This window comes from Richelia sinica FACHB-800 (assembly GCF_014698825.1).
Classification (GTDB): domain Bacteria; phylum Cyanobacteriota; class Cyanobacteriia; order Cyanobacteriales; family Nostocaceae; genus FACHB-800.
Map to the genome: position 1 here is coordinate 1 of NZ_JACJTT010000046.1, position 42,808 is coordinate 42,808.

The following is a 42,808-nucleotide window of genomic DNA, read 5'->3' on the forward strand; positions in this document are numbered from 1 at the left end:
ACTAGCATCTCTAGGAGACAGAGTTTGGGAAGACAGCAACGCCAATGGTATTCAAGATAATGGTGAATTAGGACTAGCAGGTGTCACAGTTAAATTACTAGATGGCAGTGGCAATCCCGTTATCGTCGGTGGCACCCCCGTCACAACCACCACAGATGCCAACGGCAACTACCTCTTCAGTGGCTTAACCCCCGGACAATACCAAGTGGAATTTGTTGCCCCCAGTGGATATGTCCTCACCACCGCAGATGCAGGTGATGATACATTGGATTCCGATGCCAACACCACAACAGGCACAACCCAAGTCGTCACCCTGACTAGTGGAGAATTCAACGGCACATTAGATGCAGGTTTAGTACAACTAGCCAGCTTAGGTAACTTTGTCTTTGAAGACAAAAACGCCAATGGGATTCAGGATGTTGGAGAAACAGGAATAGCAGACGCTAGTGTCAACCTATTGGATGCAAATGGTAATTTCATTACCAGCACTACTACTGATGCTGATGGACTATACTCTTTCACCAATCTGCAACCAGGAGACTACAAAGTCCAGTTTGTGCAACCTACAGGCTTTAACGGCGTAAGTCCAGTCAATGTTGGTACGAATGATGCTCTTGATAGTGATGGACTAGTCTCAGATGTAGTTACCTTGTCTCCAGGTGAGAATGACACTACAGTTGATTCTGGTTTCTACAAAACAGCTTCTTTGGGAGACAGAGTTTGGGAAGACAGCAACGCCAATGGCATTCAAGATAATGGTGAGGTGGGAGTAAGTGGTGTAACTGTTACTCTGACTGGTGGAGGAGCGGATGGCATCATTAACGGTGTTGGCGATACTACTGTAACTACCACCACCAATGCTAGTGGTAACTATAACTTCACCAACCTCACTCCTGGTGAACAATATCAAGTCACTTTTGCTAAACCAGCTGGTTATGACTTTACTCAAAAAGATGTCAACGGTAATAGTCAAGATACGGTAGACTCCGATGCTGATGTGACCACCGGTAAATCCCAAATAGTCACTCTTTCCAGTGGGGAAAATAATCCCACTATAGATGCTGGAATTTATAAAGTGGCAAGCGACCTATCAATTACCAAAACCGATGGTTTGACAGCGGTAGTACCAGGACAGCAGGTCACATACACAATTGTTGCTCAAAATAATGGTTTGGTAACTGCTACCAATGCTTTGGTCAGCGATATCATGCCTAGCAACTTAACCAATGTGACTTGGACAAGTGTAGCTAGTGGTGGGGCAACAGGTAATGACCTCAGTGGTACAGGCAATATCAACGATTACGTGACTCTGACAGCAGGAAGTAGCATCACTTATACGGTGACTGGTACAGTAGCTCCAATGACAACTACCCTGGGTAGTGCAGGAGTCTTCAGCTTAGGTGGTAGCAGTGCGCTTGATGGACCCGATGGTAATATTCGGACATTTACTGCCACTAATGGTGTTCAGGTTAAGGCAAGTGCCTTTAGCCAACTCAATGGAACTACTTGGTCTACTTCTTATCTTGGCAGCTATGGCGGTGGATTAGGTGTTACCAATTCCAATGAAGGCGATGGCAGCGGTAATATGCACGTTGTGGACAACTCCGGCAGTAATGATTACATACTGTTTGAGTTCTCTGAATCCATCGTTGTTAATAAAGCATCTTTGGGCTACGTCGTCGGTGATAGTGATATATCTGTATGGATTGGAACTGCTAACAATCCTTTCACTAATCATCTCAATCTCAATAGCACTGTATTGAGCAGTTTAGGGTTTACTGAGTTTAATAATGGTAGTAGTAGCACTCGCACGGCTGATATCAATAGTGGTAATGTCGCAGGTAATGTGCTGGTGATTGCGGCAAAAATTGGTGAAAGCGATGATAATTTTAAGATCAACACCCTAGAAATTAATAAACTCACCACTACTTCATCGGGAACTCTCACTAACACAGCAACCATCACTGCTCCCACTGGGTTCACTGATACCAACCTTAGTAACAACAGTGCGACAGACACAGACACAATCGGAGTTCCTACAGTCAAAATAGGCGATCGCGTTTGGTACGACACCAATGGCAATGGTGTTCAAGACACAGGTGAATTAGGTGTATCTGGAGTGACCGTCAAACTCCTCAACCAAGCAGGAAGTACAATCAGTACAGCCACAACTGATAGCAATGGTTTGTACCAATTCACAGCCAACGCCAACAGCACTTACAGCGTCGAATTCGTTCAACCAACTGGCTTTAACGGTTTCACCACAGCCAACATCGGCAATGATGCAGCAGACAGCGATGTGGTAGATGCAGCCGCAGGCAGAACCGCGACATTCACAGTCGGCACAACCGATAACTTAACCATTGACGCAGGACTGATCAAGAATAATGTTGACCTGTTAATTACCAAAACTAATGGTTTGACAACAGTTAACCCCGGACAACAAATCACCTACACTATCGTAGCTGCTAACAATGGTCCGATGACCGCTACCAATGCTCTGGTCAGCGATATCATGCCTAGCAACTTAACCAATGTGACTTGGACAAGTGTGGCTAGTGGTGGGGCAACAGGTAATGACCTCAATGGTACAGGCAATATTAACGATACCGTCACGCTGACAGCAGGAAGTAGCATCACTTATACGGTGACTGGTACAGTCGCTCCCCTGACAACTACCCTGGGTAGTACCGCCACATTTAATCTGAATGGCAACAATAATACTGTCAACTATGGTAATACCAATACCTTCAGCAACAATGGCATTACCATGACAGCCACCGCCTTTAGTCGGGTTGATGGTACAAATGGAGCTTGGGCAACTGCCTCTCTGAATAGATACAATGGCGGAGCAGGTGTAATTGACAGAAGTGAAGGTAATGGAGATAACAACAGACATACTGTTGATAACGTGGGTGGACGGGATAACTACATTCTGTTCCAATTCTCTGAATCTGTTGTCCTCGATAAAGCCTACTTGGGATATGTCGTCTGTGACAGCGACCTGTCTTTGTGGATTGGTAACTTTAGCAGTCCTCTCACCACCTTAAATGACTCGATTCTCAATAGCTTTGGCTTTACGGAAGTCAATAATACGACTTCTACAAGTGCTCGTGAGGCAAATGTCAATGCGGGGAACTACGCTGGCAATACCATCGTGATTGCTGCTTCTACAGCCGATACTACTCCTGATGATTATTTCAAGATTCAGAATCTGATTGTCAATAAGGTTGTTCAGAGTTCATCTTCCTTAACTAACACAGCAACCATCACTGCTCCCACTGGGTTCACTGATACCAACCTTAGTAACAACAGTGCCACCGATACTGATATCGTGAGTTATGCTCCCGGTGTTCGTACCCCTGGTTTCTGGCGGAATACAGAGTGGCAGAAGTTCTGGGATGGTGTCCAAGGTAACGAACCATCACAAAAAACACAGTCTAATTTCGCTGACAGTGATCTTCTATTCGCACCTTATACCAACTCTAACCAGCCAGGAAAAGTTCTTGATCCAGTGAGCGGACAGTATGACATAGGATTACTCATCGGTGACTACAACCGCAATGGCAGGACTGATGGAGATGAGAACACTATCTTCTATACTCTCAATCAAGCCCGCCAGTTAGTCGATTCCTCCCAACATCCCAACACAGACAAGCGGTACGATCTTGGTCGCTCTCTAGTTGCTAGTTGGTTGAATTATCTTGCAGGTAACCCCATTGACACCGCCAACACATCTGATAAAGATGCTCGGTACTACATCAGCGAAGGCATCAATTGGCTGCAAGCCATTACTCCAGATGAAAATGGTGATAATAAGGGTGATGGTGCAATCCGCCAAATGACTGGTAGCACTGTCAATAGCCCAACAGTTGATACTTATTGGAATCAAGGTATTTCCAATGCCTCCGCTTTACCAAGTCCCTACAACACTAATACCAATGTTCTCTATTCCATAGATTCTGGTAGTGTCATTAATACCGCCTTGGATAATTACAACAATGGTCTTGGCCTTGCAGATAACGTTTACTATGGTGGAAACCCATAACTGTGACAAAATACCAAGTGTAGCGATCGCACTTCTTATTTGAAACATCACCATCCCCTGTACAACTAGAAATTGTACAGGGGATTCTCATATTGTTCATCTTGGTTGATTGCAGGTGACTGTGCTAACAGCCTTTGGGTGTCTCAGTTTTAGTTGTAGTTAATATCCCCCTGCCTTGTCTACAAATATATATAGACAAAGAGTGGGATATCTGCGGTTAGCATTCGTGAAGCATTTTTATAGATTTTTACCACCATTGAATTGAACCGATATCATCAAATCAGACTGTACTATTTTTGATGTTCATACTAAATTTTGTAAATTTTTACTCGTTTACAGATGCCAATTAATTACGATTCGGTGCATATTTCTAGACATTTGCAATCACAAGCTAAATACAAGCTAAATAAATGCTGTTTTTAGAATTGTGGCAAGGAATAATAGAATGGGTAACTGGCTAAGGTGTTGCAGTGGTTGGCATAGTTATTGTTTCTCACAGCAAAAATTTAGCTTTGGGTGTGCAGGAACTAGCTGTACAGATGGTGCAAGGACAGGTGTCTTTGGCCGTAGCAGCTGGGATTGAAGATGCTGCAAATCCACTGGGTACAGATGTGATGCAGGTTTATGAAGCGATCGCCTCTGTATTATCTGATGATGGGGTTCTCGTTTTAATGGATCTGGGTAGTGCAGTCATTAGCACGGAAATGGCTCTAGAATTCCTTTCTCCAGAGCAAAGGGCGAAAGTTCATTTATGTGCTGCTCCTTTGGTGGAAGGTACCTTAGCGGCGGCTGTGGCGGCATCTACGGGCAAGAATATTCACCAAGTCATGGCAGAAGCCCAAGGCGCATTAGGGGCAAAAGCTTCGTTTTTAGGTGCTATGAATTGTCCTCTATCAGTCCATACTCCCCATTCCCACCATCATGAAAGAAAAACCCATGTCGAAGTTCCCACCAGAGAAATTCGCCTCACAGTCAATAACCGATTAGGTTTACACGCCAGACCAGCCGCACAATTTGTCGCTACTGCATCCCGATTTCAAGCCCAAATCTTTGTCCAGAATCTTACCAGAGGTAGTGAAATTGTCCGGGGAGATAGTATTAATCAAGTAGCCACCTTGGGAGTACGTCAAGGCCATGAATTACTGATCAGTGCTATTGGTGGAGATGGGGAAGCAGCCTTAGCAGCATTGCAAGCATTGTTTATTAATAACTTTGGGGAAGATGATAGCACTGTAGAACCACTACCAGTGATAGAAGAAATTTTGCCCCCTACCCAAGGGGAACTGGCGGGAATTGCTGCATCTCCTGGGGTCGCGATCGCACCTGTGGTACATTATGAATCCTCTACACCAGTGACAATTACGGAATATAATATAGAAAATGTCGAAGTAGAGCTACAAAGATTACATACAGCTATTCACACTGCTAAACAAGAAATTCAAACTTTACTTTCCCATACCTCTATTCAAATTGGTGATGCTGAAGCAGCGATTTTTGATGCCCATCTTCTATTTTTAGAAGACCCCGTATTATTGGAAGCCGTAGAACAGAGAATTTTTGACCATCATCTCAATGCGGAGGCGGCATGGCAAATTGTTGTTGATGAAGTTGCCAAATCTTACCGCCAATTAGAGGATAGTTATCTGCAAGAAAGAGTAGATGATGTGGTAGATGTGGGACGTAGAGTGTTGCGGATTTTACTAGGCGACCTGCCCCAAGATTTAGACCTAACCGAACCTTCCATTGTTGTGGCCGCAGATTTAACACCCTCAGATACGGCGAAACTAGACCCAAGCAAGGTTTTGGGTATTTGTATGACTTCAGGTAGTGCCACATCCCATAGTGCGATTATTGCTAGAACCTTAGGAATTCCTGCGGTATTAGGTGTAGATGCTCAAGTCCTCGCCTTAGAAGATGGGACAATGATGGCGTTGGATGGGGAAATGGGCAAAGCTTGGGTTGCACCGGAAGCGGAAACCTTAGGACGATTGGAAGCCAAACGGCAAGCATGGCAAACTGCCCAAGCGGAAGCAAAAGCCAGAGCGCACCAACCTGCAATTACCCAAGATGGTCATCAGATCCGAGTTTTAGCTAATATTGGCAGTTTGGCAGATGCTCAATTGGCAATGGTTAATGGTGCCGAGGGAGTGGGACTGCTCAGAACAGAGTTTTTATATCTTGACCGGGCAAACGCACCCAGCGAAGAAGAACAACTAGCAGTTTATCAAGCGATCGCTCAAGTTTTACACCAGCGGCCTTTAATCATTCGCACCTTAGATGTGGGTGGAGATAAACCTCTCTCTTATATCAACACAGGTATTGCTGAAACCAATCCATTTTTGGGGGTGCGAGGTATTCGTATGTGTTTAGAAAATCCGCAGTTATTTAAAACCCAACTGCGGGCAATTTTACGGGCCAGTGTCAACAGCAATATTAAAGTCATGTGGCCGATGATTACCAATTTAACAGAAGCCAGAGCCGCACGGGAAATCTTCACACAGGCACAAACAGAACTCAGGCAAGGGGGAATTGCTTTTGATGAGCGGATGGAAGTAGGGACAATGATTGAAACACCCGCAGCAGTGGCCATTGCTGACCAATTAGCCAAAGAAGTGGATTTTTTCAGCATCGGTACAAATGACTTAAGCCAATATGTGATGGTGGGCGATCGCACTAATCCCAAAGTAGCTACCTTAGCTGACGCAATGCATCCTGCTGTTTTAAGGATGATTCAGCAAACAGTACAAGCTGCCCACGCTGCCAAGATTTGGGTAGGATTATGTGGGGAAGTTGCCGCCGAAACCTTAATTGCTCCGATTTTATTAGGATTAGGCGTAGATGAGTTAAGTGTCAATCCCCAAGCGATCGCACCTCTGAAACAAGCTATCAGTCAATTAACCATAGATGAAGCCCAAGCCTTAGCTAAAGTAGCTTTAAAACAAGATTCTGCCCTGAGTGTCAGGGAATTGGTATATCCCATCGGTTAATCTTCACTCTGGGAAGAAGTAGAGTTGTGAGGGAGCGATCGCACTCCTGTGATTTAACTAAACTAAAATCATCATCAAGAAAAGATATATTAGTTAATTTTTGCACATAAAAATAGAAATATTTTCAGAAATAACACTTAATTTTTGCCATTGAGATTAAATTTTTGCAAAAAAATACACCAAGTATTTTGCAGTCATAAATAATGAGTTCTTGAATATATAGCACAGGGCATGGTTAAAAGCGATTTGACATGTCCGCTTTAGCATGGATTATTTCCACACCACCTTGTCTATAGCTATATCTTGAACGTATTAGTTGTGCAACATGAAAAAACTACACAAGATACTTTTTTACTTACTTCTCTTCACCCTGGCATTTTTAGGACAGTTTGCTGTTTCTTTTCCCAACATTGCCTCTACACCAACAACCCCTAAAACAACTTTAAAAGTTGCTCTTTTTCCCTATATTCCCGATTCAGCACAGGATAAATATCAAGCATTATTAACGAGAATTGAAAGCGAGTTTGAAGCTAAAAATAGCAACGTTGATTTAGTGTTAAAACCTCTCGACCCTGAAGAAGAAGGATTTTATGACCTAGACACATTAAAACAGTGGTTATCTAATTCTACTAACGAAAATGGCTATCATCTAGTGGAAATAGATACTTTATTATTAGGGGATTTAGTTAAAGCCAATGTAGCTAAAGCCTGGAATAAACCTGAAAACATCAAAGATTGGTATCCTGCGGGATTAAATGCTGTTACTATCAATGGCAATATCTATGGCATACCACATTTATTATGTGGTCACTTTATTTTTTCTCGTAATGATAAAGTGGTCAAAACTAAATCTTTAGAGAAAATTTTGACTTTTTTAAAATCAATTACTCCAGATACACCAAATCTAGCAGGTGATTTAACCGGAAGTTGGAATTTACCAGCTTTGTATTTAGATGCTTGGGCTGATACCTATGGAACCAAACAAATTAACTCTGCTTTATCACCTAAGCTAGATCCATTAGTAATGAAATATTTCAAAGAATTTTCTCAAAATTGTCAAGTAGGAGATGCTAACCCTTGCTTGGATAAATATGGTGATACAGATGCTGGTGCTGAAGCCTTCATTAATAATCAAGTTGATGCTTTCTTTGGTTATTCAGAAAGACTCAACTATATTTTTAAAAATGGCATCAATCCAGAAGTTAAATTAGCTTCTTTACCATTGAGTGAAGGTAGTAATCCTTTGCTATTTGTTGATGCTTTGGTTTTACGTCAAGACTGTGATTATACCTGTCAGAATGCCGCTAATAAGTTTGCAGCTTATTTAGATGACCCAAAAACTCAAGAATGGATTTTAAGTAGTAAAGATGCTGGTGAGAAAGGTATACCGCGTTATTTAATTCCCGCAACTTACAGTGCTTTTAAAACTAATACCTTGAGTAAAGATACTTATTATCAGACCTTAGAAGCTGTGGTCAAAAATGCTGTAAATTATCCAAGTTCTGGCTTTCCAGAAATTCGCAAAAAATTAAAGGAGTTAATTCTTCAGGAGTTAAAATTATAACTAGAAATTAAACATATGCGATCGCTTGATTTTATTTCGATGGGTCTGGGTCAAGATAAAGAGCGATCGCTAAAACCCCATGTTCCTAGTTATTCACCAGCCGCTTGTAAAATTTTTGTGTACAATTGATTACTCACTCGGAAGTCAGCTTGGTCAATTAGTTGATCCATCAAAGTTTTCACAGAAGGAATCAAATTTTTTCGCTTTGCTTGCAACAGGACTCCTAATAACCCGGTTATTTGCAAACCATAACTAGTTGCGACTATCCTACCTCGACGTTCATCCATCAATAGTAAATCAGCTTTCAGTTCCAGAGCTAAAACAATCGCTTCTGCTTCACCCAAATCAATATTTTCTTCGGTTTCTTGAATAAAAATTACTCTTTGAGAATCTACAACAGCCTGCTTTTTAATCCAAGGTAAAGTTTGTACTTCTACAGCACCAGGAACAATTTTATTTACCTTTACCATTTCATTATAAACGGCTGTGGGGATAACAATCCCACTATACAGTTTTTGCAGTAAATCTAGCTGATTAATTGCCGCTAAATTAGTAATTGGTGATGTATCACTGACAATAATCACAATAACCCCATTGATTCTAGGGTTTTCACATCTGATTCAAAATCCTCTACATCATAATTAATACAAAGTCCCCGTAGAGCAAGTTGATGTTGAAATTCAATTACTGTTAGTCCAGTCCAAGCACGAGCTTTACCGCTACTAATTTTTCCTTGCTGATAAAGCATGATAGCGATTTCTAATTTTAATTCCTCTTCCGTCATTTTGCTGGCTCGGAGAATATCATCAGGAATTGAGACACTCATAATCAAGTTTGCAGGTGTAGTTTATATAATTTTAGGTTAATTCATGGGGTATTCGAGAGGCGATCGCTATTCAATGAATTAAATGTTAAGCATTTGTGTATAAGCAGTGTTATTTGAGTATAATTTATACAACAATAAAGATAAGAAGAAATGAACCACGAAGAAGCGTTCGCGCAGCATCCCGTAGGGATAGGTCACGAAGGAAGAGGAAAGAAGAGAAGAAGAAAGAAGGATGAGGAGGTTTGGTGATGAGGTGGAGAAGTTGGCTTATGCTGTGATTGGTGCGGCTATTGAGGTACATCATAGATACCAATAAAGACTAGTCTGCAAAAGTCCTAAGTATGGTTTTAATTTCTGAGTCAATTTCGCTCTCTTCCATGAGTGATGCTAATCTTGCTGAGTCCCTCTCTTTATTAAACCTTACTCCGAATAGTTTGCACAAATTGTCTAATAAGATATCACCAGGTACTAAATCCCGCTTTTTCGTCACCCATTTGCTTTCGACGAGTTGAGTCTGAGCTTCAATAACTGATTCTATTTCTTTCTCTAATTGTGTCAATTTCTCCTTTTGGTTATTATACTCCTCTTTCAGCTTATTGGCTAAGGAAGCCACAGAATCAGGATTTAGAATGGCATCGCGGTTGAGTAAAATTGGACGGCAAGTAATTTTTGCAACTCTACGTTCTATTGCACAATTTTTTAGTTCATCAGCACATTTGTCGATAGCTTGAGCTATTTCATCTTCATTAATAGCTTTATTTTCTTTTCTCCCTGTAAGCTGATGTTTAAGATCAATAAATTTAGCAATTGCTTTTGGAGATAAGAGATAATTCTCAAGCTCACGTTTATTCAAAACTATTAGTTTTGCTTTATTTCCAAGCTGCATGGTCAAATGCTTGATTTCAGACTCCTCACGCTCATCACGGTCTAGCATGAAAAAAACTGATACACGTCGTTTACTAAGGAAATTAATTGTTGCTTCTGTTGCAAAATGAGCTAAATTCCTGACACCCCCCATAGGTACAAATCCTACACTCGCTTGAGCAAGATTGATACCACAGATAAAAGCCCATTCACGGATTACATCTTCATCAGTTGGCCCTTCAACAAAAACGAGCCTATCAAACATAAAAAGAGAACTTAGTCTAATGCCAAGCTCACGGGGAACACTTTGCTCTGCTTCCTCCACATTAATGAGCTGAATAGTTGTTGAATTATCACGAGATGCAAGATAAACGTTTCGCATTTCTGCTGTATCTAAAAAGTTGGTGGAGTGAGTTGTAATGAAGATTTGGCAGTCTTTCCCGATAGTCTTTAAGTATCTCATCATGCTTGTTTCAAGAGCAGGATGCAAATGTATCTCAGGCTCTTCAACAAGAAGTATATTAGGGCGATTTAGCTCATAATCTAAGATTAATCTTAATGCTTCACGGATTCCAGCACCGTTTACTTGAACAAGAAACTGATCCACATCAAGTTCTGCTTCTGGATCTTCTACCGAACTAGTTTTCTTTGCTCGAAACGCATCAATATCAACTCCTAAAAGAGCTGACACTGTATTCTGAATTGCACGGAGTTTTTCTGGACCTCCTCGCGTAATCTTAAGGTCAAGCAATTGTGAAGCTTCACGTTTTCCTATTGGCTCTCTTCTTTCAGTAAGATATAAAACATTCATCTCACCAATTTTTTTCATTAAATTAAGCACATAAATCGGAACAGAGGTTTCTTGTCCCGAAAAGCTATTAATCCTGTGCCGGATTGGCTCTGTACGTAGATTAAATGCTTCCTGTTGCATACTTTCTATTAAGGAAGAAGCCGCATCTGGAAAGTCACCCTTTGACTCTAAAGACTGGATGAGAGATTCGAGCCTATTCAATAAGTTACCTGTTGGTCTTGTAATACGTGCTCGGCTGCTCACTCCAAATAAAAATCTTTCTAAAAAAGCAGATGGATTAGCTTTCAGGCGGTTCCAATCGTCTTCATCTAATCGCTTGAACCTCTCAGAAGCAACAATATTAATTTGTTCTATTTCATTTTCTAATTCCTGTGAGCGTTTTGCTTTATCGCTAAGTTCTTTAGCTGCTTCAGGACCGATTTCAAGAATAGTATGCACCACGCTCTCTTCTGAGAGAATTGAATAATTCGGTTTGCATAATGCCATTTTTTTAACATATCCAAGTTGCTCCGGGAAACTTGTAAATTCTAAATTTACAGCCAGTCTTAGTTCTGAATTAATTCCGTTTACGGAATTTTTGACCTGTGGCAATTCCGAAACAATATCTTGAATTAAATTATCTCTTTCTGCCAGTGAAAGTTGAAAGAAAATAGTGATTTCTATCTGTTTACCCACCAAATTATTATAGTGGTCTATGGAATTTCCAATAGGTGGCTTAAGGATAATAGGTTCGCCTTTCCTTAAGGATTGAAAAAAGGCATTGATAGCCAAAAGAATATTAGACTTACCTGCATTGTTTTTTCCAACAATCACATTAAATTCACCACAATTCTCAACAGTTACTTCTTGAATACTTCTAAAATTTTGAATATTTAATGCTTCTAACTTCATATCTGTAGAGTATTTTATAAAGCCTATTGGGGAATGGAAAAAGACCGGATGATGCAATGCAACAAAACACAGCGAATTATAACATATTTGCTCAGAGTTTACTCGCCATCCTTGATGTAACACTGCCATATGCAAGTGCATATGTTGCTTAAAAAACCTAGTTTACACCTATACCCAATCAAAAGTCCTACTAACCGCCTTCTTCCACAACTTATAACAACCTTCCCTCTCCACCTCATCCATCTTCGCTTCCCAAGTCTGGTCTAAAAGCCAATTATCAGACAACTCCTCCAAACTACTCCAGAAACCAGTCGCTAACCCAGCCGCATAAGCTGCCCCTAAAGCTGTAGTTTCTGCTACCTGGGGGCGAATCACAGGCACACCTAACACATCACTTTGAAATTGCATCAGCAGGTTGTTGTACACCATCCCACCATCTACTTTCAAAGCCGTTAAATTTATCTGTGCGTCTTCTTTCATGGCATCTAAAACTTCACGAGTCTGCCATGCTGTGGCTTCTAACACCGCACGGGCAATGTGTCCTTTATTGGTGTAGCGTGTCATCCCCACAATTACACCTCTGGCATCGTTGCGCCAATAGGGTGCAAATAAACCAGAGAAGGCAGGGACAAAATAAACACCACCGTTATCTGTAACTGTGCTGGCTAAGGCTTCTACCTCTGCACTGGTGGAAATTAACCCCAAGTTGTCACGCAACCATTGAACTAAAGCACCAGCAATGGCAATGCTACCTTCCAAAGCATAAACTGCTGGAGCATCCCCCAATTTGTAAGCTACTGTTGTTAATAAACCATGTTGGGAAATCACTTTTTGCTGACCTGTATTCAGCAGCATAAAGCAACCTGTACCGTAGGTGTTTTTGGCTTCACTTACCTGAAAGCAAGTTTGTCCAATTAATGCGGCTTGTTGGTCACCTAAGTCTGCGGCAATGGGAACTCCGGCTAAAATGCCTGTAGCTTGGCCATAGATGGCTGAGGAAGGGCGAATTTCTGGCAGCATTTGGCGGGGAATGCCCATAATTTCTAATATTTCCGGTTCCCAGTCCAGAGTGTTTAAGTTCATCAACAAGGTACGACTGGCGTTGGTAACATCGGTAATGTGTAAACCGCCTTGTGTACCCCCGGTTAAATGCCAAATCAAAAAGGTGTCAATGGTGCCAAAAATAGCATCTCCATTTGCGGCTGCGGCTTTCAATTCTGGGATGTTTTCCAGCAACCATTTAATTTTGGGGGCGCTGAAGTAGGTAGCTAGTGGTAAGCCTGTGGTGGCGCGAAAACGGTCTAGACCACCATCTGCGGCTAGTTGGTTGCAAATTTGGTCTGTTCTGGTATCTTGCCAAACAATGGCGTTGTAGTAAGGTTCACCTGTGTTTTTGTCCCAGACTACAATTGTTTCTCGTTGATTGGTAATGCCAACGGCTGTTATCTCACCAACGGTAATTTTACTTTGCTCTAGGGCATCTTTAATTACTGTTTGCGTACATGACCAAATCTCTTTGGGGTCGTGTTCTACCCAACCCGGTTGAGGATAAATCTGTTGATGTTCTGTTTGGGCATAGCCAGCGATTTTTCCCTGGTGGTCAAAGATAATAAAACGGGTGCTGGTTGTTCCTTGGTCAATTGCGGCTACATATTTAGTCATATGTGTCTGTTACTTGGTGATGCACTGGTGAATCATTTCTTGGTTTGTGGTTCATCTCTGTGCATGAGTGGACGTAACCCGTTAAGTCCAGCGGCAATGGCGGAACCGTTATGAACTACAGTAGCAGCTAGGGGGTGCATTCCTACGGTTGCGGCTAGTCCTAATGCTGCGAGGTTGGGAACTACGGCTAAACTGATATTTTGTTTAATGACGGCTTTGGTTTCACGAGCGATCGCCATTGCGTCTACAAAAGAAGTTAAGTTATTATTCATTAACACTACATCTGCCGTTTCTCTAGCTATTTCTGAACCGTCTCCAAAGGATATGGAGGCATCAGCATAGGCTAAGGCAGCAGAATCATTTAAACCATCTCCTGTATACCCTACGGTTTTACCTGCGGCTTTTAATTGTTGGATAATTGCTGCTTTGCTTTCGGGAAATGCTTCTGCATGGACATGATGCAAGGGTATTCCCAATTCCTGTGCTACCATTACGGCTTTGTCTCGACTATCCCCGGTTAACAGATGAATTTCCATACCATAATCTGTTTGTAATTGTTGGAGGATAGGGGCGCTTTCAGGACGTAGAGGGTCAGTGTAAGATATGACTCCCGCAAATTCTCCATTTACTGCTACATATAATAGGGAGTCATGGGCAGAAATGCGACAGTTCAATCTGCGTGGACATTTTCCTGGATGACAACGGTGTTCTGCATATAGACAGGTGAGGGAAATATCATATCTAGATAATAAGCGATCGCTCCCCACTAATACCTGTTGTCCTTCAATTTCGGCTACCACACCTAAACCGATTTCATAACTCCATTGTCCACGGGGTAAAATTTCTATACCCTGTTCCTGTGCATAACGCATCACTGCTTCCGCTACTGGGTGGGTGAGTCTTTGTTCTGCGGCTGTGGCTAATTCTAACAATCTCTGGGCAGATATGCGGCTAGCTACCGGTTCTACTTCCACAACTTGAATATTACCTTGGGTCAAGGTGCCAGTTTTATCAAACACCAAGGTATCAACTTGTGCCAATTTTTCCAAAGCGCGACCACTACGAATTAGTACACCATGTCTGGTAGCATGGGTCAAGGCGGCTAAAAAGGTTGTGGGCAGGGAAACACGAATGCCTGTGACAAAATCCAGGGTGAGGATAGATGCGGCCCTGGCTGGACTACGGGTAGCTGCTAATACTAAACCTGCGAAGATTAAAGAAGGAATTACCGCTTTATCGGCAATGGCCGCTGCATAATTTCCCATCCGGGTATCATGCACTGGTGCTTGTTGCACTAACTCGATACTAGCTCCAGCACGGGTAGCATTACCTACTTTCTCTGTTTTAATATAAATCTCCCCTTCCCTGACCAAGGTGGAAGCGTACACAGTATGACCCATTTCTCGTAACACAGGCAGTGATTCACCTGTAAGTTTTTGTTGGTCGATTAAGGCTTTACCTTGTAACACTTGACCATCTACGGGAATCTGCTCACCGGGGTAGACAATAACAGTATCATTTATTTGCACATCTGTGGCGGGTATTTGCTGTGTTTGTCCATCTGGTTGCAGTACCCAAGCATAACGGCCGAGGGAGTCGAGTAAGTCAGCGGCATTTTGTTGAGATACTCTTGCTGTGCGATCGCGAATCATATCACCAATTTCATGGAGAGTCATCACCAAAGCCGGAGTTAGTAGGTTTCCTTGGGCAGCGGTGAGGGAAATTGCCATAAAATCTAGGCAATCGATATTTAATTTGCGATTCACGGTGAGACTGTGATAAGCGCGTTTCGCTACAGGCCAAGCTGCTAAGGCAACCACAGATGCAATGATACTGGTAGGAATGGGAATTGTTAAACCCAGTAAGGCTAAAAATGCTGCTAAAGCTGGCAATTTTACACCTGATTCCTCTTCCTCTGTCATAGAGGGAGTGGGGAGGGTGTTTTGTATGATTGTTGCCAGTTGCAGGGATAGTTCCACATCCTGAAAAAAAGATTGACAGTCATTCCCAGCTAATTGATAATTAATAGCGATAGATGCTGCGTGACGATTAATGCGAACTCCTATAACTCGATTATCTGCTTGCAAAAGAGTCTCTAGGTGTAAAGCGTAAGCCTCATCGGATGCTAATAATGGCACACGAAACCTGACTCGACCGGGAATAGAATGGACGATTCGATAAGTAATAGCAGTATTGATGTGATTTACATCAGATTTAATGGGTTTATTTCTTGTTGTTTGCACTGCTAATACCATATTTCCCTCACTTTTTACCCAAGAGGATTGCAATATTTATAGAGTTGCATATTCTCTCTTACCGAGAGGCATAAAAATTAATTTATCTATGAATTTAAAGCTGATTTAACAAGATTATTAATGCTCTTTGTTTTGTATTGTGGAGATATTAAAGCTTAAATATCATCAGCAGTTGCAAATGTGATTTGCACCTTGCCTAAAAGTTAAATTATTGTGGATTTCCTCTCTTATCACCTTATACCAAATCGAAAAGTGGTGGCAACAGATGATACCCCACCCACGCTACCGCGCACCCTCCCCGCAACCGGTGAGGGTTGGGGAGGGGTTTGCTGAATGTGTTGATTGCTTTTGGTGATTTGGCATTAGTTATGCAACTTAAAGGTACATTAGCTGATGAAATAGATTTAGCATGATTCTCTCACATACTTACAATTTAGATAGCATGACTAAAGTATTGTCAATTGACTATCTCATCTAAAATTTAGACTTCCATGAGATTATTTTTATACCATACAACTTTTTCGGCATTTGGGCAAAAACTTTGACTATAAATTTATGCACTTTTAGGTGTTTTTTTGTAAAAAATTACCTAAAACCATTGCAAAACCAAATATTTATTTACATATATTATGTTTTTGTGATAAAAATAGAAACTTATTGAAAGATATTCTCAACTGTAATGAAAACTGCTACTATTAAGGCTAGATAAAATTTTAGGTGAATCTCACCATGTTAAATCATTATCTGACTGCATTAAAACCCCAGCAAACAGCAACCATTGCTAACTTGCATCCTGAAACAGGCTTAAATCACCGACTGCAAGCTTTGGGTTTTCGAGTTGGTCAAAATGTAGTGATGTTGCGTAAAGCTTGGTTTGCTGGGCCAGTTCATGTTCGTGTAGGGATGACAGAAGTGATACTACGTCGTCAGGAAGCTAGCAAAATCGAAGTTGTCAATATTACTAACTTAGTTAGTGTGGATGCAGCGCGGAAACCCAAAATAACTACACTCATTAACTCTTAATTTTGCATCTAGGAAGATTGCAAAAATCAATAGGGCATATTGCAGGTTAATTAAGTACAGATATGAGTTATACAACTCTTGCGTACTTTTAGGGAAACTGGGGACAGGTGACAGGTGACAGGTGACAGTGCTAGAAGCCTTTTTGTGTCTAAGTTTTAGTTGTAGTTAATGTCCGAACTGTCTTGTTTACGTCCATAAATTAAATTATTAATAGAGACCTAAATTTAATCTGTTGCTGCTAACTGCGAGTATAAAATTGCAGGTGTAAAATTTACAATCTTGCTGCTTTTATTCTGGATATATCTTCTTGATAAGCACACCATTAATCTTCCTGCCAATATGCAACATTATTAACTATTTATTGCCATTTTTTTCTCCACTATGCCACCTTAGAGGCAACAAAAAATATTGATATCAACCATCTAAACCATTGTGGCATAAACATTTTACTTTGCATAAAGGTGAACCTACCATGAAAAACATAGCCGTTTTAGGAATGCCAAATACAGGCAAATCAACATTTTTTAATCGCCTCACAGGTGCAACTGCAAGTATTGGTAATTGGCCAGGTATTACTGTTGATTTAATGATGGCACAAGTGAAATTTGGTGGTGAAACAGTAGAAGTAATTGACTTACCAGGTATCTATGATTTGCGTGGCTTTTCCGACGATGAAAAAGTGGTCAGAGACTTTTTAGAACATACACCGCTGAATTTACTTTTACTAATTCTCAATACCACTCAAATCGACCGTCAAATTAGTTTAGCTTTGCAAGTTAAACATTTGGGTTTACCTGCTGTACTGTTGTTGAATATGAGTGATGAAGCACCTGAATTTGGTGTGGAAGTAGAACCAGAAAAAATGTCAGCCCATTTGGGAATGCCAGTCATGCCCATTAGCGCTAAATATGGTAGCGGTTATGGGGAAGCTTATCAGGCAATTGAAGATAGTATCCAGCATCAAAATCTTCCTGTTGTGGTGGGTGACATTACCGAACATTTAGTTGCTGACCATCAAATTGCTACAGAAATGGGTCATCTTTTACAAGATGCAGTCCATACTCCCTCCCATATTCACGAAAATTTAACTACTCGCTTTGACCGCATCTTACTTCATCCTGTGTGGGGACTACCTATATTTTTCACAGCGATGTATCTCATGTTCCAATTTATCTATGCAGTGGGTACACCATTGCAAGAATGGATGGGAGGAATTTTTGATTGGTTACAAACTAGCGTTTTAGTTCCTGCTTTGGCAAATGCACCAGAGTTATTACGCGGTTTTTTAATCGATGGGTTATATACAGGAGTCAGCACAGTAGCAGCGTTTATTCCTGTCATTGTCTTATTTTTCTTGATGATGGCTATTATCGAGGATAGCGGCTACTTATCTCGTTCCGCATTTTTGATGGACGCTTTGATGGCCAAACTGGGTTTAGATGGACGTTCCTTTGTTATGTCCCTGATGGGGTTTGGATGTAACGTCCCAGCGATTATGGGAACTAGGGTGATGCGATCGCCTGCCCTACGTATGTTATCAATGTTGGTAATTCCCTTTTCCCTGTGTTCTGCTAGGCTGAACGTCTTTTTATTCATCACTACAGCTTTATTTTCCCCTCGTCATGCACCGTTAGTGTTATTTAGCTTATATCTTCTCAGTTTCGTCGCGACTATCGTTACAGCCTTATTATTCAAACATCATTATCCTAACCAAGAACCCTTTGTTTTAGAACTACCTCCCTATCGCTTCCCCACCGGCAAACAAATGGTGATTCGTGCTTGGTGTGAAGTGAAAAATTTTGTTAAATGGTCTCATAGATTTATTATCTTTGGTGTCGTGGCTATTTGGGCATTAAATAATTTACCTCCTGGTGTTCCTGCGGCTAGTTCCCAAACATTATCAGGCATAATTGGACAGTTTACCCAACCGTTTTTAGCACCTTTAGGAATCAACCCTCAATTAGCAGTAGCATTAATTTTTGGGTTTATCGCTAAAGAGATTGTTTTAGGAGGACTAGCTGTCATCTACGGTCAAAATGATGATGGACAACTGGCAGGAGTGATTGCCAATCAAATAGACTGGGTACAGGCATATAGTTTTATGTTATTTACCCTTTTGTATGTTCCTTGCTTATCCGCTATAGCTGTGCTGAAAACTGAATCTAAAAGTGTTAAATTTACTATTCTGGCTGTTGCTTGGTCTATCGCTTTAGCTTGGATCAGCAGTTTTATTTTCTATCAAGGTGCAAGAGCTTTGGGATTGTGAAATAGCAAGTTTTAGAAGTTCAAAAGAAATCATCTAACTCAATATTAATTGATTCTAGATCCTAGACGATATTAAGTAATACTAAGAAATGCCAAGAAATGGTAGCAAACCTTACGGATTATAAAATAATTCTCAAGAAAGAGGCTTATTGAGAAAGTAATCAGTTATATTAAAGCTACCGTGAATCTCTGACTTGGTGCAGCTATTAAATAATGACCCAAACCATCAGTAGTAACCATAGGTTAAGTCCGCAGTTGGATGAACATCCAGACTTAATATCTATTGAACATTCCAGCAAGGAAATATCACAGCATGAACATAGTCATCAAGTAGTTGATGAAATCAAATTACAAGTTATTCATGCCACTGCTGGACGTGTTCGCATCCGTACTCATGATGGTAGTTGGAATTCACAAATTGAGCATCTATCCCAAGACTTAAAGCAGCAAAATTGGGTAGAGCGAATTTCTACTGATGCTGGTCGGGGTAGTTTGATTTTCACTTTTGATGAAAGTCAGATTTCCTTACAGCAAGTTTTGAGATTATTGACGGAATTTGATGTTAAATATCCTGCTTCTGCTGATCAAATAGATGTTGCTGAATTGAAATCCCCTGGTTTCTGGCAAAAACAATCAACAGCTGTAATTCCCTTAATTGTTGGGTTAGTGGTGACGCGAGGATTGAGAGTTAGGGGTTGGCCGGCATTTTTAGTTTATATGTTAGCCGCAGATGCAACTCAATGGCTGATGGATTCTCTAGAACCGGGGTTGTTACCTGCGGTGATCACAAAAACTGCTCAGAAATTGACTAAAAAAGCAATACAAATACCAGGATTAACTCAAGTGGAGAAACAATCTAGTGCGGAAATAAAAGCACCAGGAATCGTTTATCAAGTAGTGCATCAAATTCCGGGCAGAATTCGATTTTATGTGAATAAGATTGCCCAAGATTCAGTCTACTGTCAAAGATTGGAAAAATTACTCAAAGATGACCAACAAGTGAGTAGTTTTCGGGTGAATAGTCAGGCAAGCTCGGTGGTCATCACGTATCATCCTCTAGAGATAAGTATATCCCATTGGGAAAAGTTACTAGAATTAGCTGTACCCACAGAAATAACACCACAAGATACTTTTATTTCCATTCCTGAAACCCAGGCATTAACCAATTTGTCTGAGGAAATAACTATAGATATAGATTTATCAACATTGTGGGAAGACTTGAAGCCCTCAATGATGTCTTATTCCTTAGAAATGCTCGCAAACTTTCCTTTATAAATCATTCCACAGTTAATAGCACTGGAGGAAAAGGAATGGCACAGACGACAGTTTCATTACCATCAATTCCAGAGACAGATTCTTCAGATAATCAGGGGGAAGAAAATGGTAGGGTGATCAAACTTCCCTTATCTGTTAGTAACAAAGATTCTAACTCTCCCATAGCTGCTATTAGTTATAGCTTTATCCATACAGTACCCGGAAGATTGCGGTTGCGTGTGCCAAATTTACGGCATGATAGATTGTACTGTCAAAAACTACAAACTTTACTCCAAGCAGAACCTTTAATTACCAGTTTTCGGATTAATTCTTCAGCAGCATCTTTAGTAATTAACTATGAAACTAACGCTGTGTCAGAACACAGGATGCGCTGCAACTTAAATAATTTACTCTTTGTTGCTAGTCAAAAGACGACGGAACCAACGAAAGAAATTCATCAGGAAGAGGAAAAAACTAATGCTAGTTTATCTTTATCAGCAGTAGCGACTGGTTTAGCTGTGTTAGGAGGTAGTTTTGGTTTACCAATTCCCTCCATTTTGATAGTGGGAAGCATTGGAGTTGCCAGTTTACCAGTTTTGCAACGAGCGATGACAGGAATCGTCACCCAACGCAAACTGACTATTGATATTTTAGATTTTTTAGCGATCGCTATTACCACTGCCCAAGGACATTTTCTCACACCTGCCCTGATGTTGAGTTTAATCGAAATTGGTGAACATATCCGCGATCGCACTGCCCGTTCTTCCCAACTCCAAACATTAGACCTCCTCAGTTCCTTAGGACAATTTGTCTGGATAGAAAAAAACGGTGAAAAGGTCGAAATCTCCATTCAAGAAGTGCAAAAAGGCGATACCGTCATTGTTTATCCTGGAGAACTTGTTCCCGTAGATGGCACAATCATTAAAGGCAAAGCCTTACTCGACGAACAAAAACTCACAGGTGAGTCTATACCCATCTTCAAAACCAAGGGACAACCAGTATTTGCTTCTACCTTGGTACAGGAAGGCAGAATTTATATCACTGTAGAAAAAACAGGTAATAATACCCGTGCGGGACAAAGCATCACATTAATGCAAGAAGCACCAGTCCACGACACCCGCATGGAAAACTATGCGACGAAAGTCGCTGAAAAAGCAGTTTTGCCAACTTTATTACTAGGAGGGACAGTATTTGCTCTGAGTGGCAATGCTGCGAGAGCCGCTAGTATCTTAACTTTAGATTTAGCCACTGGAATTAGAGTATCTATTCCTACCGCTGTATTAGCAGCACTTACTTATGCAGCTAAACATGGCGTTTTGATTCGCAGTGGTAGAGCCTTAGAAAAACTAGCCCAAGTTGATACCATTGTCTTTGATAAAACCGGCACTCTCACCAAAGGGGAAGTGGAAGTGATAGGAGTAGAAAGCTTCCATCCAGAAGTTTCCCAATGGCGAGTTTTAGTTTTAGCCGCGGCCGCAGAACAAAGATTAACTCATCCTGTCGCTGAAGCCATTATCCGCTACGCCGAAAATCAAGGAGTAGAAGTTCCTGACCGCAATAAATGGAACTATCAACTGGGTTTAGGTGTAGAAGCCACCATTGAAGGCGAAATAGTCTATGTGGGTAGTGAAAGATTTCTACGTCAGGAAGGCGTAGATATGTCATCCTTACCAACTGCCAACGAACAGGCAGAATCAAACATCTATGTAGCCAGCAACGGTCAATTACAAGGTAAAATAGAATATAGAGATGTCCTGCGAACAGAAAGCCAAGCAATAATTCATCAGTTGCTGAACGTCGCAAGCATAGACGTGCATATGCTCACCGGCGACCACCAACGCACAGCTAACGCCGTAGCCGCTGAACTGGGAATTTCTCCATCACATACCCACGCCGAAGCCTTTCCCGCTCACAAAGCAGCAATTGTCCAGCAACTACATGACCAAGGGCAAACAGTAGCCTTTGTGGGTGATGGCATCAATGATTCACCTGCTTTAGCTTACGCTGATGTCTCCGTCTCCTTTGCCAACGGTTCCGACATCGCCCGTGAAACAGCAGATGTAGTGTTAATGCAGAATGACTTGTATGGTTTGTTAACAGCAATAGAAATTGCTCACCAAGCCAAAAAATTGATTCAGCAAAATACAACTATTGTGGCTATTCCCAATTTAGCAGCATTAGCGATCGCTGTAGTATTTGGACTTAACCCCCTAGCCGCAACCATAGTGAACAACGGTTCCACCATAGTTGCCGGAGTCAACGGTTTACGTCCTATTCTCACAGCTTCTACCCCCACCACTCTACCATCAGCCAGACGTAAAACCCTCACGGGTAGATTACGCTAAAGAGCTTATACAGATTTTTAAACCAGGAGGTTCATAAACATATGGCTAAAATTACAGACTTAATGGAAAACGCTGGTACACCTGGAGTCATCGTCGGTATTGGTGCAGTTTTATTAGCACCAGTCATCCTTCCCGTGGTTGCAGGTGTCGGTAAACCCCTAGCCAAATCGCTGATTAAAGGCGGACTCGTCGCCTACGAAAAAAGCAAAGGTGCTGTTGCCGAACTAGGCGAAACCTGGGAAGACATCGTAGCAGAAGCCAAAGCTGAATTAGCAGAAAACAATCGACATACACCAATGTTTGAAGCTTCTGGGACGACTAATAACAATGTCACAGTAGATAGGTGAGAGAAATTCAGAAGTTCAGAAGTATGCCTACGGCACGCTGCGCGAACAGAAGTCAGTAGGGGCGGGTTTATAGATATCATCAACTATGAACGAGAATTTTGGTAAACCCGCCCGTACAGGAGTATGCCTACGCCACGCTACGCGAACAGAAGTCAGTAGGGGCGGGTTTACAGATATCATCAACTATGAACGAGAATTTTGGTAAACCCGCCCGTACAGAAGTATGCCTACGCCACCCTGCGCGAACAGAAGTTCATAGGAGCAATTATTCTGGAACTCCTGTATTCTGGAACTCCTTTATTCTGCAACTCCTGCAACTTCTGAACTCCTGTAACTTCTGTCTTCTTCTTGCTTCTTCTTTCTTTCCAACCACAATTATGGTGATCATTCCTCATCAACCGCAAATTACTCAGCCAGGAAACCCCTATACACCCATAGCTACAAAAGTTGTCAGCCAAACTCCCGGCAGACTAAGGTTGAGAATTAGCCGTGACCATCGTCAACCAGAGAAAATGCAGCACATTGCCAATTTTCTCCAGGCCCAACCGCATATTACTGAGGTGCGGACTAATTTTCATCACGGTAGCATTCTCATCCACCACTATGATACCTCTGGGAGTTTAGCTGATGTCCTGGCTACTTTACAGGATATAGGCATTATTTTTGCAGATATCACCCAAGGAACTACTGAAGCCGCTACAGGTGTCACCAGTGCGGTGCTGGACTTAAACCAAAGAGTGGAACTAGCCACCAATGGTGTGATTGATTTGCGCTTTCTGTTTCCTTTAGGACTAAGCGTCTTAGCTGTGAGACAGTTGATGCTCAAAGGTCTGCAATTAGAGGTAATTCCTTGGTATGTTTTAGCCTGGTATGCCTTTGATAGTTTCCTCAAGCTGAATCATGTTAACCAATATCAATTGGCATCATCAGCACAAACGCGGAATTTTGGTGCTACAACCAGATATCCTGAGTTTTAGCACCTTTGCAGACAGATATGAACAATGAAAAAGCTGATCAATAAGCCAGAGGACTTTGTACGGGAAAGTCTCGCCGGAATGGCCGTAGCTCATAGGGATTTAATCAAGGTAAACTATGAGCCGACTTTTGTCTATCGAGCCGATGCACCTTTACAAGGTAAGGTAGCAATTATTTCTGGTGGTGGCAGCGGTCATGAGCCAATGCACAGTGGCTTTGTTGGTCAGGGAATGCTGGATGCTGCTTGTCCTGGGGAAGTTTTCACCTCACCTACCCCAGACCAAATGTTAGCAGCGGCCCAGCAAGTAGATGGCGGTGCAGGTATTCTTTACATCATCAAAAATTACAGTGGTGATTTGATGAACTTTGAGATGGCAGTGGAGTTAGCTCACCTCGAAGGTATTCGCGCTGTGAATATTTTAGTTGATGATGATGTGGCTGTAAAAGACAGTCTTTATACCCAAGGCAGAAGGGGTGTAGGAACAACTGTATTAGCAGAGAAAATTTGTGGTGCAGCAGCAGACCAAGGTTATGATTTACACCAATTAGCCGATTTATGTAGAAGGGTGAATCAAAATGGGCGTAGTATGGGAATGGCCCTGAGTTCTTGTACAGTTCCTGCCAAAGGTACGCCTACTTTTGCCTTAGCTAACGATGAAATCGAATTGGGAATTGGCATTCACGGTGAACCAGGAAGAAACAGAATTTCTTTAAAATCAGGTGATGAAATTACTGAGCTTTTAGCCCAAACAATAATTAATGATACAGAATATCGACGCACCGTTCGGGAGTGGAGTGAAGTCAAAGAGAAGTGGGTAGATTTAGAACTGTTAAATAAACCCTTGCAAAAAGGCGATCGCCTTCTAGCATTTGTTAACAGTATGGGAGGGACTCCCATAGCTGAACTCTATCTTGTCTATCGCAAACTAGCAGAAATCTGTGAATTGGAAGGACTGCAAATCGTGCGAAATCTAATTGGCCCCTACATTACATCATTAGATATGCAAGGTTGCTCCATCACACTGTTAAAGTTAGACGACGAGATGCTACGTCTTTGGGATGCACCCGTAAAAACGCCTAGTTTACGGTGGGGAGTATAAGATGGTAACTCAAGCCCAAATTATCGAATGGTTACAGGTGTATGCTAACGTCATTGACCATCATAAAGAAGAACTAACAGAATTAGATGCAGCCATAGGTGACGCTGACCACGGCATCAACATGGAACGTGGGTTTAAAAAAATTAAAACCTTAATCGGTACTTTGAAAGGTCAAGATATTAGCGGGATTTTAAAAACTGTCAGTATGACCTTAATTTCTAGCATTGGTGGCGCTAGCGGCCCTTTGTATGGTACATGGTTTTTAAGGGCTAGTGCCATTGCTGCTGACAAGGAGGAGTTAACAGCTGAAGACTTACTATATTTACTCCAAGCTGGCTTAAATGGGGTATTAGAGCGAGGAAAAGCCCAATTAGGGGATAAAACCATGGTAGACGTATTATCTCCATCTGTGGCTGCTTATGAACAAGCCTTGAGTGAGGGTTTAGATGTAGTCCCAGCCTTGCGAATAGCTGTTGCTGCTGCGGAACATGGTTTACAAGAAACAATCCCTATGTTAGCCAAAAAAGGCAGAGCTAGCTATTTAGGGGAAAGAAGTATTGGTCATCAAGACCCCGGTGGAACTTCTGCTTATTTAATGTTACGGAGTTTGTTGGAAGCAGTGGAGAGTTATAAAGATTAATCAACAGGTTTTATTACTGCTTGATATCCAAATTCTCTGTTTCCACACAAGATAAAAATGATAGGGGCTGACTCATATTAGCAGCAAAACCTAGAATTCCTCGATCTCGATGTGAGTAAAGTAATTGACCTTGGTGGTCAAACAAAAAAGTCCCACCACGTTGAGTTAAGTAAGCAGAATCTGGTACATAAATGTGCCAATTTTTTAATACCTCTACCATATTTCTCAGTCGGAGAGTTGCTAACTCAAAGGGACGTTGGAAACCATTTCCCCCTGCTAACCGAAAAAAGGAACCTTTAAAGGTAGGTAAAGGAGTTCCTTGAATCATTTCCTCATCTCCAAAGAGTTGAGGTGCTTGACGGTCTCCCTTGTACCCTCTAAACACTTCTGCCAAGGTTCCCGGACTACCAATACCTGCACACATCAGCAGTAAATTAAGCCAGGCTTTTTGAGACAAAGAAAGTCCAGGAAGAGAAACATTTAAACCAGAATAGAGATGAAGTTGACGATGTAGTTCTCCTTCTGGTTCAACAAATAAATTTTCAGGTGCAAATCCTGTATATTCACAAAACTTTTTTCCAGATGTCAGGTTGCCAATGCCCACAGCACGAATAGCCAGTTTTTGCGGAGACCAATTTTGAGCTTCCCGCTGTAACCACCACGCATATTCAAGACTATCAAAATCCCCAAGTTGTGGCCATACTAAAACAAGGATATGTGAGGCATGTTGGCAATTTTCTAGGAGAGGTCTAACTATACCATCACTAACACGTTGACGTTCGGTCTGATGAAAAATAGTGTAGGGATTCATGTCAAGTGATTAACTGCTTATTAAATTTACAACCAGTTTATCAGAATTTGCGTTGATTTTGATTAATATATTTAGTTGAACTCCATAGACATCTGATGATAATTAAATTTTCATGGGTTGAAACCCTTGTAGAGATGTTCCGTCGGAACGTCTCCACATTCTTTTTAACCAGCTGTCTAATGAAGTTGATATCTCTAGTCAGGTGATGTTTGCAATCTATGAATATGTATCTAGTTACCAAAAGTTAAATCTTTGTCAGATGTAAAATCTTGAATATTCCTAAACAAATAATCAATACAGTCGAAAATATGGTAAATTGCGGGCAAATTATCAAAGCGTATTTGGTTAACCATGTACGCAATTTGTTCAACTAATTCAATAGTAATTGTACATTATTAAAAATGAATAAATATCACGAAATGTATTATCCCAGAAAAATAGTTAAAGCTGCTTTTTGAGTAGAATTATATCGCCATATGACCGTAAATTGTTTATTGTTTGATTGGTCTGATTGCTGTGTGAAAAATTTGAGGTGGAGGATGAGGAAATGACCTATGACGTGATTGTAGTGGGTTCGGGGAATGGTGCTTGTGGATTTCTCAGCCATTACTTAAAACTTGATTCTGAGCAGTCTCCTATAGAAAAGGTAGTTGTCATTGAAGAAGGAGATGATTTCTTCAACACCAGCGATATTACTCACCAAAATAATTGGACTAAATCTTATGCAGAGGGTAATATCTTCAAGTTACACAAAGCAAAAACACCTGATGGTATTCCAATTATCTCAGGATGGGCTTGCACTATGGGTGGTGGTGGATCTATCAACTACACAATGATTCACGAATCCTCTGAATGGTTAGCGCAAAATATCGGCAGAGATAAAGCATATTGGGATAGTCTCAAAGCCGAACTCAACCAAAAATTTTTGAGGGAAAACCCAACTAAAAATCTATCCCCGGTCACTAAAACTGTAATCAAAGCTGCCGAAGAAGAAGGTTTTCATATCAGCACTGATACCATTGAAAATATTCCTAATTATCGAGAAGGTAATACTAACTGGCTACATATTTTTCCTACACAATTTAACTTTTTTGGACAGCGAACTAATAGTGGTGTTTCCCTGGTCAATTGGTTTGACCAAAGTGTAGAAATCAAAACTAGATGCAGAGTTGTCAAGTTAGAGTTGACAAATGACCCAGAGGATAAAGCAAGGTGTGTAGGGATATATGTGCAGTATCTGGATACAGATAAAAAAGAGTTCTTGCCTCTATCTGATAATGGCAAATTAATTATGTGTGCGGGTGCAGCTACTCCCAAACTTCTATGGTTACAGCGAGAAAGATTGGAAAATGCAGAAATTGGCAGATATGTGAGTGACCATATTGTTCTACCCCTGGGGGTGTATGTTCCAGATAAGAAAATAGATGTTACCCCAAAAGATGTATATGTTCCTGTCTTTGCAACGACGGTGTGGCAACCAGAAGCCCAAGGTAAGCCTACTGTTTGTTGCTTTGATTTCTTTGCTGGAGACTTTGAAAAGCTCTGGTTTATTATCTCACACCTATACTTGACCTTTTTATTGCCTAATTGGCTAAAAAAGATTGTGATTCAAGTGCCTTTATTGTTTTACATTACCAAGAATTTTGTGAGAATTCTGATTCAATTGGTGAACTTCTTCATTAATTTGTGGATGGGAATATCTAACACAATTCAGGGTAAACCATGGGATCAGGAATTAGAGTTAATTACAGCAATTGTTAAATTCAATCCGGCAATGGATGGTTACTATTCAGGTGATGGTTCAGAAATTACATTAGGCTTCTTTACCGAAGATAAGCGAGGTGTATTGCCATCTAGCTTCAATCAAGATAAAGAGGTGGCTAAGTCCGTCATTAAAAAACAATTGGCATTGTTGAACCGCTTAGGACAAAAGCCACACTGGTTATTTAAGTTTGTCTTTCGCTTGTTTACTAAGATTCCCTATGAACCTGAACAAGTAGAACGTTACGTTGATGTTTACAGTCGCAAGTTTTTGCTGTCTGAACAGCATTTAGCGGGAGGTTGCTTGTTTAACAAAGCGATAGATACAGGTATGAACAATGTCACAAATACTGGGAAATTGTATGGTTCAGCTAATGTATATATAGCAGACCTATCAACTGTCCCCTTGCCACGAATTAGTCCACAAATGACTGCATATATTATTGGTTTTCATGTGGCTAAATCATTAAAACCATAGACTAGTGATTTGAGCATTACTTACATTCATGGCACGAACATGTCATACAAATGTAGTTGATTCACCGGAAAATCATAGTGAAACCTAAAGTCCCAACCAAGCAAACAATCTTTCCCACCAAGAAGTGGAGAAATTGCCGTAGTTCAGGTTCATTTTCCGGCGAATATCTTGAATGTTCCATTTGGTTAATTTAGCTAGGGTTTGGGCTTCGTTTTCAAATCGTTGAGGTAAAGACCGTTTATATTCTCTCCCTGCACGACACTTGAGTTCTCCCGTAAAAGGATGTTGCATAATATAACGTCCTTGGAAAAATTCTTGGTTTCCTGTTTCTTGAAACATCAAATCTTCAGGGAATTTATTACGAGTGTAGCGAACGTGTAAACGAGTGATAAATACATTGCTAATGGGGAAAGGACGGCGAAATTGAGGTAAAAAATTAGAATTTGGTTCAACATTATTATCCAACCAAAAAACCCCGGATTGCTTTAATTCCTCTGGGTTGAGAGGTTCAGCAGAACAAGGGTCACAACTAGCCATATTCCAAGCGTATTCTAAGAAGGCAACTTTCCGGTCTTCTTTGATGTAAGAAATTTGGAACATGGATTTATAAAAGTCTCCAAATTCTGATTTGATATATACAGGAATGTTGACATCAGAAGGAATTTTGACTGTACGGTAATTGGTAATTTCTGCTTCTCCTTTGGGTGACAGGACGTAGACAATTAAATCTTGTTCTGCGGAGGCGTTAATCATGCCTAAACGAATGGGCAAGATAAATTTCGGAGATTGGTAGGAAATTTGCAAAGGTCGCAAAAATTCATAACCAGATTTTTCAAATTCTGTCAGATTGACCTTAGCTACAAAAAATTTCATGGAGGAGCGAATATAGGGTTTAAGTAACTGATTCGCACCTTGGGGAATATTGTAGCCATTGGTCTTCAACCAAGTTTCTAATCCATTGGATTCCTTGGCACTAAGAATCACAATTTCATACTCCCCAACATTAAATCTAGCTTCTACAGTTACACCCAAACTGCGATCGCGCTGCAAATTTTGCAGACCTCCTCTGGTTGCACCTGCTGTTGGTGCTGGCAATGCCTCCATTTCCTCAATTTGTGGGTTGCAAGGGTCAGCATCAAAATATTCAACCAATCGTGGGGCACTAAATGCGTCCAATCTTTCGATAATGTTTGGATTAGCAACCTTGACTTGTTCTTTCTTAATGACAGTGGGTACAGGCACAACCACAGCAAAATCTTTGACGTTGCCTTGAAAGTCGTTGGCCATAGTCAAGACAGTACGGTTGCCATCTCGCGCAATAATCACCTGAGAGGCTTGGTTGTATAACTTACTGTCAGCCTTGGCAACATAAAATCCACAAAATGCCCAAGCTGCGGGTGCAAAACACAGTACAGTGACTACTGTTAAAAGTAGAGGAATCAACCAGCGCAGAGATTTCATATTGACACCTCATTCATCATTAATAAATCATTTTTCTCCCGCCCCCTTGGTTCTGGATGCCAGGCAAATCGCGGTGCTGACCACAGGTAATCAATCAAAATTGTCAATGGAGATAAGGCAAATAAAGACCAGAAAACAGCAGTGGAAAGATAGAAATAATTCCGCAAAATGAAAGTCAAAATGGCAATACACAATGCCCAAATTATCCGCCCTAGTTTGGCATTAGGAATGGAACGGGGATCTGTGATCATAAATAGGGCAAATAGTAGTAAGGAACCACTCATTAAGCGGTGTACATAAACATCCCAAGTCCACCCTAACCACAGATTACGTACTGCCTCTAATAAGGAGTAAGCACCTAAAAAAGCAGCGGTGGTATCCCAACGACCGATGCGTTGTAAAATCATGCCGCCAGTACCAATAAATAACAGTCCATACCACCATTCATCACCCCATTGTCCCGGTGATACCCACGCATCACCTGTAAGGACTAGGGCGGAAATAATGCCAAAATTGCCAGGGTTGAAGAAGTGTTTATGACCAATATGCAAGATAAATTTACTAGTAATGGCAACTGCTGCGGCTAAAGCCATGGTTGTCCAATGGTCAGCCCGTAACAACAAACTTAACCCTAGTCCAGTGATTAAAGCACTACGCAGATTTGATAGTTGTATTTTGTCTTGGAAACCTTGTGATTTACTGGTGACAACGGACAAAAGACATTGCATCGTCAAACAAGTAGCGATCGCTATACCAATTAATTCTGGTTTGAGTGTCCAGTCTCTTGTCCCAATACCCAAAATCAAAAATGAACCGAGAAACAGAATTTGATAATCTCGGATATCTTTAAAGAACATAACCCCTCCCTCAAGGGTTTCCCCCAGATTTCTCATCAATTTAGACGAGTGGAGGGCAAAACCAGGGTGTTGTTACAGAATTTGTTACAGATGAAGGTATGAATCGCTAATTTTGAGTCAATCAGTCAACAGGAAAAATTGGAGGCATACTTTATACACCTCCAACTAAATTATTATTTTCAGAACTTACGCAAAATATCTCTAAAAATCTCTTTCCTATCCCTACGGGACGCTACGCGAACGTTTCCTTCGTTCCTTCGTGGTTTATTCTTTCGTAACTTGTGCGTAAGTCCTAATTTTTTATCAATCAGTTAAGTTGCAGTCAACTTCAAATTAGCCAATGATGATTGGCTCCTCATAAATGAAGTCCTGAGTTAAACTAATCTGGGACTGATCTCTATCTACAATCACCCCAATTAATTCCGTACCAAAGTAAATACCTGTATCTGCATTCGTACTACCTAGATTAAAGCTAACCGCACTTAGCTGGTAAGTACCTTCCTTGACAACGATTTTATCAGTACCTCCTTGGAAGTCCATGATTGCGCCATAGCCATTAGCTGAATCGCCAGTGTAGAATACACTATTGTCATTACCTAGTAAGAAATAGTCAGATCCCGCGTCTCCATAGAGAGTATCTTTTTCATTAGTACCATTGCCGAAACCACCCAGGGTATCATTGCCTGCACCACCATAAATGGTATCGTTGCCTCCAGCACCATATAAGTAGTTGTTCAATAAGTTGCCCGTAATTCTATTATTGAGAGCGTTACCGTTTCCTTTGGTTGCATTGCCAATTAATTCCAGGTTTTCTATATTGGCGGTGAGAGTATAGCCAGATAAACCATCAACTGACACCCGCACAGTGTCAATTCCACCGCTTACAATAATGTTATTAACGAAATAAACTGCACTTTCAGAAACAGTATCAAATACGTAGGTAAGAAGTTCAGGATTTTCTACAGTATCTACATAATAGACATCATTTCCACTGCCACCATATAAACTATCTAATTGAGCACCACCAACGAGGGTATCATTGTTTGCGTCACCATAGAGCTTATCTGCGCCATCATTGCCATATAACACATCGTTGCCATTGCCACCATAGATGGTATCTGCACCTCCAAGACCGAATATATAGTCATTGCCATCGTATCCTCTCACCACATTACTGCTGCTGTTGCCAGTAATATCATTATTTAAGGCATTACCAAATCCATTAATAGCACCAGTACCAGTCAGGATAAGATTTTCTACATTGTTAGTTAGGGTGTAAGAAATAGACGAATATACCGCATCTATTCCTTCATTCGCATTTTCAGTGACTATATCCCCAGTGCTGTCAACAACGTATCTGTCGTTACCTAGACCACCTACCATGGAGTCACTACCTAAACCACCAGATAAGGAGTCATTTCCTATACTACCAGCAAGGGTATCGTTACCTGCTCCACCAAAAATGGTATCGTTACCGTCTCCACCCCACAGATAATTATTACTGCCATTACCATCTATTTTGTTGTTTAAGGCATTCCCATACCCGTAATAGGCAGTACCTGTGAGAATAAGATTTTCGACATTGCTGCTTAGGAAATGGGAAACGGAAGAATATACTGTATCTGTTCCTTCACCAGCATTTTCAGTTACTCTATCTGCACTGCTGTCAACGTAGTACCGATCATTACCTAGACCACCCAACATGGAGTCACTACCTAAACCACCAGAAATGGTATCGTTACCTGCTCCACCAGAGATAGTATCATTACCCTCTGCGCCCCAGAGATAATTGCTACTACCATTACCAGTAATTTGGTTATTTAAGGCATTACCATATCCATTGGAGGCTGTACCTGTGAGCACCAGGTTTTCTACGTTGCTGCTGACGGTACGGGAAACGGAAGAAGATATTGTGTCTGTGCCTTCACCAGCATTTTCAGTCACTATATCCCCAGTGCTGTCAACGTAGTACAGATCATTACCTAGACCACCTGACATGGAGTCATTTCCTATACTACCAGAAATGGTATCGTTACCTGCTCCACCAGAGATAGTATCATTACCTGCTCCACCCCACAGATAATTGCTACTACCATTACCAGTAATTTTGTTATTTAAGGCATTACCATACCCGTAGTAGGCAGTGCCCGTGAGGACAAGATTTTCTACATTGTTAGTTAGGGTATAGGAAACAGAAGAATATACCGTATCTATACCTTCGCTAGCATTTTCAATTACTTTATCACCAGTGCTATCAACGTAAAACGTATCATTGCCTGTACCACCGGACATGGTGTCATTTCCTGTACCACCAATGAGGATATCATTACCACCACCACCGACCAGGACATCATTGCCGCCTAAACCACTTAATATATCTGAAGCAGCATCACTAGTACCAACATCTGCACCAGCAGTTGCACCGGGGCCGGGAATCCATGTAATTGCCATGATATTTTCTCCTAATTTTGTAGATTTTTATTAGAACAACTCACGATAGTTTTTGCTAGGAAATGCTTATTTAGATAAATTTGTATAATTCATCTAAATTTTGATTTCTAGCCCCTTTTACACAGATTTATGCTAAAAACTCTGAGTAATTGAGAATCTTTTTGTGTGATAGAAGACTTGCCCTGAGTAGCTTTGCGGTTATCTTCCTGGAGTTAATCTACAAACCCTTCCAGGAAGATTACGGACGATAAAAGTTATATTTACATTTCTTTACATTCACCAATAGGATCTATTTAGGTTGTAGATGAAGAGTAGATAACTACTAATTGATCTGACTTAACTGTGATGGATTACAGGTTAATATGTCTAAACACAAAGGTTATACTTTAAGGCAAAATCAATATCAATATTTAGTGATTTAACGTTTTAATTTACGTACTAAGTTAATTTATACATATGCTCAATAGTCCGTAGGTTTAGTTAACTATGATTTAGGATTGTTTATCTAGACCGAAAGAAAATAAAAACTCGATATGGCAATCAGAACACAAGATTTACGGTTGAATTAATTTGCTATAGTAACTATTCTGTGTGGGGTCAGAGCAAATGAATAATGATGCCTTTAGCCCCTTTTTTACCGTTGATTTATCGTGTCCTGAAACCTAGTTTTCCACAATGTCTGTGGTCAGGAAGCACCAATAGCAAAACGATCGCACTCTCTTTTGATGACGGGCCTCATCCTGAATATACAGCGCAAGTTTTAACAATTTTAGACCGTTACAACATAACAGCTAGTTTCTTTTGGCTGGGTGTTTGTGTTAATCGTTATCCCAATATTGCTCAAGCAGTCAGTCGTAAACACTGGATAGGGTTACATGGTTATGAACATCATAATTTTCCTCTCCTATCTCCTCCAGAACTCAAGCAGAGTTTAGAAAAAACCCAAGCTGCGATTTACAGTGCTTGCAATTTACACCCTACCCAAGTACGAGACGTTCGACCCCCCAATGGTTTATTTACACCCAAGACGTTGAAATTATTTCGAGAATGGAATTACCGGTCAGTGATGTGGAGTGTGGTTCCAGAAGACTGGGTGAGACCAGGTGTAAATATAGTTGTGCAGCGTGTGCTGCAACAAGTGACAGGTGGGTCACTGATTGTTTTACATGATGGGATGTGCGGTGGAGAAGATGTTGCAGATATTATCCAAATTTTGATTCCCCAGCTTCTACAGCAAGGGTATGAGTTTGTCACAGTGGACAGTTTATGGAACAGTCAGCCAATTATGGCTAATCACTATAAATAAATTTGAATTTATGAAAAAATAAACAATTACTTTCCTCTTAAAGTCAGCTTTTCGAGTATTTTTGTGCTGATACTTGACATTAATTATGGTAGATTCTACCATAATAAGCAAATCACTTTTGGTGAGACATGCTGATATGACGACTTCCTCAGCGGTAGACGACAGGCAAAAAATTGACCAAACTCCAAAACTAAATATCAGTCCAGAAGATTACAGCTTGTTAACAGACCTGTATCAGCTAACAATGGCAGCTTGTTATACAGGTGAAGGTATTGAACAAAAACAAGCCAGCTTTGAGTTGTTTGCTAGACGCTTACCGGAGGGTTTTGGCTATCTAATCGCTATGGGTTTAGCCCAAGCTTTGGAATATTTGAGTAGTCTTCGTTTTAGTTCTGACCAGGTGGCAGCTTTACAAGGCACGGGCATTTTCAACCATGCGCCTGATCGCTTTTGGTCTATGCTGACAGAAGGTGGTTTTACTGGAGATGTATGGGCAGTACCAGAAGGGACGGCAGTATTTGCCAATGAGCCATTATTACGGGTGGAAGCACCTTTATGGCAGGCCCAATTAGTAGAAACCTATCTTTTAAATACTCTCAATTACCAAACCTTAATTGCCACCAAGGCGGCTAGATTGCGTGATGTGGCTGGTGAAAAAGCAACATTGTTGGAATTTGGCACAAGGAGGGCTTTTAGTCCCCAAGGGTCATTATGGGCTGCTAGGGCGGCTTTAGCTGGGGGTTTGGATTCTACTTCTAATGTGTTAGCGGCATTGCAACTAGGGGAAAAACCAAGTGGGACAATGGCACACGCTTTAGTGATGGCATTGTCCGCCCTAGAAGGTAGTGAAGAACAGGCGTTTACAGCGTTTCATCAATATTTTCCTGGTGCGCCATTGTTGATTGATACTTACGATACCATTGCTGCGGCTGAAAGATTGGGGCGGAAGGTGAACAGCAGGGAAATCTCATTAACTGGAGTGAGGCTAGATTCTGGCGATTTAGTTAGTTTATCAAAACAGGTGCGATCGCTCCTACCAGATGTGACTATTTTTGCCAGTGGTGACTTAGATGAGTGGGAAATACACAGACTGAAAACAGCAGGTGCAGAAATAGACGGTTATGGAGTAGGAACAAAACTTGTGACAGGTTCTCCAGTTAATGGAGTTTATAAACTCGTAGACATTGATGGCATTCCAGTTATGAAACAGTCGAGTGGTAAGTTTACTTATCCAGGACGCAAGCAAATTTTTCGCTCATTTGTGAATGGAAAGATACAAGCAGATAGGCTAGGGCTAATAGATGAAAATTATGGTGTAGAAAAACCTTTATTGCAGTTGGTAATGCAAGCAGGTAAAAAATTACAACCACCAGAAAATTTAACCACAATTCGCCAACGTACCGCCAATTCAGTAGCTAGTTTACCAATGGAAACACGACGTTTAGATAATCCAAGTTCCATCAAAGTAGAAATTTCTCAAGAATTACAACTATTAACTGAGAGAACAAAAATTTAAACTCCTGAAAATGTTGAAAACAATTGCTTTATTTGGTACAAGTGCTGACCCCCCAACGGCTGGACATCAAGAAATTGTCAAGTGGTTATCTGAGCGTTACGATTGGGTGGCAGTTTGGGCAGCAGATAATCCTTTTAAATCTCAGCAAACGTTGTTGGCTCATCGCGCTGCCATGCTAAAATTATTAATTGAAGATATAGACCAGCCCAAACACAACATTTCTTTAGAACAAGAATTGAGTAGCTGGCGTACCTGGGAAACAGTAGAAAAAGCGAAAGCTCGTTGGGGTGATCATACTCAATTTATCCTAGTCATTGGTTCTGATTTATTGAATCAATTACCCAGGTGGTATCACATTGAAGATTTGTTACAGGAAGTGCAATTACTGGTAATTCCGAGACCAGGTTATGCGATAGATGATTCTAGTGTAGAGAAAATTAACCAGCTAGGAGGAAAAATAGCGATCGCTAGTTTAACTGGTTTAAATGTCTCTTCTACCGCTTTCCGTGAACAAAGAGATCCCGAAACTCTCATCCCTCCTGTATTTGCCTATATCCATCGAGAGCATTTGTACGATAAATGCCAGCACGCAGCCCCAAAAAGATTATAAATTCTACCCATCAACAACCTTTAGCTGATTTCAAAGTCGGTGTTGATAATGTAATTTTCTCTGTAGACACAGCCCAAAATCGACTCTTAGTTCTTTTGGTGATGCGACAGCAAGAACCATTTTTGAATTATTGGAGTCTTCCCGGTACTTTAGTTAGACAAGGAGAATCTTTAGAAGACGCTGCCTATCGGATTATGGCAGAGAAAATTAAGGTTAACAATCTCTATCTAGAACAACTATACACTTTTGGTGGACCCCAACGCGACCCAAGAGAAAGCCTAGATAGTTATGGTGTGCGCTATCTTTCTGTTAGTTATTTTGCTTTAGTCAGATTTGAGGAAGCAGAATTAATCGCTGATCGAGTCGCGGGAATTGCTTGGTATCCTATTAAACAAGTGCCACAATTAGCATTTGATCATAATGAAATTTTGGCCTATGGACACAGACGCTTGAAAAATAAATTAGAATATAGTCCCGTTGCTTTTGATGTTTTACCAGAAACCTTCACCTTAAATGACTTATATCAGCTATACACCACTGTTTTAGGGGAAAATTTCTCAGATTATTCTAATTTTCGAGCGCGTCTACTCAAATTAGGTTTTTTATGTGATACCGGCATTAAAGTATCTAGAGGTGCAGGCCGTCCAGCTAGTTTATATAAATTTGATGCCGAAGCTTTTGCTCCTTTAAAAGATAAACCACTAGTTTTTATTTAAGGTAGGGAAAGTATGGAGAATAAATTCATATATTTCTTTATTAATTCTGATATTTATCCCTTCTTTTTCTGCAATTTATGTTAGCGAATTTCCTCGCTTTGCAAAGCGATCCTAAACTCCCGTTCGCCCAGGGTGGCGTAGGCATACTCCTGTACGGGCGGGTTTACCAAAATTCTCGTTCATAGTTGATGATATCTGTAAACCCGCCCCTACTGGCTTCTGTTCGCCCAGGGTGCCGTAGGCATACTCCTGTACGGGCGGGTTTACCAAAGTTCTCGTTCATAGTTGATGATATCTGTAAACCCGCCCCTACTGACTCCTGAACTCCTTATGAAAATTGCCATTGCCCAACTTAATCCCATCATTGGTGACTTACCTAAAAATGCTCAACAAATTCTCGTCGCAGCACAACAAGCAGCAGCAGCAGGTGCGCGTTTATTATTAACACCTGAATTGTCTATTTGTGGCTATCCTCCCAGAGATTTGTTACTTAATCCTAGCTTTGTTAATGCTGTAGAAATGACATTGCAACAACTAGCTAAAGATTTGCCTCCTCAGCTAGCTGTGTTAGTAGGAACAGTTACCCCCAATCCTCAAGCACATATTTCTGGTGGAAAAAGCTTGTTTAATAGTATTGCTTTATTATCAGCAGGTAAAGTGCGTCAATATTTTCACAAACGACTCTTACCTACCTATGATGTATTTGATGAAAATCGTTATTTTGAACCAGGGTTACAAGCTAATTACTTTAGCCTTGATGATATTAATATTGGTGTCACTATTTGCGAAGATTTATGGAATGATGAAGAATTTTGGGGTAAACGTAGTTATGCTGTTAATCCCATTGCTGATTTAGCAATTTTAGGTGTGGATTTGATTGTCAATTTGTCTGCTTCACCTTACACAGTCAGCAAACAACATTTACGGGAAGCTATGCTCAAACATAGCTCAGAACATTTCCAAAAACCGATGATTTATACTAATCAAGTGGGTGGAAATGATGATTTAATATTTGATGGTTGTAGTTTTGCCCTCAATCGTCAAGGGGAAATTATCTGTCGTGCTCAAGGTTTTGAAACTGATTTAGTGATGGTGGAATTTGACGAAAAACAGCAGGATTTACAACCCAGTTCTGTGTTACCTGCTTACGCTTCTGAAGATGAGGAAATTTGGCACGCTTTAGTTTTAGGAGTGGGAGACTATACCCGCAAATGCCGTTTTTCTAAAGTTATACTAGGGTTGAGTGGTGGGATTGATTCTGCATTAGTTGCAGCCATTGCCGCAGCAGCTGTAGGGAAGGAAAATGTTTTGGGTGTGTTGATGCCTTCTCCCTACAGTTCGGAACACTCCATTAGCGATGCTTTGGCTTTAGGTCAAAATTTGGGTATTCAAACACAAATTATCCCCATTGGGGAATTAATGCAAGGATTTGAGCATTCCTTAGCACCTCTATTCGCAGGTACAGAATTTGGTATTGCGGAGGAGAACATTCAATCACGGATTCGCGGTAATTTATTAATGGCGATCGCTAATAAATTTGGCTATCTACTCCTCTCCACTGGTAACAAATCAGAAATGGCCGTTGGTTACTGCACTCTCTACGGTGATATGAATGGTGGGTTAGCAGTCATTGCAGATGTGCCCAAAACTCGTGTTTATTCCCTGTGTCATTGGCTGAATTCTCAAGGAACAGAAGTCATCCCCCAAAATATCCTCACTAAAGCACCCAGTGCAGAACTCAAACCCGGTCAAGTTGACCAAGACTCCTTACCACCCTACGACATCTTAGACGATATTTTACAACGTCTGATTCATCACCATCAATCAACAGAACAGATAGTTGCCGCAGGTCATGACCCAGCAACAGTAGACCGCATCTTACAAATGGTAGCCCGTGCTGAATTTAAGCGTAGACAAGCACCACCAGGACTAAAAATCACTGACCGTGCCTTTGGTACTGGTTGGCGAATGCCTATTGCTAGTAACTGGTTAGCAGTAAAAAACACTTATCCAGCTAAGTACACCCTCACCCTATCTCCCTAACATTTGTTTGACTCGTGCAGCTAAATATTCCTCTAGTTCAGTTAAAGATGCAGAACCTTCAGCAAATCGAGCAAAACCTAACATGGTGGGTAAATCTTCTGCATCTCTTAATCCCACTGTGGGGACTGCGGGACTAAGGGGATGTAGAGAAAAATCATCAGCATTGTAAACAGGGTTGCAGTGGACAATGGAAGTTTTTTGTTTAGGGTCTAAACGATGACGATATATTCGCAGAATTTCTGATGCACCGTTGGGGGGGTCGTTTTCCCAACCATCGCTAATGATAACCACTAAATCTGCACCCCAATCTAAAGCATCTAATAGAGGTGTCGCTAAATTCGTTTGTCCACGGGGGAGAATGAGTAGTGGGTCATTGGTTGGTGTTGTCCAAAATGCTTGGTATGCCTGGGATGCTGCTTTGAGTAGATAATGGGCAGCTAAGGCTACTCCTAAAGGACGACGATGTTTTTCAGTGGAACCAGAACAGGAGTAACTGCAATCTAAAACCGCTGCCACTCGTCTGGGTTTGAGAGGTGATTTTTTTAATGTCAAAGCCGCAGATTTTTCTAATGCTTGATTGAAGATATCCCACTGCTGTTGACGAGTGTTTAAAGGCAAGGAAAGGATATACAGTGCTAACCGAGTCAAAGGCAGACGACCTAAATTAATGTCAATTTCCACCTCTGTACCCTTGGCTGAAGTTTGCAAGCGCAATTTTTCATTCAAGGTCATTTGGTCTTGGATGCGGGACAAAAACACTTCTCGTTTAATACCATGTTTTGCGGCTAAACCTTCGGCCACTGTAAAGGGTAGTTGATAAATGGCTTCTGCACTATAGTGGGCTTGACGGAATGTCTCAAATAGTTCTGTTTCGTAAACTTGTTGTTTCCATTTACCAAAGAGGAAGTTACCTAATTCTCCTGGGAGAGTGAGGTGGGCATGGGAAGCGATCGCTCGCAATTTAGAGCGATACTTGATAGCATCAAAGTGAATATCTCGTCTATGCTGGAGATAATCACGAGCGATCGCTCGGCTACGACGATTATTAATACCTCTTTTCCGTAATTGTTGTAATACTTCCCACCCTCTTTGTGGTGGTAGTCCTGCTAATGCCGCAGTAATTAAAGCCCCTTCTTCTTGGCGATGTTCAGGAAGGGTGTGTTTTCCAGAGGCTAATAACTTGAGGATAATCTGCATTTGATTAAAATGATTAATCCCTGCTGCCAAAGTCCGGGTATAGAGCAAGCGGTAATTACCTAAAATATAATCATGTAAAAAATCAATCGATACACGCTGTCCATAACCATCATTGTAGAACTCGCGCTGTCCTGTGCAGGAAAGACAAGCATTAATGAACATGACTAAATCTTCCCTGGCCACCTTTTGATGTTGGTTAATCCAATTCATGTTCATTGTCGGCAGATTAACTTTGTTCATCTGGGTACTGTTCGGGGAGTGGCAGCACGACTAGCTAGGATAGCTACAAAGGCTAGATTCGGAAGTCGTACTTAAGTCCCACAAACAGTATTAATGGTTATTTTAAGTTCTAAGTTAGAAAATAGCTACAAGTTTAACATTATCTAAAATAATCTTATTGAACTCAAATTATTTATATAATCTCCTTTATTCAGGAAAGATATAAATAATTCCTGCTTGTTCATTGGTTTCATAATTCGCATTCAGTTGTTTGGCTTTTTCTTCTAGAAACTGTTTAGATTCTTCAATGGGAATTTGAGCATATAAAGCAAATTTTGTGATTGTAATTCTTCCTTGTTCTTGTTCTAACAATTGCAAAAACATTTGCTCTTTATTTAGATAAATTTGTTGTAGTTCCTTTTGGTATTGTCGCTGTAAACTCCAGATAATCCATGTACCAATAGCTGTTGAAGGTAGACCCAGGATAACTATTGCTGCTAATGCTCCTTCTTTATCTTCATCAGTTTTTTTCTGGTCAATTAAGTCATTAGTACCAAGCATTAGTACCCCTAGACCAATAGTCAAAAATGTACCTGCTAAGATTTTTTTAATAATTTTCATAAATTTTTGAAAATTTGGTTTTTAATTAGGTTGATTTATATGCAGCAAAGATAAAGAAAAAAAGTTTCGATACTATCTCATAATACCCAATATTTTTATTGTTTCAACGGAATTTGGATGATAAATTCACTTCCCTGTCCAATGGTCGAAATACATTCTAATGTGCCTTGATGTTTTTCGGTAATAATTTGATAGCTAATAGCCATACCCATTCCTGTCCCTTTACCTACTGGTTTTGTAGTAAAAAATGGATCAAAAATTCGGTTTCTAACATCTTCTGACATTCCCTTGCCATTATCAGATATTCTTATTCCTATCACTTGATTATCTATAACTTGAGTCTTAATTCTAATTTGATTAGGATGTGCTTTCAGTTCTTCAAAAGTTCGTCCAATATTGCTCTCTTCAAAAGCATCGATTGCATTAACCAAGATATTCATAAATACTTGATTTAATTGGCCAGCATAGCATTCTACTAGCGGTAATTCACTATACTCTCGAATAACCTGAATTTCTGGTCGTTCAGTTTTTTCTTTCAAGCGAAATTGCAAAATTAATAAAGTGCTTTCAATCCCATCATGTAAATTAACTGCTTTAAAGTCTGCTTCATCCATCCGCGAAAAATTACGCAGCGATAAAACTATATCCCGAATACGTTGAGTTCCTACTTCCATAGAAGCAATCATTTTAGACATGTCTTTTAGCAAAAAATCTAAATCAATCTCTGTGGCTAAACTTTCTATCTCTGGATGCTCACTTCCATAAATTGTGTTATATAAATTAAGTATATTTAACAGCAGAAGTGTTGAATGTTAAGAAAAATGCGATAAAAACAGCCCAAAATATGTTAGATTTTGGGCGAAACATTAAAGTATATCTATTTGATAGTGATTATAAATTCATT

General features: G+C 40.7%; 29 protein-coding genes. 17 read left to right on the plus strand and 12 right to left on the minus strand.

Annotated features, from left to right (window positions below; translation table 11 throughout):
- The 3 genes from H6G73_RS21515 to H6G73_RS21525 form a co-directional block, all read left to right on the plus strand.
- The coding region (locus H6G73_RS21515) for an SdrD B-like domain-containing protein (RefSeq protein ID WP_190608173.1) at positions 1-4,048 on the plus strand (4,048 nt) is incomplete at its 5' end.
- 470 nt (positions 4,049-4,518) lie between these two features.
- Positions 4,519-7,035 (plus strand): phosphoenolpyruvate--protein phosphotransferase, encoded by a 2,517-nt coding sequence (gene ptsP / locus H6G73_RS21520; protein WP_190608174.1) that lies wholly within the window; start codon positions 4,519-4,521, stop codon positions 7,033-7,035.
- Between the two features lie 325 nt (positions 7,036-7,360).
- Complete coding sequence (locus tag H6G73_RS21525; protein WP_190608176.1) at positions 7,361-8,599, plus strand: extracellular solute-binding protein; 1,239 nt, start codon at positions 7,361-7,363, stop codon at positions 8,597-8,599.
- An 89-nt stretch (positions 8,600-8,688) separates the two neighbouring features.
- Here H6G73_RS21525 and H6G73_RS21530 read toward each other — a convergent pair whose 3' ends face one another.
- The 5 genes from H6G73_RS21530 to H6G73_RS21550 form a co-directional block, all read right to left on the minus strand.
- A complete protein-coding gene (locus tag H6G73_RS21530; protein WP_190608178.1) occupies positions 8,689-9,183 on the minus strand; it encodes a DUF3368 domain-containing protein in 495 nt (164 codons plus the stop codon).
- Complete coding sequence (locus H6G73_RS21535; RefSeq protein WP_190608179.1) at positions 9,180-9,425, minus strand: UPF0175 family protein; 246 nt, start codon at positions 9,423-9,425, stop codon at positions 9,180-9,182. The genes H6G73_RS21530 and H6G73_RS21535 overlap by 4 nt, the downstream gene beginning before the upstream one ends.
- A gap of 319 nt (positions 9,426-9,744) precedes the next feature.
- Entirely contained in the window at positions 9,745-12,120 is a 2,376-nt protein-coding gene (locus H6G73_RS21540) for an AAA family ATPase (RefSeq protein ID WP_190608181.1), read from the minus strand.
- Between the two features lie 39 nt (positions 12,121-12,159).
- Positions 12,160-13,653, minus strand: a complete 1,494-nt coding sequence (gene glpK, locus H6G73_RS21545) for a glycerol kinase GlpK (RefSeq protein WP_190608183.1) — start codon at positions 13,651-13,653, stop codon at positions 12,160-12,162.
- 32 nt (positions 13,654-13,685) lie between these two features.
- On the minus strand, positions 13,686-15,908 hold the full coding sequence (locus H6G73_RS21550) for a heavy metal translocating P-type ATPase (RefSeq protein ID WP_190608185.1): 2,223 nt from the start codon (positions 15,906-15,908) through the stop codon (positions 13,686-13,688).
- Between the two features lie 729 nt (positions 15,909-16,637).
- Between H6G73_RS21550 and H6G73_RS21555 the strand changes: the two genes are divergently transcribed.
- The 8 genes from H6G73_RS21555 (at position 16,638) to dhaL (ending at position 25,857) form a co-directional block, all read left to right on the plus strand.
- Positions 16,638-16,931 (plus strand): FeoA family protein, encoded by a 294-nt coding sequence (locus tag H6G73_RS21555; protein ID WP_190608186.1) that lies wholly within the window; start codon positions 16,638-16,640, stop codon positions 16,929-16,931.
- 472 nt (positions 16,932-17,403) lie between these two features.
- On the plus strand, positions 17,404-19,197 hold the full coding sequence (gene feoB, locus H6G73_RS21560; protein WP_190608188.1) for a ferrous iron transport protein B: 1,794 nt from the start codon (positions 17,404-17,406) through the stop codon (positions 19,195-19,197).
- A 212-nt stretch (positions 19,198-19,409) separates the two neighbouring features.
- On the plus strand, positions 19,410-20,471 hold the full coding sequence (locus tag H6G73_RS21565; RefSeq protein ID WP_190608190.1) for an HMA2 domain-containing protein: 1,062 nt from the start codon (positions 19,410-19,412) through the stop codon (positions 20,469-20,471).
- 35 nt (positions 20,472-20,506) lie between these two features.
- Positions 20,507-22,795: a heavy metal translocating P-type ATPase gene (locus H6G73_RS21570; RefSeq protein ID WP_190608192.1), complete on the plus strand. Its 2,289-nt coding sequence runs from the start codon at positions 20,507-20,509 to the stop codon at positions 22,793-22,795.
- Positions 22,796-22,836: 41 nt separating this feature from the next.
- Positions 22,837-23,142: a DUF5132 domain-containing protein gene (locus H6G73_RS21575; RefSeq protein ID WP_190608193.1), complete on the plus strand. Its 306-nt coding sequence runs from the start codon at positions 22,837-22,839 to the stop codon at positions 23,140-23,142.
- A 185-nt stretch (positions 23,143-23,327) separates the two neighbouring features.
- Positions 23,328-24,119, plus strand: a complete 792-nt coding sequence (locus H6G73_RS21580; RefSeq protein ID WP_390840612.1) for an HMA2 domain-containing protein — start codon at positions 23,328-23,330, stop codon at positions 24,117-24,119.
- 24 nt (positions 24,120-24,143) lie between these two features.
- Positions 24,144-25,217 (plus strand): dihydroxyacetone kinase subunit DhaK, encoded by a 1,074-nt coding sequence (dhaK, locus tag H6G73_RS21585; protein ID WP_190608195.1) that lies wholly within the window; start codon positions 24,144-24,146, stop codon positions 25,215-25,217.
- 1 nt (position 25,218) lies between these two features.
- Positions 25,219-25,857, plus strand: coding sequence for a dihydroxyacetone kinase subunit DhaL (gene dhaL / locus H6G73_RS21590; protein WP_190608197.1), 639 nt, complete (start codon positions 25,219-25,221; stop codon positions 25,855-25,857).
- A 13-nt stretch (positions 25,858-25,870) separates the two neighbouring features.
- On the opposite strand, the gene H6G73_RS21595 is transcribed toward dhaL, so the two are convergent.
- Positions 25,871-26,668 (minus strand): peroxiredoxin-like family protein, encoded by a 798-nt coding sequence (locus tag H6G73_RS21595; protein ID WP_190608199.1) that lies wholly within the window; start codon positions 26,666-26,668, stop codon positions 25,871-25,873.
- Between the two features lie 547 nt (positions 26,669-27,215).
- Here H6G73_RS21595 and H6G73_RS21600 point away from each other — a divergent pair.
- The gene (locus H6G73_RS21600) at positions 27,216-28,907 is read left to right on the plus strand and encodes a GMC family oxidoreductase N-terminal domain-containing protein (protein ID WP_190608201.1); all 1,692 of its coding nucleotides are present in this window, start codon (positions 27,216-27,218) and stop codon (positions 28,905-28,907) included.
- An 84-nt stretch (positions 28,908-28,991) separates the two neighbouring features.
- Here the strand turns inward: H6G73_RS21600 and H6G73_RS21605 are convergent, their stop codons facing one another.
- From H6G73_RS21605 to H6G73_RS21615, 3 genes are all read right to left on the minus strand, one after another.
- Positions 28,992-30,368 carry a DUF2330 domain-containing protein gene (locus H6G73_RS21605; RefSeq protein ID WP_190608202.1) on the minus strand — a complete coding sequence of 459 codons (1,377 nt, stop codon included), beginning with the start codon at positions 30,366-30,368 and terminating at the stop codon, positions 28,992-28,994.
- Entirely contained in the window at positions 30,365-31,225 is an 861-nt protein-coding gene (locus H6G73_RS21610; protein ID WP_190608205.1) for an RnfABCDGE type electron transport complex subunit D, read from the minus strand. Before H6G73_RS21610 ends, H6G73_RS21605 begins: the two co-directional genes overlap by 4 nt.
- A gap of 333 nt (positions 31,226-31,558) precedes the next feature.
- Positions 31,559-33,676, minus strand: coding sequence for a calcium-binding protein (locus H6G73_RS21615; protein WP_190608207.1), 2,118 nt, complete (start codon positions 33,674-33,676; stop codon positions 31,559-31,561).
- Between the two features lie 616 nt (positions 33,677-34,292).
- Here H6G73_RS21615 and H6G73_RS21620 point away from each other — a divergent pair.
- From H6G73_RS21620 to H6G73_RS21640, 5 genes are all read left to right on the plus strand, one after another.
- A complete protein-coding gene (locus H6G73_RS21620) occupies positions 34,293-34,982 on the plus strand; it encodes a polysaccharide deacetylase family protein (RefSeq protein ID WP_190608219.1) in 690 nt (229 codons plus the stop codon).
- A 136-nt stretch (positions 34,983-35,118) separates the two neighbouring features.
- Positions 35,119-36,498 carry a nicotinate phosphoribosyltransferase gene (locus H6G73_RS21625; RefSeq protein WP_190608209.1) on the plus strand — a complete coding sequence of 460 codons (1,380 nt, stop codon included), beginning with the start codon at positions 35,119-35,121 and terminating at the stop codon, positions 36,496-36,498.
- Positions 36,499-36,508: 10 nt separating this feature from the next.
- Positions 36,509-37,108, plus strand: a complete 600-nt coding sequence (locus H6G73_RS21630) for a nicotinate-nucleotide adenylyltransferase (RefSeq protein ID WP_190608210.1) — start codon at positions 36,509-36,511, stop codon at positions 37,106-37,108.
- Entirely contained in the window at positions 37,078-37,824 is a 747-nt protein-coding gene (locus H6G73_RS21635; RefSeq protein ID WP_190608212.1) for an NUDIX hydrolase, read from the plus strand. The genes H6G73_RS21630 and H6G73_RS21635 overlap by 31 nt, the downstream gene beginning before the upstream one ends.
- Positions 37,825-38,154: 330 nt before the next feature.
- On the plus strand, positions 38,155-39,867 hold the full coding sequence (locus tag H6G73_RS21640; RefSeq protein WP_190608214.1) for an NAD+ synthase: 1,713 nt from the start codon (positions 38,155-38,157) through the stop codon (positions 39,865-39,867).
- Here H6G73_RS21640 and H6G73_RS21645 read toward each other — a convergent pair.
- The 3 genes from H6G73_RS21645 to H6G73_RS21655 all read right to left on the minus strand — a co-directional run bounded on the left by H6G73_RS21645 (position 39,856) and on the right by H6G73_RS21655 (position 42,599).
- Positions 39,856-41,280, minus strand: a complete 1,425-nt coding sequence (locus H6G73_RS21645) for a hypothetical protein (RefSeq protein WP_190608221.1) — start codon at positions 41,278-41,280, stop codon at positions 39,856-39,858. The genes H6G73_RS21640 and H6G73_RS21645 overlap by 12 nt on opposite strands.
- Before the next feature lie 210 nt (positions 41,281-41,490).
- Positions 41,491-41,904, minus strand: coding sequence for a hypothetical protein (locus H6G73_RS21650; protein WP_190608216.1), 414 nt, complete (start codon positions 41,902-41,904; stop codon positions 41,491-41,493).
- Positions 41,905-41,999: 95 nt separating this feature from the next.
- Positions 42,000-42,599, minus strand: a complete 600-nt coding sequence (locus H6G73_RS21655; protein ID WP_313948880.1) for a sensor histidine kinase — start codon at positions 42,597-42,599, stop codon at positions 42,000-42,002.
- Between the last annotated feature and the right edge of the window lie 209 nt (positions 42,600-42,808).

Coding starts and splice junctions, on each gene's coding strand:
- H6G73_RS21535 (WP_190608179.1), bottom strand. CDS start 9,425: ATGAGTGTCTCAATTCCTGATGATATTCTCCGAGCCAGCAAAATGACG.
- H6G73_RS21630 (WP_190608210.1), top strand. CDS start 36,509: ATGTTGAAAACAATTGCTTTATTTGGTACAAGTGCTGACCCCCCAACG.
- H6G73_RS21570 (WP_190608192.1), top strand. CDS start 20,507: ATGGCACAGACGACAGTTTCATTACCATCAATTCCAGAGACAGATTCT.
- H6G73_RS21580 (WP_390840612.1), top strand. CDS start 23,328: ATGAACGAGAATTTTGGTAAACCCGCCCGTACAGAAGTATGCCTACGC.
- H6G73_RS21600 (WP_190608201.1), top strand. CDS start 27,216: ATGACCTATGACGTGATTGTAGTGGGTTCGGGGAATGGTGCTTGTGGA.
- H6G73_RS21565 (WP_190608190.1), top strand. CDS start 19,410: ATGACCCAAACCATCAGTAGTAACCATAGGTTAAGTCCGCAGTTGGAT.
- H6G73_RS21635 (WP_190608212.1), top strand. CDS start 37,078: ATGCCAGCACGCAGCCCCAAAAAGATTATAAATTCTACCCATCAACAA.
- H6G73_RS21555 (WP_190608186.1), top strand. CDS start 16,638: ATGTTAAATCATTATCTGACTGCATTAAAACCCCAGCAAACAGCAACC.
- H6G73_RS21640 (WP_190608214.1), top strand. CDS start 38,155: ATGAAAATTGCCATTGCCCAACTTAATCCCATCATTGGTGACTTACCT.
- H6G73_RS21540 (WP_190608181.1), bottom strand. CDS start 12,120: ATGGCAGTGTTACATCAAGGATGGCGAGTAAACTCTGAGCAAATATGT.
- H6G73_RS21650 (WP_190608216.1), bottom strand. CDS start 41,904: ATGAAAATTATTAAAAAAATCTTAGCAGGTACATTTTTGACTATTGGT.
- dhaL (WP_190608197.1), top strand. CDS start 25,219: ATGGTAACTCAAGCCCAAATTATCGAATGGTTACAGGTGTATGCTAAC.
- H6G73_RS21615 (WP_190608207.1), bottom strand. CDS start 33,676: ATGGCAATTACATGGATTCCCGGCCCCGGTGCAACTGCTGGTGCAGAT.
- glpK (WP_190608183.1), bottom strand. CDS start 13,653: ATGACTAAATATGTAGCCGCAATTGACCAAGGAACAACCAGCACCCGT.
- H6G73_RS21575 (WP_190608193.1), top strand. CDS start 22,837: ATGGCTAAAATTACAGACTTAATGGAAAACGCTGGTACACCTGGAGTC.
- H6G73_RS21625 (WP_190608209.1), top strand. CDS start 35,119: ATGACGACTTCCTCAGCGGTAGACGACAGGCAAAAAATTGACCAAACT.
- H6G73_RS21620 (WP_190608219.1), top strand. CDS start 34,293: ATGCCTTTAGCCCCTTTTTTACCGTTGATTTATCGTGTCCTGAAACCT.
- H6G73_RS21645 (WP_190608221.1), bottom strand. CDS start 41,280: ATGAACATGAATTGGATTAACCAACATCAAAAGGTGGCCAGGGAAGAT.
- H6G73_RS21595 (WP_190608199.1), bottom strand. CDS start 26,668: ATGAATCCCTACACTATTTTTCATCAGACCGAACGTCAACGTGTTAGT.
- H6G73_RS21605 (WP_190608202.1), bottom strand. CDS start 30,368: ATGAAATCTCTGCGCTGGTTGATTCCTCTACTTTTAACAGTAGTCACT.
- H6G73_RS21550 (WP_190608185.1), bottom strand. CDS start 15,908: ATGGTATTAGCAGTGCAAACAACAAGAAATAAACCCATTAAATCTGAT.
- feoB (WP_190608188.1), top strand. CDS start 17,404: ATGAAAAACATAGCCGTTTTAGGAATGCCAAATACAGGCAAATCAACA.
- H6G73_RS21610 (WP_190608205.1), bottom strand. CDS start 31,225: ATGTTCTTTAAAGATATCCGAGATTATCAAATTCTGTTTCTCGGTTCA.
- H6G73_RS21525 (WP_190608176.1), top strand. CDS start 7,361: ATGAAAAAACTACACAAGATACTTTTTTACTTACTTCTCTTCACCCTG.
- H6G73_RS21655 (WP_313948880.1), bottom strand. CDS start 42,599: ATGTCTAAAATGATTGCTTCTATGGAAGTAGGAACTCAACGTATTCGG.
- dhaK (WP_190608195.1), top strand. CDS start 24,144: ATGAAAAAGCTGATCAATAAGCCAGAGGACTTTGTACGGGAAAGTCTC.